General features: G+C 72.4%; 41 protein-coding genes, 1 tRNA gene and 21 pseudogenes (2 of these 63 only partly in view). 25 read left to right on the forward strand and 38 right to left on the reverse strand.

Going from position 1 to position 57,510, the window contains the following annotated elements:
- A pseudogene (locus DEJ15_RS15445) lies at positions 1–631 on the forward strand (vWA domain-containing protein) (it extends 1,416 nt beyond the left edge of the window).
- Positions 632–701: 70 nt separating this feature from the next.
- Here DEJ15_RS15445 and DEJ15_RS15450 read toward each other — a convergent pair.
- The 3 genes and pseudogenes from DEJ15_RS15450 to DEJ15_RS15470 form a co-directional block, all read right to left on the reverse strand.
- A complete protein-coding gene (locus tag DEJ15_RS15450) occupies positions 702–1,475 on the reverse strand; it encodes an SCO1664 family protein (protein WP_502866175.1) in 774 nt (257 codons plus the stop codon).
- Between the two features lie 53 nt (positions 1,476–1,528).
- Positions 1,529–2,055, reverse strand: a pseudogene (locus DEJ15_RS19750) (DUF3090 domain-containing protein).
- Entirely contained in the window at positions 1,950–2,810 is an 861-nt protein-coding gene (locus tag DEJ15_RS15470; protein ID WP_502866121.1) for an MSMEG_4193 family putative phosphomutase, read from the reverse strand. Before DEJ15_RS15470 ends, DEJ15_RS19750 begins: the two are co-directional and overlap by 106 nt.
- Before the next feature lie 82 nt (positions 2,811–2,892).
- On the opposite strand from DEJ15_RS15470, the gene DEJ15_RS15475 reads away from it, so the two are divergent.
- The 3 genes and pseudogenes from DEJ15_RS15475 to DEJ15_RS18970 all read left to right on the forward strand — a co-directional run bounded on the left by DEJ15_RS15475 (position 2,893) and on the right by DEJ15_RS18970 (position 4,673).
- Positions 2,893–3,321 (forward strand): BLUF domain-containing protein, encoded by a 429-nt coding sequence (locus DEJ15_RS15475; RefSeq protein WP_146243648.1) that lies wholly within the window; start codon positions 2,893–2,895, stop codon positions 3,319–3,321.
- Between the two features lie 250 nt (positions 3,322–3,571).
- Positions 3,572–4,105, forward strand: a pseudogene (locus DEJ15_RS18965) (AI-2E family transporter); the annotation flags it as partial.
- A 55-nt stretch (positions 4,106–4,160) separates the two neighbouring features.
- A complete protein-coding gene (locus DEJ15_RS18970; RefSeq protein WP_349814739.1) occupies positions 4,161–4,673 on the forward strand; it encodes an AI-2E family transporter in 513 nt (170 codons plus the stop codon).
- 151 nt (positions 4,674–4,824) lie between these two features.
- On the opposite strand, the gene DEJ15_RS15485 is transcribed toward DEJ15_RS18970, so the two are convergent.
- From DEJ15_RS15485 to serS, 8 genes and pseudogenes are all read right to left on the reverse strand, one after another.
- Complete coding sequence (locus DEJ15_RS15485) at positions 4,825–5,472, reverse strand: ScbR family autoregulator-binding transcription factor (RefSeq protein WP_110825994.1); 648 nt, start codon at positions 5,470–5,472, stop codon at positions 4,825–4,827.
- Between the two features lie 92 nt (positions 5,473–5,564).
- Positions 5,565–6,416 (reverse strand): helix-turn-helix transcriptional regulator, encoded by an 852-nt coding sequence (locus DEJ15_RS15490; RefSeq protein ID WP_110825993.1) that lies wholly within the window; start codon positions 6,414–6,416, stop codon positions 5,565–5,567.
- The gene (locus DEJ15_RS15495; RefSeq protein ID WP_284176236.1) at positions 6,413–6,856 is read right to left on the reverse strand and encodes an SDR family NAD(P)-dependent oxidoreductase; all 444 of its coding nucleotides are present in this window, start codon (positions 6,854–6,856) and stop codon (positions 6,413–6,415) included. The genes DEJ15_RS15490 and DEJ15_RS15495 overlap by 4 nt, the downstream gene beginning before the upstream one ends.
- 121 nt (positions 6,857–6,977) lie before the next feature.
- Positions 6,978–7,181, reverse strand: a pseudogene (locus tag DEJ15_RS15500) (SDR family NAD(P)-dependent oxidoreductase); the annotation flags it as partial.
- A gap of 80 nt (positions 7,182–7,261) precedes the next feature.
- A tRNA-Ser gene (locus tag DEJ15_RS15505) sits at positions 7,262–7,346 on the reverse strand.
- Between the two features lie 85 nt (positions 7,347–7,431).
- Positions 7,432–8,034 (reverse strand): HAD family hydrolase, encoded by a 603-nt coding sequence (locus DEJ15_RS15510; RefSeq protein ID WP_349814740.1) that lies wholly within the window; start codon positions 8,032–8,034, stop codon positions 7,432–7,434.
- A 40-nt stretch (positions 8,035–8,074) separates the two neighbouring features.
- Positions 8,075–8,302 (reverse strand): annotated as a pseudogene (locus tag DEJ15_RS18975) (HAD hydrolase family protein); the annotation flags it as partial.
- Positions 8,299–9,555: a serine--tRNA ligase gene (gene serS, locus DEJ15_RS15515; protein ID WP_284176237.1), complete on the reverse strand. Its 1,257-nt coding sequence runs from the start codon at positions 9,553–9,555 to the stop codon at positions 8,299–8,301. The pseudogene DEJ15_RS18975 and the gene serS, both read right to left, overlap by 4 nt.
- Positions 9,556–9,710: 155 nt before the next feature.
- On the opposite strand from serS, the gene DEJ15_RS15520 reads away from it, so the two are divergent.
- Positions 9,711–10,778, forward strand: a complete 1,068-nt coding sequence (locus DEJ15_RS15520; RefSeq protein ID WP_110826056.1) for a diacylglycerol/lipid kinase family protein — start codon at positions 9,711–9,713, stop codon at positions 10,776–10,778.
- A 29-nt stretch (positions 10,779–10,807) separates the two neighbouring features.
- Here the strand turns inward: DEJ15_RS15520 and pheA are convergent.
- From pheA to DEJ15_RS15540, 3 genes and pseudogenes are all read right to left on the reverse strand, one after another.
- Positions 10,808–11,769, reverse strand: a pseudogene (pheA, locus tag DEJ15_RS15525) (prephenate dehydratase).
- Between the two features lie 10 nt (positions 11,770–11,779).
- Complete coding sequence (locus DEJ15_RS19755) at positions 11,780–12,904, reverse strand: MarR family winged helix-turn-helix transcriptional regulator (RefSeq protein ID WP_502866122.1); 1,125 nt, start codon at positions 12,902–12,904, stop codon at positions 11,780–11,782.
- A gap of 5 nt (positions 12,905–12,909) precedes the next feature.
- Complete coding sequence (locus DEJ15_RS15540) at positions 12,910–14,889, reverse strand: molybdopterin-dependent oxidoreductase (protein WP_284175235.1); 1,980 nt, start codon at positions 14,887–14,889, stop codon at positions 12,910–12,912.
- A 268-nt stretch (positions 14,890–15,157) separates the two neighbouring features.
- On the opposite strand from DEJ15_RS15540, the gene DEJ15_RS15545 reads away from it, so the two are divergent.
- From DEJ15_RS15545 to DEJ15_RS15555, 3 genes are all read left to right on the forward strand, one after another.
- On the forward strand, positions 15,158–16,243 hold the full coding sequence (locus DEJ15_RS15545; protein WP_284175236.1) for a glycosyltransferase 87 family protein: 1,086 nt from the start codon (positions 15,158–15,160) through the stop codon (positions 16,241–16,243).
- A gap of 83 nt (positions 16,244–16,326) precedes the next feature.
- Complete coding sequence (gene moaA, locus DEJ15_RS15550) at positions 16,327–17,373, forward strand: GTP 3',8-cyclase MoaA (RefSeq protein WP_284176239.1); 1,047 nt, start codon at positions 16,327–16,329, stop codon at positions 17,371–17,373.
- A gap of 4 nt (positions 17,374–17,377) precedes the next feature.
- Complete coding sequence (locus DEJ15_RS15555; protein WP_110825985.1) at positions 17,378–17,617, forward strand: MoaD/ThiS family protein; 240 nt, start codon at positions 17,378–17,380, stop codon at positions 17,615–17,617.
- A 55-nt stretch (positions 17,618–17,672) separates the two neighbouring features.
- On the opposite strand, the gene DEJ15_RS15560 is transcribed toward DEJ15_RS15555, so the two are convergent.
- From DEJ15_RS15560 to DEJ15_RS15580, 6 genes and pseudogenes are all read right to left on the reverse strand, one after another.
- A complete protein-coding gene (locus DEJ15_RS15560; protein WP_181419620.1) occupies positions 17,673–18,740 on the reverse strand; it encodes an ABC transporter ATP-binding protein in 1,068 nt (355 codons plus the stop codon).
- Positions 18,737–19,525: pseudogene (locus DEJ15_RS15565) on the reverse strand (ABC transporter permease). The gene DEJ15_RS15560 and the pseudogene DEJ15_RS15565 overlap by 4 nt, the downstream one beginning before the upstream one ends.
- 98 nt (positions 19,526–19,623) lie before the next feature.
- Complete coding sequence (locus DEJ15_RS19760; protein WP_502866176.1) at positions 19,624–20,151, reverse strand: extracellular solute-binding protein; 528 nt, start codon at positions 20,149–20,151, stop codon at positions 19,624–19,626.
- 52 nt (positions 20,152–20,203) lie between these two features.
- Positions 20,204–20,437, reverse strand: a pseudogene (locus DEJ15_RS19765) (hypothetical protein); the annotation flags it as partial.
- 36 nt (positions 20,438–20,473) lie between these two features.
- The gene (locus tag DEJ15_RS15575; RefSeq protein WP_110825982.1) at positions 20,474–21,562 is read right to left on the reverse strand and encodes a ThiF family adenylyltransferase; all 1,089 of its coding nucleotides are present in this window, start codon (positions 21,560–21,562) and stop codon (positions 20,474–20,476) included.
- The gene (locus DEJ15_RS15580) at positions 21,559–21,969 is read right to left on the reverse strand and encodes a TOBE domain-containing protein (RefSeq protein ID WP_110825981.1); all 411 of its coding nucleotides are present in this window, start codon (positions 21,967–21,969) and stop codon (positions 21,559–21,561) included. Before DEJ15_RS15580 ends, DEJ15_RS15575 begins: the two co-directional genes overlap by 4 nt.
- A gap of 166 nt (positions 21,970–22,135) precedes the next feature.
- Here DEJ15_RS15580 and DEJ15_RS15585 point away from each other — a divergent pair, with 166 nt between their 5' ends.
- Positions 22,136–23,737, forward strand: coding sequence for a glycosyltransferase family protein (locus tag DEJ15_RS15585; RefSeq protein WP_284175237.1), 1,602 nt, complete (start codon positions 22,136–22,138; stop codon positions 23,735–23,737).
- 30 nt (positions 23,738–23,767) lie between these two features.
- Here DEJ15_RS15585 and DEJ15_RS15590 read toward each other — a convergent pair whose 3' ends face one another.
- From DEJ15_RS15590 to DEJ15_RS15605, 4 genes are all read right to left on the reverse strand, one after another.
- Positions 23,768–24,700: a 4-(cytidine 5'-diphospho)-2-C-methyl-D-erythritol kinase gene (locus DEJ15_RS15590; protein ID WP_110825979.1), complete on the reverse strand. Its 933-nt coding sequence runs from the start codon at positions 24,698–24,700 to the stop codon at positions 23,768–23,770.
- 94 nt (positions 24,701–24,794) lie between these two features.
- The gene (locus tag DEJ15_RS15595; RefSeq protein WP_110825978.1) at positions 24,795–26,093 is read right to left on the reverse strand and encodes an O-acetylhomoserine aminocarboxypropyltransferase/cysteine synthase family protein; all 1,299 of its coding nucleotides are present in this window, start codon (positions 26,091–26,093) and stop codon (positions 24,795–24,797) included.
- On the reverse strand, positions 26,093–27,139 hold the full coding sequence (locus DEJ15_RS15600; protein ID WP_110825977.1) for an LLM class flavin-dependent oxidoreductase: 1,047 nt from the start codon (positions 27,137–27,139) through the stop codon (positions 26,093–26,095). Before DEJ15_RS15600 ends, DEJ15_RS15595 begins: the two co-directional genes overlap by 1 nt.
- A gap of 120 nt (positions 27,140–27,259) precedes the next feature.
- Entirely contained in the window at positions 27,260–28,270 is a 1,011-nt protein-coding gene (locus DEJ15_RS15605) for an ATP-grasp domain-containing protein (protein WP_110825976.1), read from the reverse strand.
- A 100-nt stretch (positions 28,271–28,370) separates the two neighbouring features.
- Here DEJ15_RS15605 and DEJ15_RS15610 point away from each other — a divergent pair, with 100 nt between their 5' ends.
- Entirely contained in the window at positions 28,371–29,141 is a 771-nt protein-coding gene (locus DEJ15_RS15610) for a DUF3800 domain-containing protein (protein WP_110825975.1), read from the forward strand.
- A gap of 73 nt (positions 29,142–29,214) precedes the next feature.
- Here DEJ15_RS15610 and DEJ15_RS18985 read toward each other — a convergent pair whose 3' ends face one another.
- The gene (locus DEJ15_RS18985; protein ID WP_349814741.1) at positions 29,215–29,655 is read right to left on the reverse strand and encodes an MmyB family transcriptional regulator; all 441 of its coding nucleotides are present in this window, start codon (positions 29,653–29,655) and stop codon (positions 29,215–29,217) included.
- A gap of 211 nt (positions 29,656–29,866) precedes the next feature.
- A pseudogene (locus DEJ15_RS18990) lies at positions 29,867–30,058 on the reverse strand (helix-turn-helix domain-containing protein); the annotation flags it as partial.
- 102 nt (positions 30,059–30,160) lie between these two features.
- On the opposite strand from DEJ15_RS18990, the gene DEJ15_RS15620 reads away from it, so the two are divergent.
- The gene (locus DEJ15_RS15620) at positions 30,161–30,901 is read left to right on the forward strand and encodes an SDR family oxidoreductase (protein ID WP_110826052.1); all 741 of its coding nucleotides are present in this window, start codon (positions 30,161–30,163) and stop codon (positions 30,899–30,901) included.
- A 14-nt stretch (positions 30,902–30,915) separates the two neighbouring features.
- On the opposite strand, the gene DEJ15_RS15625 is transcribed toward DEJ15_RS15620, so the two are convergent.
- The 5 genes and pseudogenes from DEJ15_RS15625 to rsmI form a co-directional block, all read right to left on the reverse strand.
- Entirely contained in the window at positions 30,916–31,404 is a 489-nt protein-coding gene (locus DEJ15_RS15625; protein ID WP_284175238.1) for a hypothetical protein, read from the reverse strand.
- A gap of 114 nt (positions 31,405–31,518) precedes the next feature.
- Positions 31,519–32,384, reverse strand: a pseudogene (gene rsmA / locus DEJ15_RS15630) (16S rRNA (adenine(1518)-N(6)/adenine(1519)-N(6))-dimethyltransferase RsmA).
- Between the two features lie 15 nt (positions 32,385–32,399).
- A pseudogene (locus tag DEJ15_RS15635) lies at positions 32,400–33,311 on the reverse strand (TatD family hydrolase); the annotation flags it as partial.
- A complete protein-coding gene (metG, locus tag DEJ15_RS15640) occupies positions 33,308–34,885 on the reverse strand; it encodes a methionine--tRNA ligase (RefSeq protein ID WP_110825970.1) in 1,578 nt (525 codons plus the stop codon). The pseudogene DEJ15_RS15635 and the gene metG, both read right to left, overlap by 4 nt.
- A gap of 123 nt (positions 34,886–35,008) precedes the next feature.
- A pseudogene (gene rsmI, locus DEJ15_RS15645) lies at positions 35,009–35,832 on the reverse strand (16S rRNA (cytidine(1402)-2'-O)-methyltransferase).
- A gap of 78 nt (positions 35,833–35,910) precedes the next feature.
- Between rsmI and DEJ15_RS15650 the strand changes: the two are divergent.
- Positions 35,911–37,542: a dolichyl-phosphate-mannose--protein mannosyltransferase gene (locus DEJ15_RS15650; RefSeq protein WP_181419619.1), complete on the forward strand. Its 1,632-nt coding sequence runs from the start codon at positions 35,911–35,913 to the stop codon at positions 37,540–37,542.
- A 91-nt stretch (positions 37,543–37,633) separates the two neighbouring features.
- On the opposite strand, the gene DEJ15_RS15655 is transcribed toward DEJ15_RS15650, so the two are convergent.
- Entirely contained in the window at positions 37,634–37,996 is a 363-nt protein-coding gene (locus DEJ15_RS15655) for an SbtR family transcriptional regulator (protein WP_284175239.1), read from the reverse strand.
- Between the two features lie 19 nt (positions 37,997–38,015).
- A complete protein-coding gene (locus DEJ15_RS15660; protein WP_284175241.1) occupies positions 38,016–38,399 on the reverse strand; it encodes a TetR/AcrR family transcriptional regulator in 384 nt (127 codons plus the stop codon).
- A gap of 280 nt (positions 38,400–38,679) precedes the next feature.
- Here DEJ15_RS15660 and DEJ15_RS18995 point away from each other — a divergent pair.
- From DEJ15_RS18995 to DEJ15_RS15700, 10 genes and pseudogenes are all read left to right on the forward strand, one after another.
- Positions 38,680–39,444 (forward strand): annotated as a pseudogene (locus tag DEJ15_RS18995) (MFS transporter); the annotation flags it as partial.
- A 79-nt stretch (positions 39,445–39,523) separates the two neighbouring features.
- Complete coding sequence (locus DEJ15_RS19000; protein ID WP_349814742.1) at positions 39,524–40,015, forward strand: MFS transporter; 492 nt, start codon at positions 39,524–39,526, stop codon at positions 40,013–40,015.
- A 255-nt stretch (positions 40,016–40,270) separates the two neighbouring features.
- Positions 40,271–41,065, forward strand: coding sequence for a sulfurtransferase (locus DEJ15_RS15670; protein ID WP_284175242.1), 795 nt, complete (start codon positions 40,271–40,273; stop codon positions 41,063–41,065).
- Positions 41,066–41,119: 54 nt separating this feature from the next.
- A complete protein-coding gene (locus DEJ15_RS15675) occupies positions 41,120–42,187 on the forward strand; it encodes an NAD-dependent epimerase/dehydratase family protein (RefSeq protein WP_110825964.1) in 1,068 nt (355 codons plus the stop codon).
- Positions 42,188–42,274: 87 nt separating this feature from the next.
- The gene (locus tag DEJ15_RS15680) at positions 42,275–42,523 is read left to right on the forward strand and encodes a DUF255 domain-containing protein (protein ID WP_284175243.1); all 249 of its coding nucleotides are present in this window, start codon (positions 42,275–42,277) and stop codon (positions 42,521–42,523) included.
- Positions 42,405–42,707 (forward strand): annotated as a pseudogene (locus DEJ15_RS15685) (DUF255 domain-containing protein); the annotation flags it as partial. The gene DEJ15_RS15680 and the pseudogene DEJ15_RS15685, both read left to right, overlap by 119 nt.
- A gap of 235 nt (positions 42,708–42,942) precedes the next feature.
- Positions 42,943–44,121: a YyaL domain-containing protein gene (locus tag DEJ15_RS15690; protein WP_284175244.1), complete on the forward strand. Its 1,179-nt coding sequence runs from the start codon at positions 42,943–42,945 to the stop codon at positions 44,119–44,121.
- Positions 44,122–44,156: 35 nt separating this feature from the next.
- Positions 44,157–48,061, forward strand: a pseudogene (gene hrpA, locus DEJ15_RS15695) (ATP-dependent RNA helicase HrpA).
- Positions 48,062–48,102: 41 nt separating this feature from the next.
- Positions 48,103–48,177, forward strand: a pseudogene (locus tag DEJ15_RS19005) (VOC family protein); the annotation flags it as partial.
- A gap of 131 nt (positions 48,178–48,308) precedes the next feature.
- Positions 48,309–48,488, forward strand: a pseudogene (locus DEJ15_RS15700) (VOC family protein); the annotation flags it as partial.
- 10 nt (positions 48,489–48,498) lie between these two features.
- On the opposite strand, the gene DEJ15_RS15705 reads toward DEJ15_RS15700, so the two are convergent.
- Complete coding sequence (locus tag DEJ15_RS15705) at positions 48,499–49,113, reverse strand: YbaK/EbsC family protein (protein ID WP_110825962.1); 615 nt, start codon at positions 49,111–49,113, stop codon at positions 48,499–48,501.
- Between the two features lie 162 nt (positions 49,114–49,275).
- Between DEJ15_RS15705 and DEJ15_RS15710 the strand changes: the two genes are divergently transcribed.
- A complete protein-coding gene (locus DEJ15_RS15710; RefSeq protein ID WP_110825961.1) occupies positions 49,276–49,572 on the forward strand; it encodes a hypothetical protein in 297 nt (98 codons plus the stop codon).
- A gap of 322 nt (positions 49,573–49,894) precedes the next feature.
- Here the strand turns inward: DEJ15_RS15710 and DEJ15_RS15715 are convergent.
- From DEJ15_RS15715 to DEJ15_RS15730, 4 genes and pseudogenes are all read right to left on the reverse strand, one after another.
- A pseudogene (locus DEJ15_RS15715) lies at positions 49,895–52,232 on the reverse strand (beta-xylosidase/alpha-l-arabinosidase).
- A 134-nt stretch (positions 52,233–52,366) separates the two neighbouring features.
- On the reverse strand, positions 52,367–53,248 hold the full coding sequence (locus DEJ15_RS15720) for a carbohydrate ABC transporter permease (RefSeq protein ID WP_110825959.1): 882 nt from the start codon (positions 53,246–53,248) through the stop codon (positions 52,367–52,369).
- Positions 53,248–54,280 (reverse strand): annotated as a pseudogene (locus DEJ15_RS15725) (carbohydrate ABC transporter permease). Before DEJ15_RS15725 ends, DEJ15_RS15720 begins: the two are co-directional and overlap by 1 nt.
- A gap of 2 nt (positions 54,281–54,282) precedes the next feature.
- Positions 54,283–55,579, reverse strand: a pseudogene (locus tag DEJ15_RS15730) (ABC transporter substrate-binding protein).
- A 245-nt stretch (positions 55,580–55,824) separates the two neighbouring features.
- On the opposite strand from DEJ15_RS15730, the pseudogene DEJ15_RS19770 reads away from it, so the two are divergent.
- A pseudogene (locus DEJ15_RS19770) lies at positions 55,825–56,814 on the forward strand (LacI family DNA-binding transcriptional regulator).
- 644 nt (positions 56,815–57,458) lie between these two features.
- Positions 57,459–57,510 carry the 5' portion of an endo-1,4-beta-xylanase gene (locus DEJ15_RS15740; protein WP_110825955.1) on the forward strand. Its footprint extends 1,181 nt past the window's final position, so only the first 52 of its 1,233 coding nucleotides appear in the window; its start codon is at positions 57,459–57,461; its stop codon lies beyond the right edge, outside the window.

The following is a 57,510-nucleotide window of genomic DNA, read 5'->3' on the forward strand; positions in this document are numbered from 1 at the left end:
CCGCACGCAGGCCGCCGTCGCGCTGCTCGTCGACACCTCGTTCTCGATGGCGATGGAGGACCGGTGGGTCCCGATGAAGCGGACCGCACTGGCCCTGCACACGCTCATCTCCACCAGGTTCCGCGGGGACGACCTGCAGCTCATCGCCTTCGGCCGCGAAGCCGAGGTGATGGACGTCGAACAGCTCGTCGGCCTCGACGCGATGTGGGACAAGGGGACGAACCTGCACCACGCCCTGCTGCTCGCGAACCGCCACTTCCGGAAGCACCCGAACGCGCAGCCGGTCCTGCTCATCGTCACCGACGGCGAGCCGACGTCGCACCTCGAGCCGAACGGGCAGGTGTACTTCAGCTACCCGCCGGACCCGGTGACCATCGCCCTGAGCGTCCGTGAGTTGGAGAACGCCCACCGTCTCGGCGCGAAGACGACGTTCTTCCGCCTCGGTGACGACCCCGGTCTGGCGCGCTTCGTCGAGGGCATGGCCCGCCGGGTCGACGGCACGGTGACCGCGCCGGAGAACGAGAACCTCGGCGTCGCGGTGGTCGGCTCCTACCTGGGCGCCAGACGCGGGTCCGGCTCGGCCTCCGGCGACGACGGGCTGTGGGGCAGCGCCTTCGGGCGCTTCGCCTGAGCGGCGACGGGACCGACAGGTGCCGGCTGCCGGCCGGGAGGCGCGCCTCCCGGCCGGCGACCGGCCCGCGTCAGAAGACCGGCCAGGGCACGGCCGGACCGTACCCGTCCGGCGGCGGGAACGCCCGCACCGCGGCGAGCGCGGCGCACCGCCCGCGGAGGGCGGAGAGCTCGTCGTCCGTCAGGTGCTCCCGGAGGGTCTCGCCGAGCTCGCCGCGCAGCGCCTCGGACAGCCGCTGGAGCCCGGCGACCTCGTCGTCGGTGAGCGGCTCGCCGATCCATCCCCAGAGCACGGTCCGGAGCTTGTGCTCGGCGTGGAAGGTCAGACCGTGGTCGACGCCGAAGCGGTGACCGTCGGGCATCGCGAGGACGTGACCGCCCTTGCGGTCCGCGTTGTTCGTGACCACGTCGAAGACCGCCATCCGCCGGAGCACGGCCGTGTCCTCGTGCACCAGGGTGACCGCCTGGTCGTTCTCGTCGACGGCGTCGAGCACCTCGCGCACGGTCCCCTCGGCGAGCGCGGCCGCGGCCTCCTCGCTCGGGAGCAGGTCGACGGCGTCCTGCGCCGGGTCGATGTCCTGCCACCGCTGGACCATGCCGGGACCGAAGGGGCCGTCCCCGAGCCAGGTCGGCGGGACGACGTTCCACCCGAGGGCCTCGGAGACCAGGTAGGCGGACACCTCGCGGCCGGCGAGCGTGCCGTCCGGGAAGTCCCACAGCGGCTTCTCGCCCTCGATCGGCTTGTACACGACGTTCTCGCCGTCGAGCCGGGCGATGAAGGTGGCGTTCGACGCTTCGCGGATGCGTCCGGTGATCCGGAGCTCTCCCGGTGCGCTCGGCACCACGGCGCTGGCGGCGTCGAGGCCGGTGGAGCCGTCACCGCTGCCGCGCTGGACCGTCATCCGAGTTCGGGCGGGTTCGGCCGACCGGCTGCGACGACCTCCCGGGTCCGCTCGACGAACGCACGAGCGGTCCCGACCGGGATCTTGACCTGCAGGAGTTCGGTCGGCTCGGGGGAGTTCGACGACCGCTTCGGCCTCGTCGCCGTCGCCGGTGGTCTCGGTAAAGACCTCGAGGTCCTCCTCGATCGGGTAGGCCTCGATGACCACCTGCGCGGTCGCGGGGTCGAACCCGAGGCTCAGGGCACCGGCGCGGAACTCGGGCTCGACCGGTTGGTCGAGGGGGGTCGCCGTCACGGAGTTCGGCGGGTGCGGCGTCGGGGACGCTGAAGCGGTTGTCCTCCACCGTCGCGACCTCGTCGAGGAGTTCGTCGATCTTGTCGGCGAGGACGGCCGACTGTTCCTTCTCGATGGCGACGCTCACGACGCGGCGGCCGTCTCGGGCCTGGATGTAGAACGACCGCTCGCCCGGGAGCCCGATCGTTCCGACGACGAGTCTGTCCGGCCAGTCGAAGCCGTGGACGATGGGGGGGCATACCCGCATTGTAGGAGCGACCGCCTCCGTCCGTTCAGGGAGTCGGTCGCTCGGTGTCCTCGTGCCCCGCGCCGCCACCGACCGGTGCGTCCCCCCGTCGGCGCCGCTGCCCGTGCCAACCACGAGAGGTCACCCGACTCGGTGTTCGTCGCGACGACCTCGGGCCGCTGCTCGCCGTACCGGACGATCGACACCGAGGCCGGCCCGACGGCGATGCGCTGGAAGAGGTCGAGGTGCATGCCGAGCGCGTCGGCGAGGACGGACTTGATGATGTCGCCGTGGCTCACCGCGACCCAGACCGCGTGCGCGCCGTGCTCGGCCTCGATCTGCGCGTCGAGGCGCCGGACGGCCGCGACCGCTCGGGACTGCATGGTCTGCATCGACTCCCCGCCCGGGAAGACCACGGCACTCGGGTTCGCCTGCACCACCCGCCAGAGCGGCTCCTTCGCGAGGTCGCTGATCGCCCGGTTCTGCCAGTCGCCGTAGTCCGCCTCGATGATGCCCCGCTCGACGAGCTGCTGCGGCTCGCCCGGCTGGAACGCCGTGATCGCGCGGGCCGTCTGTCGGCAGCGCTCCAGCGGACTGGACACGACCGCGGCGAGGGGCACCGCGGCGATCCGCTCGGCGGTCGCAGCTGCCTGGCGCTTGCCGACGGAGTCGAGGGCGACGCCGGCGGTCCGGCCCGCGAGGAGTCCGGTCGCGTTCGCGGTGGTGCGCCCGTGCCGGACGAGGAGGACGGTCGCCATGGGGACGATCCTAGGCGCGCCCGACGGTGCGACCAGCGGACAGGCACGTGCGCGCGATCCGCGGACCCGCGAGAATCGAGGTGTGTTGGTCTCCATCGTCTACATGAGCGTCGCGACGCACGAGTTCCGGGAGGACGAGCTCGCCGAGATGCTCGCCGGTGCACGCCTGCGCAACGAGGCGCTCGGCGTCTCCGGGCTGCTCGTCGTCAAGGGCGGCCGGTTCATGCAGCTCCTGGAGGGCCCGGCGTGGAGCGTGGACGACCGGTTCGCCGCGATCGAGCGGGACCCGCGCCACCACACGATCCGGTCGTTGATCCGTGAGGACATCGAGCACCGCCGGTTCGACGGCTGGTCGATGGCGTACCGCGGCCTCGACGACGCCGACATCGCGGCCGAGGAGGGCTTCAGCCCCTTCCTGTCCGGCACGCTCGAGTTCGCGCCGTCCTTCGACCGCACCAGCGCCGCCTGGCTCCTGAAGTGGTTCCGCGACCGGGACCTGGTCGAGGACTGACACCTCCCGTCCACAGGTCTGCACTGTCCACCGCGACGCGCTCCACCGCGGCGCGCTCACCGTTCTGTCTGTACGGTCGGCGACATGCCGTTCTTCCGTTCCACCCCAGCCCCGCCCGCGACTCCCCCCGACGGAGCCGTTGACCGGCGCGCGGGCCGCGTGGTCCGATTCGTTCGGCAAGCTCGCGACCCGGTGCCTCCAGGTCATCATCATCCTGGTCATCGTCGCGGGCATCGTGTACGCGAGCCAGGTGCTCAGCGTCGTCACGATCCCGGTGCTCCTCGCGCTCATCATCGCCTCGGCCATGCACCCGGTCGTGTCCTGGCTCCGTCGGCACGGCTTCCCGTCCGTCTTCGCGACGCTGACGGTGCTCCTCGGTGTCCTCGTCGTGCTCGGACTGCTCGGCTACCTGATCGTCGTCGCCGTCGAGAACCAGTGGTTGAGCCTGCAGAAGTCCGCCGTGCAGGGGTTCCAGCAGCTGCAGGACTTCAGCACGACGTTGCCGTTCGCCATCTCGGATTCGCAGGTCGACGACGCGGTCAACACGGCCACCGACTTCGTCACGAGCGCGCAGTTCGGCTCGGGCGCACTCGCCGGTGCCTCCGCCACCGCGAACTTCCTCACCGGCCTCGTGCTGATGATCGTCGTGTTGTTCTTCTTCCTCAAGGACGGGCCCCGCATCTGGGAGTTCCTGCTCCGTCCCTTCACCGGCGCCTCGTACACCCGCGCCCGCCGCGTCGGTGACCGCGTCGTCTCCACCCTGGGCGGCTACGTCCGTGGCACCGCCACCGTCGCGGCAGTCGACGCGATCGGTATCGGCGTCGGCATCGCCATCGTCGGTGTCCCCCCTCGCGCTGCCCCTGGCCGTCATCGTGTTCATCACGGCGTTCATCCCGATCGTCGGCGCCACCGCGGCGGGCATCCTGGCCGCGCTGGTCGCCCTCGTCGCGCTCGGTCCGGTCCAGGCGCTGTTCGTCATCGGCATCGTCGTGGTCGTCAACCAGCTCGAGGGCAACTTCCTCCAGCCGGTGCTCATGGGCAAGACGCTCCGCCTGCACGGTCTGGTCATCCTGATCGGCCTGACCGCCGGCACCGTCCTGGCCGGCATCACCGGCGCGATCATCTCGGTGCCGCTCCTCGCCGCCGCATGGGGTGCGGTGAAGGTCTGGGACGGCCCGGACCTGGCCGCCGAGCCGTGGCGCCAGAAGCGTTCCGAGGACGTCGAGGACCACGAGCGCGCGAACAAGCGCGCGAAGCGTCGCGAGAAGGCACAGAAGGCCCGCACGGAACGCCGCGAGAAGGCGGAGAAGGCCCGCGCGAAGCAGGCCGCGAAGGCCGCCAAGGCGGGCTGACGCCGCCACCGGCTCCGGACAGGAGGCCCGGACCAGCCCGCCGGGGCCGGTCCGGGCCTCCTGTGCTTCCGCGCTCTCGCCCGTCGTGCTCACTCTCGCGGCTGCACGATGCGTGCCGTCGGTCGCGATGGTCGCGCCCGAGGCGTCGGTGTCAGACCGGCGGGCAGGCGAACGAGCGGTCGACGACCGCCAGCAGGCGGGCGCGGTGGGCCGGGGCCACGCAGGCGTGGGCGAGCACGCGCCACATCGTCCCGACGGCCGGGAGCAGGTCCGTCCGGGCAGCACGGACGTCCGAGACGAGCTGCACGCCGGTGAACCACGGCACGACGGTGGCGCCGAGCGCATCGGCGCTGACGGTCGAGTCGACCTCGCCCGCGGCGACGGCGAGCCGGAAGACGTCGACGACGCTCGCGATCCACTGGTCGTAGAAGGCGGAGGTGGCGCCGGAGAAGACGCGGTTCTCGAGCGAGAGCCGGATGCCGGCACGCACCACGGGGTCCTCGAGCAGGAGCCCGGCGATCGTCCGCGACGCCACGACGAGTCCGCCGAGCGGTGAGGGGTCGGCGAACGTGACGGCGGCGAAGGTCCGGGCGTTCTGCTCGTCGATCACGCCGAGCGCGATCGCCTGCTTCGTCCGGAAGTGGAAGTGGATCGCGCCCTGGCTGACCCCGGCTGCCTTGGCGATCCCGGCGATGCTCGCGGCGCCGAATCCCTCCCGGTCGAACTCGACGGCCGCCGCGTCGAGGATCGCGGTCCGGCGGTCGGTCCCGCGTCCGGGCACGGAGGTCGGCATCGTCATGGTCTTCGTTCCCCCCGTGGTCCCTGGTGCTGGGCGTGGACAGAACGACCGGTGCACGCCTGTGACAACGTTACCGCGGAAGCGAAGACTCCTCACACCACTGACTGCGGCGGTGCCTCCTGCGTCAGCGCCGCGAGCAGCCCGAGCCGCTCGGCGCTCTCGCTCCCCGGGTCCGCGTAGTAGAGCACGAGGACGAGGCCCTCGACCGGCAGCTTGTCCCGGTGCAGGTGCAGCTCGCCGACGACCGGGTGCTCGACCGTGACCGACCCGCCCTCGAGCGCCCGGACGTCCTGACGCGCCCAGAGCTGCCGGAAGCGTCCGCTCGCGAGCGACAGCTCGCCCACGAGTTCGACGACCCGCTGGTCCTGCACGTCGTCCGCGACCGACCGCCGGAACGCCCCGACGAACTGCGCGACCGCACGGTCCCAGTCGCGGTGGAACGCCCGCTCCTCGGGGTCGAGCAGCAGCGACCGCAGTCGGTTCGCACCGACCCGGAGTCGGGGCGAGAACGCGGTCGCGAGGTCGTTCGCCGCCAGGACGTCGAACGCGCGCCCCTCGATGAACGCGGGGACGTCGACCGCGGCGAGGAGTGCGTGCAGCCGTGCGGGGACCCGCTCGGCGCTCCGGCGGGGTCGACTCCGGCGGACGGGCTCGGCGAGGTGCCGGAGGTGCGCCTGTTCGACGTCGTCGAGCCGGAGCACGCGGGCGAGTGCGTCGAGGACCTGCGGCGACGGGTGGGTGTCCCGACCCCGCTCGAGTCGCAGGTAGTAGTCGGTGCTGACACCCGCGAGCATGGCGACCTCCTCGCGGCGGAGGCCCGGCACGCGGCGGAGCCCGCCGCCCGGGATGCCGGCCTGCTCGGGTGTCACGAGCCCACGTCGTGCCTGCAGGTACGCGCCGAGCAGGTTCGTCGGGGCGTCGTCCGGGCCTCCGCCTGCGGTCATGCGGCCGTCCCGGTCCGGCCGGGCAGCGTCGCGAGCGCGCGCGACCGCTGCGCGACGAGGTCGTCGTAGGTGCCGTCGCGTTCCGCCCACCGGTGCATGAGGACACCCTGCACCAGGACCTCGTGCGGCGTCGGGTCCTGTGCCAGGAGCGTCATCACCTCGGCGCCGAACGCCCCGAGGTCGAGCGCGTTCGGGTTGCTGGTCCCCATGCTCGTGGCGACCGCCGGCGGCACGAGCTCGGCGACGTCGACACCCGTCCCGGCGAGCTGTGCACGGAGTGCCTCGCTGTAGGCGTGGACGGCCGCCTTCGAGGCACCGTACGAGGCCATGAGCGGGAAGGGCAGGAAGCCGATGCCCGAGCTCACGGTGACGATCGTGCCGCTCCCCTGCGCGAGCAGGTGCGGGGTGAAGGCGTCCACGACCCGGATGGTGCCGAGCACGTTGACGTCGATCGTCCGCTCGGCGTCGGCGAAGTGCGCCGGGTCGCGGAGGTCCTCGGGGGAGCCCGATGCCGGACATCGTGACGACGGTGTCCAGATCGGGCAGGAGGTCGAGCACGGAGTCGCGTGCGGCTGCGACCGACGCCGTGTCGGTGACGTCGACCGCCACGGTACCGAAGCCCTCGGCACGGAGCTGGTCGAGCAGGTCGGTCCGGCGGCCGCCGATGACGACCGAGCTGCCGGCGTCCCGGAAGCGCCGGGCGAGTTCGAGGCCGATGCCGGAGGTGGCACCGACGATGACGACTGAGCGAGTGGTGATGTCCATGCCTCGACGCTAGGTCGACGCTGCGGACGGTCCCGGGGCCCCCCGGAGGACCTGTCAGGGCTGACGGACGGGGAACGGTGCGGAGGGTGTGGGATTCGAACCCACGAGACATCTCTGCCCACCTGTTTTCAAGACAGGCTCCATCGGCCACTCGGACAACCCTCCGTGACGCGACCACGTGGCGAGACGTGACCGCGTCCCGAGCAGTCTACCGGGCCTCCCGTCCGGCGGCGGAGCGCCCGCGCGCGCCTCAGCGGGGCAGGGTGTCGAGCGCCGCCGCGAGCCCGTCGTCCGTGACGCCACCGGTGATCTCGCTGCCGGCGTCGACGACGTCGTCCGGCGCCTGCCCCATCACGACACCACGGCCGGAGGTCGAGGCCCACCGCAGCATGTCGATGTCGTTGCGTCCATCACCGGCCGCGAAGACACGGGAGCGCGGGATGTCGAGCCACTCGCGGACCCGCTCCATGGCGGTCGCCTTCGTGACACCCTCCGGCGCGATGTCGAGCCAGGCCGTCCAGCCGACGGTGTACGAGACCTTGTGCAGGCCCATCCGGTCGACGATCTGCAGGAACTCCTCGAGCCCGTGCTCCGGGGAGATGACGACGACGCGGGTGGCGCGGACCCCGAGCAGCTGCTCGAAGTCGACGTGGTCGCCGGACCCGGTCATGGTGTCGTCGGGGAAGTCGCCGGACAGCAGGTAGTGGCCGGTCTCGTCCTCGACGCCGTACGCACCGTTCTGCAGGGCCCCGCGGATGGTCTGCAGGACCTCGGTCGGGTCGAAGGTCTCGACGTGGACGCGCTCGTACGCGCCGTCGGGGGGTGCGCTCGAGCGTGAGCGCGCCGTTCGCACAGACGAGGTACCGCGGCTCGATGCCGAGCTGCTCGAGCAGCGGGACGGTCATGCCCTCGCTGCGGCCGGTGGAGAGCATGACCTCGTGCCCGGCGGCCTCGGCGTCGCGGACGGCCCGGATGACGGTGTCGGTGATGACCCCGTCCTCGCGCATGGTCGTGCCGTCGATGTCGAGCGCGACGAGCCAGCGCTTCACCCGCGCGGGCGCAGCGGCGTCCCGGCCCGATGCCGCGTCGGACCCGTCCACGAAGCCGCGTGAGGAGCTCATCGGGGCTCGATCACCTCGACGCCGCCCAGGTAGGGCCGGAGGACCTCGGGGATGACGACCGAGCCGTCCTCCTGCTGGTGCGTCTCGAGGATCGCGACGAGCCAGCGGGTGGTGGCCAGCGTGCCGTTGAGGGTCGCGACCGGCGCGGTCTTGCCGCTCTCGGTGCGGTACCGGATGTCGAGGCGGCGGGCCTGGAACGTCGTGCAGTTCGACGTCGAGGTCAGCTCGCGGAAAGTGCCCTGCGTCGGCACCCATGCCTCGAGGTCGTACTTCCGCGCAGCACTCGTGCCGAGGTCACCCGCGGCGGTCTCGATCACGCGGTAGTGCAGCCCGAGGTCCTGCAGCATCGACTCCTGGTACGACATGAGCCGCTGGTGCTCGGCGTCGGCCTGGTCCGGGTGGACGTAGGCGAACATCTCGAGCTTGTTGAACTGGTGCACCCGGAGGATGCCGCGGTTGTCCTTGCCCGCCGACCCGGCTTCGCGCCGGTAGCAGGTCGACCAACCGGCGTAGCGGAGGGCCGGGTCGTCCTCGGACGGGAACTGCAGGATCTCGTCCGCGTGGTACCCGGCGAGGGCGACCTCGCTCGTGCCGGTCAGGTACAGGTCGTCGGCCTCGAGTCGGTAGACCTCGGCCGCGTGCTCGCCGAGGAAGCCGGTGCCGGCCATCGTCTCGGGGCGCACGAGGGTGGGCGTGATCAGGGGCTCGAACCCGTGTTGCACGGCGCGGTCGAGGCCGAGCGACATGAGCGCGATCTCGAGGCGGGCGCCCATCCCCTTGAGGAAGTAGAACCGCGAGCCGGAGACCTTGACGCCGCGGGCGATGTCGATGATGCCGAGGGACTCACCGAGGTCGGCGTGGTCCTTCGGCTCGAAGGCGAACGACGGCTTCGTGCCGACGGTGCGCAGGGTGACGAAGTCGTCCTCGCCACCGGCGGGCACGTCCGGCAGCACCACGTTGGGGATGGCGCGGACGACCGAGTTGAAGGTGTCCTCGGCGGCGGTGACGGTGGCCTGCGCCTCCTTCACCTTCGCGGCGAGCGCCTGCGCCTGCTGCACGAGCGCGGCCTTCTCGTCCTTCGGGGCCTTCGCGACGGTCTTGCCGAACGCGTTCTGTTCGGCGCGGAGCGCCTCGAACGCGGTGATGGCGCTGCGTCGCGCTGCGTCCGCGGCGACGGCCTGGTCGACGACGTCGACGGAGGCGCCGCGCGCCGCCTGCGAGGCCTTGATGAGGTCCGGTTCGTCGCGCAACAGCTGGGGGGTCGATCACCGCCCCAGCTTACCGGGGAGCCGGTGGCAGATCGGTGGACGCACCGGACGGGAGGCCCGGCACCGGATCGACCCGCGCTCCCGTCCCGGACGTGGTCACGTTCCGGACCGCGCAGCCGGTGCCCGGTAGCGTTGACCGCATGTCGACGCCCTCGGAAGCCACCGCCGTGCCGGAGGACGCCCCTGCCACGGACCAGCGCACCGCCGCAGTCATCTACAACCCCGTCAAGGTCCACCTGCCGACCCTGAAGCGCACCGTGAACCGGTACCAGCGCGAGGCCGGCTGGTCGGAGACCAAGTGGTACGCCACGAGCGAGGAGGACCCGGGCGGCGGCATGGCCCGCCAGGCACTCGAGGCCGGTGCGGACGTCATCGCCGCTGCCGGTGGTGACGGGACGGTCCGCGCCGTCGCCGAGGTCGTGCACGGGTCCGACGCGGCGCTCGCCCTGCTGCCGAGCGGCACGGGCAACCTGCTCGCCCGCAACATCCCCGCGCCGATCGACGACCTCGGTGCCAGCGCGCACACGATCTTCCACGGCGAGGACCGCGAGATCGACATGGGCACGGTGCACGTCGAGCGCCCCGACGGCTCGCGTGAGCAGTTCGGCTTCCTCGTGATGGCCGGCCTCGGGCTCGACGCACGGATGCTCGTGAACACGAACGACGACCTGAAGAAGAAGGTCGGCTGGCTCGCGTACGTCGACTCGCTCGTCCGGTCGCTGCGGGACTCCGACGCCATCGAGTTCCGTTACCGCCTGGACGGCCAGAGCACCCGGTCGGTCCGCGCCCACTCGCTCATCGTCGGCAACTGCGGCATGCTGCAGGCCGGCGCGACCCTGCTGCCGGACGCCGAGATCGACGACGGCTACTTCGACGTCGTCGTGATGCGTCCGCACGGGTTCTTCGGCTGGGTCCGGATCGGGGCCCGCGTGTTCTGGGAGAACGCGATCCTCCGCCGCTTCCGTCGCTCCGCGCTCGGCAAGACCGAGATCGGCAAGACCATCGTCACGAAGACCCGCGACGAGCGTCCGCTGCGCTACCTGCGCGGCGAGGAGTTCACCGCGCGGCTCGAGCGTGCCGAGGAGTTCGAGATCGACGGCGACCCGGTGGGCGAGGTCCGCGCCTTCCGGGCGAAGATCGACGCGGGCGGTCTGACGGTCCGCGTGGCCGGACCCGAGGACCAGACGCGGGCGACCCGCCGCCGCTGACCGCGCGCGGGGGGTGTCGGACGGGAGGCTCAGCCCGCGTCCGGCTCCCCGCTCACGATCGCGCGCAGCCAGTCGCGCGCCTCGACGAAGGCCTGGTTGGAGTAGCGGGGGTGAGACCTCGGACCGGAGGCCGTCCGCACGCGGGTACGAGCCGAGGAAGGTCACGCGCGGGCTGAACCGGCGGAGACCGAGCAGGGCGTCCGCGACGCGTTCGTCGTGGACGTGGCCGTCCAGGTCGATGACGAACCGGTAGCGGCCGAGCTCGTCGCCGATCGGACGCGAGGACAGCAACCCCATGTTGATGCCCCGGGTGGCGAACTGCTCGAGCATGTCGACGAGGGCACCGGGGTGGTCCGCGGGCAGTTCGACGATGACGCTCGTCTTGTCGGACCCGGTCCGCGGCGGGATCGCCAGGGTCTTCGAGACGAGCACGAACCGCGTGACGGCGCTCGCGTTGTCGCCGATCGAGTCGGCGAGCACGGCGAGGTCGTAGTGGTCCGTGATGCCGGGCGGGGCGACGGCGGCGTCCGCGGTCGGGTGGTCGTCGAGGAGCACGGCCGCCGCGGCGACGTTCGAGGACGCCGGGATGTGCCCGTGGCCCGGCAGGTTCGCCTCGAGCCAGTGGTGCGTCTGGGCGTAGGCGACCGGGTGGGCGTTCACGGTGCGGACGTCCGACAGGGACGTGCCGGGGCGGGCGACGAGCACGAAGTCGACCGGGACGAGGTACTCCCCCCACGATCCGCACGCCGGGGATCCGGGCGAGGGCGTCCTGCGTGGCGCTCACGCCGCCGTCGACGCTGTTCTCGATCGCGATCACGGCCCCGACCGAGCGGCCGGTCATGACGTCGTCGAGCGCCTCGCCGACGTTGTTGACGCTCCGCCAGGGCTTCCCGGCGGCGGCCTCGACGAGCTTGAGTGCCGCCTCGGTGAAGGTCCCCGCCGGTCCGAGGTAGCTGTAGGTCTCGGACGGGGAGTCGGCGGCCTGGCTCATACCGGCGAGCCTATCGGCGTGCGGTGCCCCGTCCGCCGCTCAGAGGACGAGCTGCATGGTGTCCGAGTCGCCGTTCCGTCCGACGGTCCGGAACCCCGCTCGTTCGTAGAGGATGCGCGCACCGGTGTTGCCGTCCTCGACGCTCAGGCTCATCCCGGGCCACCCGGCGTCCCGGGCTGCGGCGACGAGCCGGGTGAGCAGCGCCGAGCCGATCCCGCGGCCGCGCGCCCGGGCGTCGAGGGCGAGGGTGAGCTCGGGGACGTCCTCGGCGACGAACCCGTACCCGGGGTCCTCGGCGGGCAGGTGCACCGCCCACGCGACGCCGACCGGCCCGTCGTCGTCGGTCGCGACGACCCCGAGGTCGGCGGCGCCGGGCCGCTCGGGGTCGAACGCGGCGGAGTAGTGGGCGAACTCGGGCCGGTCGAGGTCGGCGTCGGCGAACCGCTCCCCCCGACCAGTTCATCGCGTCGAGGGTCGCCCGGCGGAGCAGGGGCACGTCGTCGGCGGTGGCCGCGCGGTACCCGATGCCGTCGACGGTGCTCGGCAGGGAGTCGTCGGCGGTGCCGGTCATCCGCGCCTCGCACATCTCGGTGGCGGCGACCACCTCGTCGCAGGACGCGCCCTCCGCACCGGCTCCGTCCCCACCGGGCATGTCGCTGACCGCGGCGAACCGGCCCTCGGGGTCGACCCGGGCGAGGAGCACGCGGGAGATCGTGTCGAGCTCGGCGACCTGCTCGTCGGTGAGCGCGTCGATCACCAGACGACGGGCGGTGCGGACGTGGTCCGGCGCGGCGGCGACGATGTGGTCGAAGCCGGCGTCGGTGAGCCGGACGTCGGTGGCGCGGCGGTCCTCGGAGGACGGGCACCGGGCGACGAGCCCACGCTTCTCGAGGCGCGACACGACGTGCGACAGGCGCGGGAGGGACGCGTTCGTGGCCGACGCGAGGACCGACATCCGCAGGGTGCGGGAGTCCCGCTCGGACAGCATCGCGATGACCATGTAGTCGAAGAGCGTCAGGTCGGCGTCGCGCTGGAGCTGCTGGTCGAGCGCTGCGGGCAGGAGTTCCATGACGGCGACGAACCCCATCCAGGCACGCAGCTGCTCACGGGAGAGCCAGGGCGTGTCGTCGGTCATGCCGCTCATCCTACGGAGAGGTTGTCGCTGCAACCACAGCATCGTCCGGACGACGCCGAGCGGTGACCACGCCGACCACGAGCACGACCACGACGACGGCGGCGAGCACCCCCCTCGACGACGAGCAGCCGCGCGGTGTAGTCGAACGGCAGGACCGTGGGGTTCTTTGTGCCCTGCGACTTCGCGACGATCTCGGACACGGCGACGAGCGCGAGCACGCTGCCGAGGACGACCGCGGCCTGCACGACCACGAGCACCCACGTGCGGAGCGTGCGCCCTGCCCGACGGAGCCCCGCGCCGACGGCGAGCACGAACGGCGACAGCACGGCGTCGTGGAGCACGACCGCGGCGAGCAGCCACACGAGCAGGCCGCCGATCCGGTCCGTCCGGACCGAGGTCAGCAGGACCCACGCCCCGAAGGCGATGACGAGCACGCCGACGACCACGAGGACGGTCCGCGCCACCCGGATCCGCCGGTCGGGACGCTCGGCGGTGGGGACCGCGCTCATGCGATGACCTCGATCCGTTCGATCCACTTCGTCTGCAGGACGCCGGGTCGTCCGGGGGGCGATGATCCGCGCCGGGAACCCGTGCTCCAGGTCGAGCGTCGCACCGTTGAGCTCGAGGGCCACCAGGGTGGTCGGGTCGGCGGTGTACTCCGGCCCCATCTCCATCACCCGGTATCCGCCGTGCTGCTCCAGACTCGTCACCCGCACGCGTACGTCCGGGTCGGACTGCACCGCCACGAGCAGGTCGCGCATCCGGACGCCCTTCCAACTCGCCATCTGGCTCCAGCCCTCGACGCACGAGATCGGGAGCCGCGCCTCGGCCTGACCCAGGGCGACGAGTTCGGCGCGTGAGAACGTGCGGCTGACCGCCGGGCCGGCGACGGTGAGGGCCCAGTCGGCGGCGGTCGCCGTGGCGAGGACCCCGGCGGCGCGAGCCGTCCGGTTCACCGGCAGCCCGTTCTGCCCGATGTGCCGCTGACGGGGAGCGAAGACGTTGAACGGCTCGGCGAGCACCGACGACTGGCCGGCCGTGAGGACGACGACGCCGGCCGTGGCCGCCGTGACACCCGCGATGAACCCGCGGCGGGCGAGACGCTGGCGCCCGCCTTCGGCGTCGGCGTCGGCGTCGGCGGCCGGGTCCGGTGCCGCACGGTCCGCGACCGGCGGAGCGCCGTCGATCCAGCGGTGGAGGCGACCGACGAACCCGCGGGACGTCGCGGCGGCGGGAGGGCGGGCCTCCAGGCCGGGACGGGCCTGCAGGGTCGGGTCGGGCAGGTCGCTGCCCACCGTCTCGTCCACGACGAACCGACCGTGCTCGTCGAACGCGTCCCGTGAGCGCCAGTACCGCGTGATGATGCGCAGCTTCGTGCCGATGTGCAGCACGAGCGAGCCGATGAGGACGTACGCGAGGGCGTTGTGGACCTGCCGGAACGGGAACGGCCACGGGTACCACTGGAAGGTGTTGAGCAGTCCGGTCACGACCTGGATGAGCGCGGCCGCCACGAACACCGCGATCGACAGCCGCTCGAGCCCGTGCAGGACACCACGCACGGGCGGTGTCTGGAGCAGCGCCGGCATGACGACGTTGAGCTTGGCGAGCAGCAGCGGGATCGCGGCGATGCCGGCGGTGACGTGCAGGCCCTGCGTGACCTGGTAGAGCTGCACCGGCCGGGTCGGGAAGCGCATCCACCCGGGCGGTTCCTGCAGCAGGTGGCTGTAGACCCCGGTGGCGAAGCAGACGAGGAACGCGATCCCGAGCAGCCGACCGGTGACGACCGCCGAGCGCGCGGTGCGGTTCGGCGACGCCATCACGCTCCGTGCGTCCAGGAGGAGGCGCTGGACGCCCGCTAGCCTCGACGGACCATGAGCGAACGACTGCGCCCCGGCCGCCGACCCTCGACCGGGCTCGTCGCCACGCTGCTCGCCGTCGTGGGCGTGCTCGCGCTCGGCACCGTGATCGCCGTGGGTGTCACGCATCTGGGGTTCCTCCGGGAGGGTCATCGCTCTCCATTCGTCACCTGGACGCTCATCGCTTGGACGGTCTTCGCGGCTTCCGTGCTGGCGCTCAGGTTCGTGCCGCCGCACCTCGTGACGCGGATCGTGCTCGGTGGGGCGGTCGTGGTCGGCATCGCGGCCCTCGTCGGCCCGCCGAACACGAGCACCGACTCCGCACGCTACGCCTGGGACGGCATCGTGCAGCACGCGGGCGTGTCCCCCCTACGCGCACACGCCGCAGTCCGAGGCCTTGGCAGGTCTCCGCCCGGAGTGGTTGTTCCCGGACAAGGTCGACGGCACGTGCAAGCCGCTCGAGCCGCGGTACCGCGGACTCGGGGACGGCGCGCTCGGGCACTGCACGGCGATCAACCGTCCGGACGTCCCGACGATCTACCCGCCGATGGCCGAGCTCTGGTTCGCCCTGGTCCGGGTCTTCGTGCCGGCCACGGCGCAGTACATGCCGTTCCAGGTCGCCGGACTGCTCGTCTCGCTCGGCGTCACGGTCGGCCTGCTCGTCGTCCTCCGCCGGACCGGCCGACCGACGTGGTGGGCCGCGCTGTGGGCCTGGTCACCGCTCGTCGCCGCCGAGGCCGTGACGAACTCGCACGTCGACGTCGTCGGGGCCGCGCTGGCCACCGCGGGTGCCGTGCTCGTGGCCTTCGGTCGGCCGATCTGGGGCGGCATCGCGCTCGGTGCCGCGACGGCGACGAAGCTCATCCCGGCGATCGTCTACCCCGCACTGCTCGGCCGGTGGCGGAGCTGGTGGGCGATCCCGGTCGGCATCGCCGTGTTCGGGCTGCTCTACGTGCCGTACGTGCTCTCGACCGGGCCGAAGGTGCTCGGGTACCTGCCGGGCTACCTGTCGGAGGAGGGCTACGAGGACGGCTCGCGCTTCGCCCTGGTGGCGGAGGTCCTGCCCGGCGACGCGGCGACGATCGCCGTGGGCCTGATCGTCCTCGTCGCGGCGGTCATCGCCTGGCGGCTGTCGGACCCCGCGAACCCGTGGTCCGGGCAAGTGTTCATGATCGGCGTGACCTTCCTCGCGGTGACCCCGCGCTACCCCTGGTACGCGCTGCTGCTCATCCCGTTCGTGGTGCTCTCCGGCCGGTGGGAGTGGCTGTCCCTGACGCTCGCCATCGCGCTGCGCGGGGTGTGGCCGTCGGTCGTCGCCTACCGGTGGTGGCTGCTCGCCGCGATCGCCGTCGTGCTCGTCGTCACCCTCGTCCGCACGCGCCGCGAGGACTGGCTCCGGTGGCGGGACCGCCTGCTCGGCCGGAGCCCGGGAGCCCCGCTGCCCGCCGGAGACGCGAGCCGCGGTCCCCGCGACGTATCCTGACGACATGCCGGCCCAGATGCTCCCCTCGACGGGTCTGCTGAGCCGTGTGCGTCCGGGAGCGACGGACACCGCGGTGCACCCCCCTGGTCGCACAGCATCCGGGTCTCCCGCCCCGGCCCGACGGCGACCCGGGCCTGGTGGACCGGTTCGGCCGGTACGCCGTCGACCTGCGGGTGTCCCTGACGGAGCGCTGCAACCTCCGCTGCACCTACTGCATGCCGGCCGAGGGTCTGCCCTTCGCGCCCGACGCAGCGCTCATGTCCGTGGACGAGATCGCCCGGCTCGTCGGCCTCGGGGCGCGGGAGCTCGGCATCCGCAAGGTCCGCTTCACGGGCGGTGAACCGCTCCTCCGCAAGGACCTCGTCGACGTCATCGCCCGGTGCGCGGCGGCCCACCCCGACCTCGAGCTGTCCCTCACCACGAACGCGATCGGACTCGCGGGTCGCGCGGCAGCGCTGCGAGCGGCCGGACTGCACCGGCTGAACGTCTCGCTCGACACCGTGGACCCGGACGTCTTCGCCGAGGTCACCCGGCGCCCGTTCCTCGACCGCGTCCTCGAGGGGATCGCCGCCGCGGCCGACGCCGGCCTCGGGGTGAAGATCAACGCGGTCCTGCTGCGCGGGGTGAACGACCACCTGGCGTCCGAGCTGCTCGCGTGGTGCCTGGAGCGCGGCCACGAGCTGCGGTTCATCGAGCAGATGCCGCTCGACCCCGGGCACGCCTGGGACGCCACGACGATGATCACGGCCGCGCAGATCCGCGACCTGCTCAGCGCCGACCACGTCCTGACCCCCGACGACGCCCCGCGGAACGGCGCTCCGGCCGAGCGGTACCGGGTGCGGTCCCGGGCGACCGGCGCCGACCTCGGGACGGTCGGGGTCATCGCGAGCATCACCGAGTCGTTCTGCGGCGACTGCACGCGCACCCGGCTCACCGCCGACGGTCACGTCCGCAGCTGCCTGTTCTCCGACGACGAGACCGACCTGCTCGGTCCCCTGCGCGCGGGCGCCGACGACGCCGACGTCCTGGACCGCTGGCGGCGGGCGATGTGGGCGAAGCCCCGCGACCACGGCGACGACACCGACGGCCTCGTGCACCCGACCCGGGGCATGAGCGCGATCGGAGGATGAGGAAATGACCACCCTGCGCTTCTTCGCCGCCGCCCGTGCCGCGGTCGGCATCGACGACACGACCGTCACGGCGGACTCGCTCGACGCCGCCCTCCGTCAGGTCGAGGCTGCCGACCCCGAGCGCTGGGCCGCGCTGCAGGAGCGGTGCTCGTACCTGGTCGACGGGGTCACCACCCGCGACCGGTCGACGTCGCTCGACGGGGTGGCACTCGTGGACGTGATGCCGCCGTTCGCCGGCGGCTGACCAGCGCCCTGAGCTCAGCACACGGAGCTCAGCGCACGGGCGCCGGACTCCGCGCTCAGGACTCCCACACGGTGAGCTCGGTGGGCGGGACGTGCACCCGCACCGTCGATCCGACCGTCGCCCCGAGCGCCGCGACCGCGGCCAGGGTCAGGTCGGCGGACAGGTCGTCGGTGCGGAACCGCACCAGGCCGTTCCGCGGTTCGAGGGCACGGACGACCCGCGGCAGACCGGGGCCGACGCCGGTGTCCCGTGTCACGACCGCCGCCGTCGGGTGGTAGGCCGCCGACACGGGTCGACCGGCAGGCACGTGGTGCGCGGCCGACGCCAGCGGGCGCCCGTCACCGGAGCCACCGGAGCCACCGTCGAGCACGAGCCCGTCCGCCGTCGCGGTCCCGTGCACCACCACCAGACCCGAGAACGCCGCCGCGAACCCGCTCCGCGGACGCGCGAGCACCTCGGCCGGGGTGCCGGACTCGACGACCCGACCGTCCTGCAGGACGACGACCCGGTCCGCGAGGGCCATCACCTCGACCGGGTCGTGCGTCACGAGGACGCTCGGCCGACCGGACACGGCCGTGCGGAGGGCGGCGCGGACGTCCTCGCGCGCGCCGACGTCGAGTGCCGAGGTCGGTTCGTCGAGCAGCACGACGGCGGGGTCGGCGGCCAGGGCCCTGGCGATCGCGACGCGCTGCGCCTGCCCGCCGGACAGCGTCCCGGGCGCCCGGTTCGCCAGGTCGGCCACCCCGACGGCGGCCAGGGCGTGCCGGGCGGCCGCGCGGGCCTCCCGGCCGGACCGGCCCGCGGCCCGCGGACCGAAGGCGACGTTCGCGAGGACGGAGAGGTGCGGGAACAGGTCGGGCCGCTGGGCGACGAGTCCGATGCGGCGACGGTGTGCCGGGAGGCCCCGCCCGGCACCGGCGAGGACCCGGTCGTCGGAGCGGACCGCACCGCCGTCGAGCGGCAGGAGGCCGGCGACCGCGTCGAGGACCGTCGACTTGCCGGAACCGTTCGCACCGACGAGGGCCACGCACTCGGCCGGTCCGACGGAGAGGGCGACGTCGACGTCCCGGTCGTGGCTAACCACGTGCGCGACGAGGCCGGTCCGGGCTGCGGCGGCGGTCACGGCGTCACCGCGCGGGTCCGGACGGATGCCAGGCCGATGACGAGCACCGCGACGACCACGAGCACGAGGGCGAGGGCGACCGCGGCGTCCGGGTCGACCTCGCGCTGCAGGTACACCTCGAGCGGGAGGGTCCGGGTCACCCCCCTGCAGGCTGCCCGCGAAGGTCAGCGTCGCACCGAACTCACCGAGCGCCCGGGCGGCGCAGAGCACCAGGCCGGACAGGATCCCCGGCAGCACCCGCGGCGTCGTGACGGTGAGGAACGTCCGGGTCGGGCCGGCGCCGAGCGTGGCCGCGACGCGCTCGTAGCGGTCCCCCCCTCGACGCGCAGGGCACCCTCGATCGCGGACGCCAGGAACGGCATGGCGACGAACGTCTGCGCCATGACGACCGCCACCGTGGTGAACGCGATCCGCAGTCCGTGCTCGTCGAGGAACGCGCCGACCACGCCCATCCGCCCGAACGCGGCCAGGAGCGCGAGCCCACCGACGACCGGCGGCAGCACGAGGGGCAGCAGCACGACCGCCCGCGCCACGCCGATCCACCGCGACCGGGACCGGGCGAAGAGCACCGCGAGCGGGTAGCCGAGCACGAACGAGACCCCGGTCGCCGCAGCCGCGGTCCCGAGGCTCAGGACCAGGGCCGTCCGGGACGCGGGTGACGTGACGAGCGCCACGAAGGAGCCCCACTCGACGCGGCCGACCATCGCGAGCACCGGCACGACGACGAACAGGCCGCCGAGCACGGCCGGCACCGGCAGCCACCACGGGACCGGTGCACGGCGGATGCTGCCGGAGCGGCCAGCGGCGCCGTGGCCGGCGGCACCGTGGTCGGCGGTGGTGCGGGCGGCGGCGGCACGGGTGGCGGTGGCACGGCGCACGACGGTCAGGGCTCCCCGAACCCGGCGGCGGCGAGCACCCGCTGGCCGGCGGGCGACAGCACGTACGCCGTGAACGCCCGAGCGGTCGTCGGGTCTGCCGCGTCCCGGAGCACGCTGATCGGGTAGGTGTTCACGACGTCCGCAGCAGCGGCGAACGGGACGCCCGCCACGTCCCCGCCCGCGCCCTGGACGTCGGTGCGGTAGACGATGCCCGCGTCCGCCTGACCGGACGTGACCTTGCCGAGGACGTCGGTGACGGACTGCTCCTCGCTGACCGGGTGCAGCTCGACCCCGCTCGCACGCTCGACGGCCGCGGTCGCAGCACCGCACGGCACTGGCGCGGCGCACGTGACGAGCTGCACGTCCGACGCCGTCAGGTCCGCGAGTTCGGACACGTGCAGCGGGTTGCCCGGCGCCACGGCGATCTCGAGCGTGTTCGTCGCGAAGGCGCGCGGCGGACCGTCCAGCAGGTCGGCCCCGAGCGCCTCGGTGCTCGCCTGGTCGGCGGAGGCGAGGACGTCGGCGGGGGGCACCGTTGCGGATCTGCGAGACGAGATCGCTCGAGCCGGCGAACGAGAACGTCACCGTCGCGCCGGGGTGCGCGCGCTCGAACCCGCGCCCCAGGGTCGTGAAGGTCCGTTGCAGCGATGCCGCGGCGAACACCGTGACCGTCCTCGAGGGAGTCCGTTCCACGCCGCCGCCCGCGCGGTCGGCGGTGGGACCGCTCGCGCACCCGGCGGTCGTCAGCGCCAGCACGAGGACGGCTGCGAGTGCGGTCGCGCGTCGCATCGGCCCTCCACACTGCCGCAGGTGCGGCATCCACGGCTGATCCTATCCGCACCAGCGGTCGACGCCTCAGGCCGGTGCGAGCGGGAGCCCTTCCCGACGCCATGCGTCGACGCCACCGTCGAGGACGGTCACGGGCCTCCCGGCGGTTCGTGCCCACGCATCCGCGCGGGGCCCACGGGCGCAGGTCACGACGACCTCCGTGTCGGACGGGACAGCGTCCGGGTGCACGGACCCGGCGATGACGCCCGTCGCCCACTCGGCCGGTGTGCGCACGTCGACGACCGTCACCCGGTCGGCGGGGTCGGCGAGACGGGCGGCGAGCGCGGACGGGGCGATCCGCGCGGGCCGGGTCACGCCGTCCGCGTCCGCCGTCCCGGCCGGGAGGCCCGTGGGCCGTCGCGACGCCGGCCCACGTCGGACGGGACTCTCGGTCCACCGCCACCGCCGGGCGTCGACGGTGAGGAGCCGCCCGAGCAGGGGCTCGCCGAGACCCGCGACGAGGGCCGTCACCTGCGCGGCCATCACCGACCCGACCGCGCCGCAGAGTGACGGGAGGACCCCGTCGACCGCGCATGACCCCTCGTCCGGCAGGACCTCGGGGTGCAGGTCGTGGAAGTCGACACCGTCCGGACCGGCGTCCCGGAACACCGAGACCTGACCGTCCCAGGACAGCACCGTGCCCCAGACGAACGGGATCCCGAGCGGCGCGCAGGCGTCGGACACCGCACGGGTGACGTCGACGGCGTCCGCGGCGTCCACCACGACGTCGTGCCCGGCGACGTGCTCGGGCCGGAACCGTCCCACGACCGCGACGACCTCGAGCTCGGGGTCCACCGCGCGCGCCCGGGCGGCCGCGACCTCGGCCTTGGCGGAACCGACGTCATCGCCGGTGAACAGGGTCTGCCGGGACAGGTTCGACCCGTCCACGACGTCGTCGTCCACGATCGTCAGGCGACCGAGCCCGCTGCCGGCCAGGAGGGCGATCACCGGGGCACCGAGGCCGCCGGCACCGACGACGAGCACCCGGGCTCGACCGAGACGTTCCAGGACGTCCGGCCCCGCACCGGTGAGCGCCGCCGTGCGTGACCCGAGGCGTCGACGCGCGGTGCTGACGGGCGTGCTCGTGCTCGTGCTCGCGTCCGGTGTCGTGCTCACGCGTCCGTCTCCGGGCTCGCAGCCTCGACCGTCACCATCGTGGCCTTGACCGAGGCGACCGCGACGGACCCGACCTCGAGCCCGAGCTCCCGGACCGCCTCGGCACTCATCAGCGACACCACCCGGTGCGGCCCGCACTGCAGCTCGACCTGGGCCATCACCGTGTCGACGACCAGGCCCGTCACGATGCCGACGAACCGGTTGCGTGCGGAGCTCCGGACGCCCGACGGGTCGGCGAGCTGGTCGCCGCGCGACGAGGCGTACTCGGCGAGTTCCCGTCCGTCGACCACGGCCCTGCCCGCGGGGTCGGTCGCCCTCGTGAACGTGCCGCCCTCGACGAGCCGCCGCACGGTGTCGTCGCTGATGCCCAGGTAGGTCGCGGCGTCACGGATGCGGAGCTGCGTCATGACGACGACCCTAGACCGGGGACGACCCGGTACGACTTGTGGACACTCACCGTCTCGCAGGGCCCGACACCGGGTTCCCGTCCAGCGGCGCTCGGTACCGTGCTGGGCGTGAGTTCCCCCCCGTACCGGCAGCATCGGCGTCCCGCACGCGGTCCGCCGGGTACCGGTGCGTGCCGGCGTCCGCGGGGCCGTCTCCGCCGCCGCGACGGCAGCGGTCCGGGTGCCGGAACTCACGATCGGCGCGGTGGGCGTCGTCGTCGCCGCGGCAGCCTCGTGGGTCCCGTCCGTCTGGTACGACGAGGCGGCGACCGTCACGAGTGCCCAGCGGTCCTGGGCGCAGCTCTTCGCGGAGCTCCACACCGTCGACGCCGTGCACGGTCTGTACTACGCCCTGATGCACGTCTGGTTCTGGCTCGTCGGGTACACCCCGTTCACGTTGCGCCTGCCGAGTGCGCTCGCGATCGGGGTCGCCGCGGGACTCGTCGTCGCCCTCGGCCGACGCCTCGGCGGACGACGGCTCGGCATCACGGCGGGCATCGTCTTCCTGCTCCTCCCCCGCGTGCAGTGGGCGGGGACCGAGGGGCGTCCCTACGCCACCATCACGACGCTGTCGGTCTGCCTGACGCTCGTGGGCGTCACGGCCCTGCGCCGCACCCGGTCACGCGCACCCCGGTCCACCGGGTGGTGGGTCGCCTACGGGGTGCTCGCCGTCGTCGCGGTGCTCTGCAACGTCTACCTGGCGCTCGCGGTCCTCGCCCACGCCGCCGCGCTCGCCTGGACCCTCGTGGCCGAACGGCACGCGCTGCGGACGGCCGTGGTCACCCGGGACGGCCGCACGCCCGGGCCGCCGCTCGTCACCGGTCGGGTGCTCGTCCGCTGGGCCGCCGCCGCCGGCATCGCGGCCGCCGTGGTCGCGCCGTTCGTGGTCGTCGTGTCCTCGCAGGCGAAGCAGGTCGGCTGGATCAAGGACATCAGCCGCGACACCCTCGGGCAGGTGTGGTCGACCGCCTGGTTCGGCGCGTCCGACCCGTACGCGGCCGTCATCTGGTCCCTCATGGTCGTCGGCGTCGGGCTCGCCCTCGTGCAGGTGCACCGCCGGGTGCCGTCCGCACGCGCCCTGTTCCGGGCGCAGACCGTGCGGGTGGCGCTGCCGCTCGTCGTCGTCCCCACCTCCGTGCTCCTCGTCGCGACGGCACTCGGTGAGCGCCTGTACTCGCCGAAGTACGCGACCCTCAGCCTGCCGTTCGTCGCGCTCCTCGTCGCCGTCGCGCTCACCGCGGTCCGGCCGAAGGCGCTGCTCGCCGCCGCCGTCGCGGTGCTCGTGGTCCTGTCGGTCCCCACGGCCGTGTCCGTCAAGGGCCCCGAGGCGAAGCAGGCGTCCACCTGGGCGCATGCCGCCGCGATCATCAGCGCCGAGCGCGCCGCCCGCCCGAGCGCCAACGAGGGCGTCGTGTTCGGCAGCGTCTACCGCCACCCGACGACGACCGCCGAGGTCATCCGAGTGTCCTACCCGGACGCGTTCTCCGGGCTGACCGACCTGGCCGTCGCGACCGACGGGGCCGACGAGGGCGTCCTCTGGAACACGAACGGCGACCTCGCGACGACCGTCCCGTCCCGTCTCGGCGACATCGACACCGTCTGGTACGTCGGCGGCACCTCCCGCACCATCCGGCCCGAGCTCAAGGCGGTGCTCGAGGAGCAGGGCTTCCACGTCGCGCACAACTGGCAGACCGGCAAGGTCATCATGTCGGAGTTCGTCCGCTCCTGACCCCGCGTCGCTGCCCGTGCGGGCAGCGGGTCAGTGCAGGACGCGGGCGCCGTGCACGGGACCGGTCGCGCGGAGTGCCACGCGCCCCGAGGCGCTCAGTGCGACCTGGACCTCGAGCGCGGCGTCACGGTCGGGCACCAGGAAGGCCACGGTGGGACCACTGCCGGACACGAGACCGGCCAGGGCGCCGGAGCGCTCCCCGAGCTCGAGCGTGTCGGCCAGGCCCGGCTGCAGGCGCATGGCCGGGGCCTGCAGGTCGTTGTGCAGGTTCTCGGCGAGGAGTTCGGCGTCGCCCGCCCGGAGCGCTTGGAGCACGTGCGCCTCGACGACGGGCGTCCGCGGGGCCGGGGAGATGTCGGCCCGGTAGCGCTCCCGGTGCTCGTCGAGCGCGCGGTACACCGACGGCGTGGAGAGCCCGGTGTCGCTCAGTGCGAGCACCCAGTGGAACTCGCCCTTCGCCAGCGCCGGGCTGAGCTCGTCGCCACGACCCGTCCCGACGGCGGTCCCGCCGGCGAAGGCGAAGGGGACGTCGGCCCCGAGTTCGGCGGCGAGCCGCAGCAGTTCGTCGCGTCCGAGTCCGGTGCCCCAGAGCGTGTCGACCGCCAACAGGGTCGCGGCGGCGTCAGCCGAGCCGCCGCCCATCCCACCGGCGACGGGCACCTGCTTGTCGATCGTCAGACGCACGCCGCCGCGGTGTCCGGCGGTCCGGGCGACGAGCCGTGCGGCCCGGAGCGCCAGGTTGGTGTCGTCCGTCGGCACCGAGGACGAGTCGATCGGCCCGGTGAAGCGGACGGAGAAGTCGTCGGCACGCTCGGCGGTGACGTCCTCGTACAGGGACACCGCCTGGTACGCGGTGGCGACGTCGTGGTACCCGTCGTCCTGCAGGGCGCCGACCGACAGGTGGACGTTGATCTTGCCCGGCGCGCGCGTCCGCACCCGACCGGGAGCAGGCATCGACGTCATGCGACCAACCTATCCCCGTCCCGCCGGTCCACCCGCCGTCCATACCGGACGGGAGGCCCGTGGCGGCGCCGCCACGGGCCTCCCGTCCGACGGCTCACGCCGCAGCGGCAAAGCCGCGCTCCAGGTCCGCGATGACGTCGTCGACGTGTTCGAGGCCGATGGACAGCCGGATGAGCCCCTCGCCGACGCCCGCCGCGGCCCGCTCGGACGGGGTCATCTGCACGTGGGTCGTCGACGCCGGGTGCACGACGAGGGAACGGACGTCACCGATGTTCGACACGTGGTCGAAGAGCTCGAGCGCGGACACGAAGCGCCGCCCGGCCTCGACCCCGCCGGCCAGGTCGAACGCGAGGACGCTCGACGGCCCCTTCGGCACGTACCGCTGCTGCAGGTGGTGCCACGGGGAGCTCGGCAGGCCGGCGTAGTGCACGTGCTCGACCTGGTCGTGTGCATCGAGCCAGGACGCGACCGTCGCGGCGTTCGACACGTGCCGGTCCATGCGGAGCGACAGCGTCTGGATGCCCTGCAGCACCAGGAAGGCGTTGAACGGGGCGATCGCCGGGCCGAGGTCGGCGGAGAGCTTCGAGCGGGTGCGCTGGATGAACGCACGGCGACCGAACTTCTCCGCGAAGTTCGTACCCGAGAAGCCCGAGTGCTCGGTCGTGGTCAGCTGCGGGTACTCGTCCGGGTGTGCCGCCCAGTCGAAGTTGCCGCTGTCGACGATGAGTCCGGCGATGGCGCTGCCGTGCCCGGCGAGGTACTTCGTCGCGGAGTGCACGACGATGTCCGCGCCGTGCTCGATCGGCCGGACCAGGTACGGCGTCGCGATGGTGTTGTCGACGATGAGCGGGACGCCGGCCTCGTGCGCGACACCCGCCACCCCGGCGAAGTCGAGGACGTCCCCGCGCGGGTTCGGGATGGACTCGCCGAAGAACGCGCGCGTCTCGGGTCGGACGGCCGCGGCCCACTCGTCCAGGTCCGTCGGGTCCTGCACGAACGTGAACGCGATGCCGAGGTCACGGAGCGTCGACGCGAAGAGCGTGTACGTCGCGCCGTAGAGCGACGCGCTCGACACGATGTGGTCCCCGGCACGGGCGAGCCCGAGCACGGCGAGCGACGTGGCCGCCTGCCCAGACGCGAGCGCGAGCGCGGCGACCCCGCCCTCCAGGTCGGCGATCCGACGCTCCAGCGCCGCAGCCGACGGGTTGTTCACCCGGGAGTACGTGTGCCCGGGTGCGTTGAGCAGGAACCGGTCGGCCGCGTCCTCGCCGGACGGGTACACGAAGGCCGCGGTCTGCGCGATCGGCGGCACGTTCCCGCCGAAGCCCGGATCGGCCTTGAACCCGGCGCGGATCTGCCGGGTCTCGAACGCCCAGTCGTCCTCGGCGGCCATCAGGACACCGTCTCCACGGGGACGGACGCACGCACGAGCGGGATGACCTGCTCGCCGAAGCGCTCCATCTCCTCGAGCTGCGGCGAGAACTGCAGGAGCAGGGTGTCCACACCCACCTCCTCGTACTCGCGGATCCGTGCGGCGACCTGCTCCGGCGTCCCGACGAACTGCGGGCGCAGGCCCCGGTTCGACACCGAGTAGTCCTCGAGCGACGGCACGTGCTCGAGCTGCGACTTCGAGATGAAGTCCTGGTAGGACTCGTACGCCTTGCCGTGCTGCACGTCGGTGATGCGTGCGAGCTCGGCCTGCGCTTCCTCCTCGGTGTCGCGCACGATCGCGTACGCGGCCATGCCGAACGCCTCGAACGGCGGGAGCCCGGCGTCCTCGCGGCGCCGGCGCATCTCGGCGATCTTCGTCCGGAGTTCCTCGACGGTGCCGCCGTGGGTGACGTAGGCGTCGGCGTAGTGGGTGATGCTCGCCTTGCCGGCCTCGCTCTCACCGCCGGCGTAGATGCGCGGGGTGACGCGGGGCTTCGGCTCGAGGTGGGCGTTCTCGATCTCGTAGTACTCGCCGGAGAAGCTGTACGGCGTCTCGCGCCACAACCCCTTCATGATCTCGACGAACTCCGCCGTGCGCTTGTAGCGGTCGTCGTGCTCGGAGAAGATGCCGCCGTACTGACGGGCCTCTTCCGCCCACCAGGCGCTCACGACGTTGAAGGTGAACCGGCCGCCGGAGATGTCGTCGATCGTCGCCGCCTGCTTCGCCGTCACCGCGGGCAGGTGGTATCCGGGCCGCATCGCCGCCATGATCTCGAGGCGCTCGGTCGTCGCCGCGATCGCCGCCGCGAGCGCCCACGCCTCCAGGCTCGGCGCTGCGACGCCCTTGATGTCGTTGAGGTTGAGCTCCGGCACGAGCGTCAGGTCGAACCCGATCCGCTCGGCGCGCTGCGCCAGGAGCTTCACGTAGTCGAACGTGACCGGCATCTGCTCGTCGTCGACGTTGCGCAGCCAGCCGCCGAAGAGCGGGGTCCAGTATCCGAATCGCACGGGGGGTTCCTTGCTGGTGGAGATGACGGTCCGGAGGCTCGGTGCCGGTGGCGAGCCGGGCCTCCAGACCGGTGGGTGGGTCAGGCGGTGCCGTGTGGTGCGGCGGTGTCGTGTCGCCGGTCAGGCGTGCGCCGCCGGTGCGGCGGCCGTGGCGTACTCCGCGTCGAGCAGCCCGCCGAGGTAGCGGGCGATCGACCGCGGGCCCGAGGCCGGTGCGGCCTCCTCGACGGCGGGGTTGTAGTTCGTGTTCGTGTTGATGTCGTAGACGACTGTCCGACCGTCGGTCGTCTCCATGAACTCGACGCCGGCGATCGTGATCCGCTGGTCGGCGAGGAACGTGCGGAGCTGCTGCACGAGCGGGTGCTCCGCGGTCACCTCGGTCCGGACGCTGAACGCCGGGGGCGCTCCTGCGGTCTCCGTGCCGGGGACCTCGCACACCGCGCCGGCGATGACCTGCGGGACCTCGCATGCGTCGGCGGGGCAGAGCTCGAAGCTGCCCGCACTCGTGTCGACGCGGACGGCGTAGACGAACTCGCCGCCCACGAACTCGACGCGGGTGATGAACGGCTCACGAGCGGTCAGGTACTCCTGCAGCAGCGTGATGCCGTCCACCGGCTCCTCGAACTCCGGGCTGTCGACGTAGGCGTCGAACTCGGCGAGCGAGTCGAAGCGCCGGACGCCGAGGCCCTTGCCGCCCTGGTTGTGCTTCGTGATGAAGGGGACGTCCTGGCCGCCCGTGAAGTCCGCGGCCGCCTGCGTGAGCGTCGCCGTGCCGAACACCGCGGTGGTGCGGGGCACGTCGAACCCGGCCTGCTGCAGGAGCCCGTGCTGAGCGACCTTCGAGACCTCGAGCTCGAGCACGTGGCTGCCGCCGACGACCTGGCGGCCCGCTCGTTCGAGCCAGCCGAGCACCGCGCGGGTGTACTCCTTGCTGTGCTCGTGCCCGCGTGTGTGCGAGCTGGCCGACATGCGGCTCCAGTACACACCGGGCTCCGGTTCGGCGCCGAGGTCGATCTGCCCCTCGGTCAGCAGGAGCTCCCGCACCGGGACGCCCTCGGCCTCGAAGGCAGCGGCGAGCGGCGGGAACCACTCGGGGTTCTCGTGGATGACGGTCACGCGCGGAGTGCTCACCGCCCCACCCTAGGCACGCACGTGTGGAGGCTGCCAGGTGTGTGACGTGGTGTTGCGGCTGCGGCGCATCGACAGACTGGTACATCAGTATCCTGGCTTGATGCGTCTCATCTTCATCGACGAATCCGCTCGTGATGACCGCTACTACTTCTTCGGCGCGCTCATCGTCGACGCGGCAGCGCTCCGGACGATCGAGGACGGGTTGGACGCGGCGGCGACGGACGTCGCGCGGTCAGTGCCGGGGTTCGACCCGGAGACCGAGTTCCACGCCGTCGAGATGTTCCACGGCAAGAGCGGTTGGGGGTGCGTCCCGCCGCAAGTGCGAGTGCGGGCCTGCATGTCGACGGCGACTGTGCTCGCCCGGTCGACGGCCAGTTTCGTGTTCCGGGGCATCGACCTCCGTGCACACCGCGCTCATCCCGTCGCGGACGCCCGTCCGGTACACCTCCTGACGCTCGCACACGTGCTCGAAGCGGTCGATGAGCACCTGGAAGGAGCTGACCCGAGTGAGCAACTCGGACTCGTGCTCGCCGACGACCACCACGCCGCCGCCGACGGAGCGCGGCGCAGCCTGCGGGACGTCAGGACGGGCGTGTCCTCCGGATGGACAGCGGGTCCGCTCACCAGGATCGCTGACACGCTCTACTTCGGCCCGTCGCGCGAGAGCCGGCTGCTCCAGGCAGCCGACTTCGCGACGTACTTCCTGAACCGGGACAGGACCGTGCCGGAACGTGACCACCGCGCAGCGCGGGCCACGGCCCGGATCGTGCGGGCAGTGCGGTCGATCACAGTCGAGGAGGCCGTCTGGTGCCCCCCGGACGCACGACGCCCCGCTCGAGGGCGGGGCGTCGGCTGGGTGCGGGAGGTCTGACGACGTCCTGCCATGTCACAATATCATCCGGCATAGGCCCTGTCGAGATCGACGGAACAGGTCGATCCGGCCGTCAACCGGCGAAGGTCTGCTGGCCGAGGACGCCGAGCAGTTCGAGCTTCTGGGCGTCCTCGCTCCCCGGCGGTGCAGTGAAGAGCAGGAGCGCCTGTGCCTGGTCGTCCGTGTGCAGCACCTGGCAGTCGACGGTGATGCGACCGAGCTCGGCCTGCATGATCGTCTTGTTGTCCGACCAGCGGAGGGCGACCTCGTGCAGCGCCCACAGCCGGGCGAACTCGGGACTGCGCCGCTCGAGTTCGGCGACGAGTTCGGTCGCCCGACGATCGCCGGGTCCGGCGAGACCGACCGCCGCCCGCAGTGACGCCACCACGACCCGCCCCAGTCGTTCGTGCTGCTCCGGTGCGTACCGGTCGAGCTCGGTGCCGGTGACGAACCACCGCCATGCCTGGTACCGATCGTTGCCCGACAGGCCGACCGACGTGCCGAGGAGCGCCACGGCGAGCCGGTTCTCGACGAGGGTCTCCCCCCAGGTGGCTGACGACGATCGCCGGCGTGTCCGTCAGCCGGTCGAGCACCCGGAGGATCGCCGGGTCCACGTGGTCGGCGCGGTGCATGCGCACCGGCGCGTTCTGCCCCGCGAGGTGGAACAGGTGGTCGCGCTCGTCGAGGGAGCAGCGGAGGGCACGGGCGATCGCGGCCACCATCTGCTCGGACGGCTGCGGTCCGCGCTGCTGCTCCAGGCGCGTGTAGTAGTCGACCGACATGCCGACCAGCGCGGCGACCTCCTCACGACGGAGGCCCGGGGTGCGTCGACGAGCGCCGGCACCGAGCCCGACGTCCTCCGGGCGCAGGAGCTCGCGTCGGCGGCGCAGGAAGTCGGCGAGGGCGGCACGGTCCATGCGTCCAGTCTGCTGCTCGGCGCGGCCGGGAACCAGGGACCGGCGGTCCCCCCGATGTGCGGGCTCTGGATGCGTCGACACGGCGCGGGCATCGTGGTCGTCATGGACACCACCAACAGCACCGTCTTCATCCCCGGCGCGACCTCGGGCATCGGCCTGACGCTCGCGCTCCGCCTGCAGGCCGCGGGCAGCACCGTCGTCATCGGCGGGCGCCGACAGGCCCTGCTCGACTCCCTCGCCGAGGAGCACGGCCTCGGCACGGTCCAGATCGACGTCGCCGATGCCGACTCGATCCGGGCGGCCGCCGACCAGGTCCTCGCCGCACACCCCGGACTCGACACCCTCGTGACGATGTCGGGCATCATGCGGAACGAGGACCTCCGCGACCCCGGCCACATCGAGGACGCCCTCGAGACGATCCAGACGAACCTGGTCGGGACGATCCGCCTGATCGACGCGTTCCTGCCGCACCTGCTCACCCGCCCGGCCGCCACCGTCATGACGGTGTCGTCGGGGCTCGCGTTCGTGCCGCTCACCGCGACCCCGACCTACAGCGCCACCAAGGCCGGCGTGCACTCGTACACGCAGGCACTCCGACAGCAGCTCGTCGGCACCGCGGTCGAGGTGCTCGAACTCGCTCCGCCGGCCGTGCAGACCGACCTGATGGGCGGAGCGGACTTCGGCGGCATGCCCCTCGACGCCTTCGTCGACGAGGTGATGACGATCATCGAGACCGGCGGGACGTCGGAGGTCCTCGTGCAGAACGTCCAGCCGCTCCGGTGGGCCGAACGCGACGGCACCCACCAGCAGATCCTCGAGATGATGGCGGGCCGCGAGCACTGAGCCCGCCCTGCGGCTCAGACCGCGGCGAGCAGGTCCCGCAGTCCGGCCTTCGCCTCGGGCATCCGCTCCGGCCCGGTGAGACGTTCACGCGTCGCCGACAGCCGGACGGTGCCCGGGCGGGGGCCGTCCTCCGTCGTGAGCAGCACCGACTCCCGGTCGGCGGACGTCCACCGGGCCGAGGGACGCTTCCCACCCCGGCGCTCCGAGGTCGGGCCGTGCCCGAACGCGGCGGACGCGACGACGACCGCGCGGTCGAGCACCGCCTCCCGGTCGCCGTCGACCTGCCGTGAGGCCGAGACGGCGAACGTGCCGTCGGAGCGCTGCCCGGGGACACGGAGGCCGCGGGACTGCTCGTAGCCGACGGCGACGCTCTGCGCCCACCAGGGGTCGACGCCCTGACCGACGAGCCAGGCGGCGATGGCCGTGTGGCCGATGGTGCGCCCGTCGGCTCGGTCGAGGCGGTCGTACCAGTCGTCCGGCGCGGCACCGGTGGCCGCGGCCACGCGGTCGGCGGGGATCCCCCCGTGCGTGCGAGCGGACGACGTCGTCGGTCATGGAGCGAGCGTACCCAGCGCGGACCGGATCCTCCGCCGGACGGCTGCCCATGTGTGGCGGGGTCAGGACGCGGCGCCGCCGGCGGCCGCGAGGACGGTCCGGCCGAGCCGCACGAAGTCGTCGACCCCGAGCTCCTCGCCGCGGGCGGTCGGTGCGATGCCCGCCGCCTCGAGGACCTCCGACGCACGGGCGCTGCCACCGAGGACGCCGGACAGTGCCTGCCGCAGCATCTTCCGCCGCTGCTGGAACGCCGCGTCGACGAGGGTGAAGACCCGCGACCGCAGCTGCTCGTCCCCCCGGCGGTTCGTGCCGGTCGAAACCGACGAGCACGCTGTCCACGTTCGGCACGGGCCAGAACACCTGGCGGCTGACCTGCCCCGCGATGCGCCACGAGCCGTACCAGGCGGCCTTGACGCTCGGGGACCCGTAGACCTTGCTGCCCGGGTCCGCCGCGAGCCGGTAGCCGACCTCGGCCTGCACCATGACGAGCGACCGGACGAGGGACGGGAAGGTGGCGAGGAGGTGCAGGAGCACCGGCACGGAGACGTTGTACGGCAGGTTCGCGACGAGGTGCGTCGGCGCCACGGGCAGGTCCTCGGCGGCCACCTGGAGTGCGTCCTGGTGGACGACCGTGAGGCGGGCGTCGGGCTGCATCGCGGCGACGGTGGTCGGCAGGTGCGCGGCGAGCCGGGCGTCGATCTCGACGGCGGTCACGGGAGCGCCGGTCTCGGTCAGCCCGAGCGTCAGGGAACCGAGCCCGGGACCGACCTCGAGCACGCGGGAGTCCGGCGTCACCCCCCGCAACCGAGACGATGCGTCGCACGGTGTTGGCGTCGTGCACGAAGTTCTGGCCGAGCTTCTTGGTGGGGGTGACGTCGAGCGTCGCCGCGAGGTCGCGGATCTCCGCCGGACCGAGGAGGGCACCCATGACTACTCCCCCCACCGTGGTCGGCTCGTCGTCCCACGAGCCGTACACGAGCTCGGTGTTGGACGAGATCTGCTCGGCCAGCGTCGACGGGTCGGTGCCGAGGGTCTCCGCCATCGACCGCACGGTGAGCGGGATGAGGTACGGCGCGTTCGGCCGGCCGCGGAACGGCGTCGGTGTGAGGAACGGGGCGTCGGTCTCGACCATGATGAGGTGCCGCGGCGCCACGTGCAGGGCGTCCCGCAGGTTCTGCGCGTTCTTGAACGTGACCGTCCCGGCGAAGGACATGTACCAGCCGCGTTCGGCGCAGAGCCGCGCGAGTTCGGTGCCGCCGGAGAAGCAGTGGAAGACCGTCCGCTCCGGAGCGCCGACGCGCTCGAGGACCTCGACCACGGCGTCGTGGGCGTCCCGGTCGTGGATCGTCAGCGCGAGGTCGTACTCCTTCGCGATCCGGATGTGCTCCTCGAACGAGCGGACCTGGGCGGCTCGGCCGTCGTCCCCGGTCCGGAAGAAGTCGAGTCCGGTCTCGCCGATCGCCCGGACGCGCGGCAGCCCCGCGAGCGCTTCGATGCCGGCCAGGTGCTCGTCCAACAGCCCCTGCTCGTCGAGCACCGGCGCTTCGTTCGGGTGCAGGGCCACCGCCGCGAGGACGCGCGGCTCACGGGCTGCGATCGACGCGGACCACTGCGAGGTGGCCAGGTCGGTCCCGACCTGCACCACGCCGCGGACACCGACGTTCGCGGCGCGGTCGAGGTGCTCGCCGTACTCGAGCGGACCGTCCCCACCGTCACCGACGCCGTCGGCGATCTCCATGTGGGTGTGGTTGTCGTACACGGGGACCGCCAAGGCCTGCGGCAACGGCGGGTACGTCAGGTCCCGCTTCTGCCGGCCACCGTCGCCACCGCGTGCGCGGACGTGCGCGTCCGTCACGCGGCGCCCTGCTCCGGCTGCTCGATGCGCGGGAACAGCCCGGCGGCGAGGGGCGTCACCGTCTCGGAGCCCTGCCACTCCCAGGCACGGTCGACGCGCTGCTCGGCGATCGACCCGCCGGCACCGATCGACGCCCAGAGCTTCTCGGTGGCCTTCGGCATGACCGGCGACACCAGGACCGCGACGGTCCCGAGTCCGCGGAGCGCCGTGACGAGCACGGTCGCGAGCCGCGCACGCTGCGCCTCGTCCTTGGCGAGGGCCCACGGCTCCTGCTCGGTGATGTAGCCGTTGAGGGCGTCCACGAGCTCCCAGACGGTGCTGATCGCGTCGTGCGGCGCGAAGGCCTCGATCGCGGCGTCGGCACGCTCGGTGACGGCCTGCGCGAGGGCGTCGATCGCAGCGTCGGACTCGGTCAGCTCCCCGCGCTCGGGGACGGCACCGTCGAAGTAGCGGTTCAGCATCGCGACGATGCGGGACGCCAGGTTGCCGAACCCGTTCGCGAGCTCCGCCTGGTACCGCGCCGAGATGTCCTCCCAGCTGAAGTTGCCGTCCTGCCCGAAGGTGATGGCACGCAGGAAGTAGTAGCGGAACGCGTCGGACCCGAACGTGTCGGTGATCTCGCTCGGGGCGATGCCGGTCAGCTTCGACTTCGACATCTTCTCGCCGCCGACGAGCAGCCACCCGTGGCCGAACACGCGCTCCGGCACCGGCAGTCCGGCCGCCATGAGCATCGCGGGCCAGATGACAGCGTGGAACCGTGCGATGTCCTTGCCCACGATGTGCACGCTCGGCCAGAGACGCTGGAAGGCCTCGTCGTCCTCCGTGCCGTAGCCGAGTGCGGTGACGTAGTTGAGGAGCGCGTCGAACCAGACGTAGAGGACGTGGTCCGAGTCCCACGGGATCTGGATGCCCCAGTCGAAGCTCGACCGCGAGATGGACAGGTCGCGCAGGCCCTGCTTGACGAACGACACGATCTCGTTGCGGACGCTCTCCGGCTGGATGAACTGCGGGTTCGACTCGTAGAGGTCGAGCAGGCGCTGCTCGAAGTCGGACATGCGGAAGAAGTAGTTCCGCTCGGCCAGGACCTCCACCGGGATTGAGTGGATCGCGCAGACCTGCTGGCCCTCGTACGGACCGGTCCCGGGCACGAGGTCGCTCGGCTGCTTGTACTCCTCACACCCCACGCAGTAGAAGCCCTCGAACTCGCCCGCGTAGATGTAGCCGTCGTCGTACAGCTTCTGCAGGAACGCCGTCACGCCCCGCTCGTGCCGCTCGTCCGTCGTCCGGATGAAGTCGTCGTTGGCGACGTCCACCGTGTCGAGCAGCGGCTTCCACGCGTCGGTGACGAGGCGGTCGGCCCACTCCTTCGGTGTGACGTCGTTCGCCGAGGCGGTCCGCAGGATCTTCTGCCCGTGCTCGTCGGTGCCGGTCAGCAGCCAGGTGTCGTCGCCGCGCTGCCGGTGCCAGCGCGCGAGGACGTCCGCGGCGACCTCCGTGTACGCGTGCCCGATGTGGGGCACGTCGTTGACGTAGAAGATCGGCGTGGTGATCGAGAACGAGCTGCCGTCGGCCATGCGGACCATCCTAGAGGCGACTCGAAACCGCGTGACGCGCCTCCCGGCCGCCTGTGGATGACCGGACGGGAGGCTCGTCGCGACGTCGCCACGGGCCTCCCGTCCGACTCCCCCCCGGTCGGTTCAGCGCGCGGCGAGCGCGCCTTCGTAGAGGTCCCGCTTCGACAGCCCGGTCGCGTCGGCCACCGCGGCGGCGGCTTCCTTCATCCGCGCTCCCGCGGCCACGCGCTCGAGCACGAGGCGGACACCGTCCTCGATCGTGGCGTCCTCCCCCCGACCCGGTGGCCCCGGCGACGACGACGCAGATCTCGCCGCGGACCCCGTCGGCCGCCCACTCGGTCAGCTCGGCGAGGGTGCCGCGACGGACCTCCTCGTGCAGCTTCGTGAGTTCACGACAGACCGCCGCGCGCCGGTCGGCACCGAAGCCGGCGGCCATGTCCCCGAGCGTGTCGGCGATCCGGTGCGGGGACTCGAAGAAGACCATCGTCCGCTGCTCCCCGGCGAGCGCCGCGAAGACACGACGCCGCTCCCCGCCCTTCCGGGTCGGGAACCCCCTCGAACGTGAAGCGGTCGGTCGGCAGCCCGGAGAGGGCGAGGGCGGTGAGCACGGCGCTCGGGCCGGGGACGGCCGTGACGGTGACGCCTGCGGCCGCGGCGGCCTCGACCAGCGGGAACCCGGGGTCGCTGATCGCCGGCATGCCCGCGTCGGTGAGCACCACGACGTCGTCCTCGCGTGCGAGCTCGACGACCTCGGCCGCGCGCTCCCGTTCGTTGTGCTCGTGCAGCGCGATGAGGCGCGGTCGGTTCTCGATGCCCAGGGCACGCATGAGGTGGATCGCGGTCCGGGTGTCCTCGGCGGCGACCACGGAGGCGTTCGACAGCGTCTCCACGAGTCGACGGGAGGCGTCACCGAGGTTGCCGATGGGGGTTGCTGCGAGGACGATCACGTCCCCATTGTCGTCGTCACGCCTGCGACCTGTGGACAGCGCAGCCGACGCGTGCGCGGCCTCCGTAGGATGCTGCGCGTGACCACGGACCTGGCCGACCCGCTGCAGACCGTGCCGGACGTCCCCCGTGGCTCGCGGCTCGACGACTGGTGGGCGCGCACGCTGTCCGTCGGCTGGCGGGTCGCCGCCTGGCGCTGGGGCGGCCCGATCGCGGTGACGGTGCTGGCCGCGGTGCTCCGCCTGGTCGACCTCGGGCGACCGCACTCCCTGGTGTTCGACGAGACGTACTACGTCAAGGACAGCTGGTCGCTCGTGCACCTCGGGTACGAGGGCACCTGGCCGGCGAACCCGAGCGACGAGGGCGCGCCGACCACCGACGACCGGTTCGCGAGCGGGCAGACCGACATCTACTCCCGCGCCGCCGAGTTCATCGCGCACCCGCCGCTCGGCAAGTACCTCATCGGCCTCGGCATGCTGGTGTTCGGGCCGGACAACGCGTTCGGGTGGCGGTTCACGGTCGCCGTGCTCGGCATCGCGACCGTGTTCCTCATCGCCGTCATCGCGCGGTCCTTGTTCCGCTCGACGCTCGTCGGGACGCTCGCCGGCGGTCTCCTCGCCGTGGACGGGCAGGCGATCGTGATGTCCCGGGTCTCGCTGCTCGACGGCATCGTCACCTTCTTCGTCGTCCTCGCCTTCGGCGCCCTGCTGCTCGACCGCCGCTGGTCCGCCCGCCAACTCGACCGGTGGACCGACCGGCGGGCAGCGGCCGGACGGGCCACGCTCTGGGGCCCGGTGCTGTGGTGGCGACCGTGGCTGCTCGCGATGGGCGTCGCGCTCGGGCTGGCGTCGTCGACGAAGTGGACCGGGATGTACTTCCTGGCGTTCTTCGCGGTGTACTCGGTCCTCAGCGACATGATGCTGCGACGCCGGGCGGGCGTGGTGTTCTGGTCGTCCAGTGCGGCGCTGCAGCAGGCACCGGTCACGTTCCTGCTCACCGTGCCGGTCGCCGCAGTGACCTACCTGGCCTCGTGGTCCGGGTGGTTCCTGACGAAGGGCGGCTGGGACCGCGACTGGATCGGCGGCGGCGGACAGCGCTGGACGGGCGTGCTCGCGTGCGTGCCCGACAGTCTGCAGAACTGGTGGCACTACCAGTCGGAGATCTACGCCTTCAACATCGGCCTGCACACGCCGCACTCGTACCAGGCGAACCCGCTGCTCTGGCTCGTCATGCAACGCCCCACGTCGATGTACTACCAGGGCACGAACGCCGGCCAGGACGGCTGCGGGTTCGACCGGTGCGGCGCTGCCGTGACCGGGATCGCGAACCCGTTCATCTGGTACGCCTCGGTGATCGCCGCCGTGGTGCTGCTCGTGCTCTTCGTCACGCGTCGGCGCTGGGAGTACGGGCTCGTCCTGATCGGCATCGGCGCCGGGTACCTGCCCTGGCTCATGTACCTGGACCGGACGGTGTTCCAGTTCTACACGATCGCCTTCGAGCCGTTCCTCGTGACGGCGCTGGCCGCGGCGATCGCGCACCTGATCGGGTCACGGGACGATCCGCGGCGACGGCGGACGCGGGCGCTGCTCGGGCTCGGCGTGTACCTGCTGGTCGTGGTCCTCGCATCGGTGTACTGGTACCCGATGTGGACGGCGATGCAGGTCCCCTGGGACTTCATCCGCTCGCACTACTGGCTGCCGAGCTGGTTGTAGCGCTCGGGCGATCGCGCCGTCGCAGGCACGCGCCGTCGCGGGCCCGCGCGGTCGCATCCGCGTGCCCTCGGGGCCACCTGGGACGCCGCCGTCAGGACTGCGGCTGCATCGACCGCTCGAGGGCGTCGCGGTCGAGCGGCACGCCGACCATCGGGTCCTGCCGGGCCTGCGGCAGCACGCCGTCGACGAGGACCTGGGCGTAGCGCTTCCAGGCGTCCGGGTCGTGGTTCCGCGTCGCGTCGGCCACGGCACCGACCATCGTCGTGAGGATGGGCAGGTCACGGGCGTCGAAGCCCGGCCGGACGACCCCGGCCTCGCGGGCACGACGGATGATCTCGGCGACCTGCCGCTCGAGACGGTCCCGCTCCTGCATGACCGACGGTCGGGCCTTGCCCGCGCGGACGATCGCGTCGGCGAGCGCTCGGTCGCGGGCGCGGAAGGCGAACACGCCCATCAGGTACAGGCGGAGCGACTCACGGGGGGTCGGTCTCCTCGGCAGCGGCCGCGGCCGCGGCGTTCAGCGCCTCGAACTTGGCGCTGAGCAGGGCCGCGATCAGGGAGTCCTTGTCGGCGAAACGTCGGTAGACGGTGCCGACCCCGACCCCGGCCTCGTGGGCGATGTCGTTCAGGGTCACCGAAAGGCCGCGCTCCGCGAAGCACTTCCGTGCCGTCTGCAGGATCAGTTCGCGGTTCCGCGCCGCGTCGGCACGGAGGGGCCGGTCGAGGTCGAGAGGCCGATCGAGATCGGCTGCGGGTCCGGTGGTGCTCACACACCGAATGTAATCGACCTCTCTGGGAACAAGCGGATGCGGTTGCTCCGTTTCGATGTACAGTGACCACAAGCGGATGCCGCGCATCCACTTCACCCTCCTCCGGGACGCCCGACGGCGCGCGCCCCTCCCCTTCCATCCTTCGAGAAGGAGGCTGTCATGACGGCAGAACAGACCGCGCCCGCTCCCACAGGAGCGACGCCGACGACCGCGGGCACCACCCCGGCCCGCACCGACCACCGCTGGATCGCCCTGGCGGTCATCGCGCTCGCCCAGCTCATGGTCGTCCTCGACGCCACCATCGTGAACATCGCCCTGCCCTCCGCGCAGGGGGGACCTCGGGTTCGCCACCGACCAGCGCCAGTGGATCGTCACGGCGTACTCGCTCGCGTTCGGCTCGCTGCTCCTGCTCGGTGGTCGTCTCGGCGACCTGTTCGGCCGGAAGAACACGTTCATCATCGGCCTGGTCGGGTTCGCCGTCGCCTCCGTGCTCGGCGGGCTCGCGGACTCGTTCGGGCTGCTCGTCGCCGCTCGCGCGCTGCAGGGCGTCTTCGGTGCGCTGCTCGCCCCGTCCGCCCTCGGCATGCTGACCACCACCTTCCGCGACCCGAAGGAGCGCGGGCGCGCGTTCGGCATCTTCGGGTCGATCGCCGGGTCCGGCGCCGCCATCGGCCTGCTGCTCGGTGGCGTCCTGACCGAGTACGCGTCGTGGCGCTGGTGCCTCTACGTCAACGTGGTCTTCGCGGTCCTCGGCGTGATCGGCGCACTCGTCTTCATGGCGAAGCCGCCGAAGGTCGAGCGTCCGCGCATCGACGTCGCCGGCGTCATCACCATCACCGCCGGTCTCGTCGGGGTCGTCTACGGCTTCTCGAACGCCGAGACGAACGGCTGGGACGCCCCGCTCACGATCGGCATGCTGGTCGGCGGCGTGCTGCTCATCGCCGCGTTCGTCGTCATCGAGACCCGGGTCGCGCACCCGCTGCTGCCGCTCCGTGTCGTGCTCGACCGCGACCGCGGTGGTTCGTTCGTCGCGATCGGCCTCGTCGCGATCGGCATGTTCGGCATCTTCCTGTTCCTGACCTACTACCTCGAGCAGACCCTCGGGTTCTCGGCACTGCAGACCGGCCTGGCGTTCCTGCCGATGCCGCTGTCGATCATGATCTCCGCCACGCAGATCGGCGGTCGCCTGCTCCCCCCGCGTCGGCCCGAAGGTGCTCATCTTCGCCGGGGCACTCGTCGCCGCGACGGGGCTCCTGCTGCTCCTCCGCACCGACCTCGACAGCTCCTACGCGGGCACCGTCCTGCCAGCTCTCGTCGTCATCGGCCTCGGGATGGGGACGATCTTCTCGTCGGCCATGAACACCGCCACGACCGGGGTCGCCCGGTCGGACGCCGGCGTCGCGTCGGCCACGGTGAACACCATGCAGCAGATCGGTGGCTCGATCGGCACCGCGCTGCTGTCGACGATCTTCGCGAACGTGGTGGAGAACAGCCTGTCCGGGCTGACCGCGGCTCCGACGGCGCTCCAGCAGGCGCAGGCCACGCTCGACGGCTACCACGCCGCCTTCGCGATCTCGGCCGGGGTGCTCGTGGTCGTGGCGATCGCCAGCGGACTGCTCATCAACCGCCAGTCCGTCCGTGTCGCCCGTCTCGAGCGGGCCGGGGCCGGTACGACCGGCAGCATCCCGACGGCTGCGCACTGAGCGACCGAGCGACTGCGTGGCTGAGCAACTGAGCGGCTGCGTCGCACGACACCACGGGACGGACACGGCACCGCGCGACCGCACGGTGCCGTGTCCGTCCCGTGCTGCGTCGTCCCGTCCGTGCCGGATCGCGCGGCACAAGTCGCCCCGTTGCTCACACCCTGTCGCGGGTCAGGGGTCTGGTTTACCGTGTGGGCATGGCCCCCGTCCTGACCTCGCCGCTCGTCTCGACGCAGTGGCTCGCCGACCACCTCGGTGCGGACGACCTGCTCGTGCTCGACGCGTCGGTGCACACGGACGGCCGCGGCCTCGACATGTCGTGGCACTCGGCGCGCGACGCCCACGAGCGCCGCGGCCACGTACCGGGCGCCGTCTACGCCGACCTCGTCGACGAGTTCTCCTCGCCCGAGACGGGACTCCCCCTTCACTCGTCCCGGAGCCGAGCAGTTCGAGGCGGCAGCCCGCGCGCTCGGCGTGAGCCGCGCCTCCACGGTCGTGGTCTACGACGACGGCATCGGCGAGTGGTCCGCACGGCTCTGGTGGATCTTCCGCTCCTTCGGCTTCCGGACGGTCGCCGTGCTCGACGGCGGGTTCGCGAAGTGGCGCGACGAGGGCCGGCCGGTCCGCGTCGGCGCACTCTCGCGGACTCCTCGGCGTGCCGCGGACGACGACGCCTTCGTCGCGGGCGAGGAACTCCCGCTGTGGGCCGACCGGTCGCGCGTGCTCCGCGCCGTGGACGGGTCGGAGCCGGCAGCACTCGTCCTCGCCGCAGACCCCGAGGACCTCGGTGACGACCACCCGCCCCTCGTCCCGGGCACCACGACCATCCGGGTGCGGGACCTCCTCGGCGAGTCGAACGCGTTCCTCCGTCGGTCGGAACTCGAACAGGCGCTCGCACCGGTCCTGACGGCGGACGAGGTCGTGACGTACTGCGGGGTCGGGAGCGCGTCGTGCGTGGACGCCCTGGCCCTGACGATGCTCGGGCACGAGAAGGTCCGCGTGTACGACGGGTCGCTGGCCGAGTGGTGGCGGGAGCCGATCGCCTCCTGACCGGGGCGGTCGACACCGCCGAGCCGACGTGGGCCGGGGGCTAGCGTTGGCGCCATGAGCAGCAGACGCGCGGTGGTCCTCGGCGGGACCGGTGGCATCGGGTCCCAGGTCGCCCGCGAACTCCTCGACCTCTCGGGTCGGGGTGGGGACGACTGGTCCGTCGAGATCGTCTCGCGGCACGGCGGTCCCGTCGCCGACGACCTCGTCGCCGCCGGTGCGCTGGCCCGACCCGGCGACCGACGGGACACCGCGCTGCTGCGGGACCTGCTGCGGCCGGGGGCGGATCTGCTCGTCGACACCGTCGGCGTGACCCGGGACGACGCCCTACAGCTCGCGCCGTTCCTGGACGACGTGGGCTCGACCGTGTTCGTGTCGTCGAAGGCCGTCTACGTCGACGAACAGGGGCGGCACGCCAACTCGGTCGACAAGCCGGTGTTCGGCGGCGCGGTCACGGAACTCCAGCCGACGATCGCGCCGAGTGACGGCGACCCGACCTCCCGCGACGGGTACGCCGCGGCGAAGGTCGCGGCCGAACAGGTGCTGCTCGACCACGGCGCACCGGTCACCGTCCTCCGCCCGTCCAGGGTGTACGGCATCGGGATCGGACGACCCCGCGAGTGGTTCGTGGTGCGGCGGGTCCTCGACGGACGGGAGCGGATCCTGCTCGCCGACCAGGGGCGCAGCGTCGACCACACGACGGCCGCGTCCGGCATCGGCTCGCTCGTCCGGCTGGTCGCGGAGGCCCCGGACCGCCGGATCCTCAACGTCGCGGACGAGACCGCCCCGACCGCGCTCGAGATCGTCCGCACGGTCGCCGGACACCTCGGGCACACGTTCGACGAGGTCCTGCTCGGCGAGGACGCACCGGCGTTCGTCGGACTCACGCCGTGGTCCACCCCGTCCCCGTCCGTGCTCGACACGACCGCGGCCCGGGCGCTCGGATGGGTCCCGCCGCGGTTCGCGGAGGCGGTCCGGTCGGAGGTCGACTGGCTCGTCGAGACCGCTCACCGGACCCCCGCGGACGGCGACGTCCCGTGGGCCGACGACCCGTTCTGGGACCGGATGTTCGACTACGGGCCGGAGGACGCGGCGCTCGCGCTGCTGTCGTTGGGGCTCGGCTGACGTGTGTGCAGCTGTGGACGTTGGCTCGCTCTCCACAGGACGGCCTGGAGGCCCGCCCACACAGGCCGGGCGGGGCACGCTGGGTGCATGAACGACAACCGGCTCGGATCCGCGGTCAGCCCGTACCTCCGCCAGCACGCCACCAACCCGGTGGACTGGCGGGAGTGGGGGAGCCGAGGCGTTCGCCGAGGCGCGCGAGCGGGGCGTCCCCGTCCTGGTGTCGATCGGGTACGCCACCTGCCACTGGTGCCACGTCATGGCCCGGGAGAGCTTCTCCGACCCCGAGGTCGGCGAGCTGCTGCGGCGGGACTTCGTCGCGGTCAAGGTCGACCGTGAGGAACGCCCGGACGTCGACGCGAGCGCGATGGCCGCCGCGAGCGCCTTCACCGAGCAGCTGGGCTGGCCGCTGACGGTCTTCATGACACCGGATGCGCAGGTTTTCTACGCCGGCACCTACTACCCGCCGCAGCCGGTCGGGCAGCACCCGTCGTTCCGCCGGGTCACGGCCGCGGTGCTCGACGCATGGCGGGACCGTCGGCAGGAGGTGGACGCGAACGCGTCGGCCATCGCGCGCGCGATCCGGCAGGGTGCGGAAGCGGACGCGGCGTCCGCGCAGGCGGGGCACACCGACGGAGCCAGCTCGGGCCTCCCGTCCGTCGACGCGATCCGCGGGGTCGTGACCGACCTCGAGCGAGCGGAGGACGCCGAGTACGGCGGCTTCGGGGGGCGCACCGAAGTTCCCGAACGCGCCGCTGTTGGAGTTCCTCGGCGATGCCGCCGCCGACGGGGTCGAGCCGGCCGGCGGTCTCCTCCGCCGCGCGCTGGGCGCCATCGCCGGGTCGGAGCTGACCGACGCGGACGGCGGTGTCTTCCGGTACGCCACGCGCCGCGACTGGTCCGTCCCGCACTACGAGCGGATGCTCTACGACAACGGCGGGCTGCTCGCCGTCGCCGACCCCGCTCGTGCCCGCGGCATCGCCGACTTCCTGCGCGACACGCTCCGGCGGCCGGACGGCGCGTTCGTCGCCGCCCAGGACAGCGAGTCGACGATCGACGGTCGACGGGTGGAGGGCGAGTGGTACCGCCTGCCCCTCGACGAACGCACCCGGCTCGACCCACCACCGCTCGACGACCAGGTCCTGACCGGGTGGAACGGCCTGGCGGTCCGAGGATTGGTGTCAGCCGGAGCACGAAGCGGGGACGACGAGATGATCGACCTCGCTCGTGCCGCGGCGGACGCGGTCATCGCCGCACACCTCCGGGACGGGCACGTCACCGTCCGCTCGAGCTCGGGTGCCGGTACGTCGGCGGCGGCGCCGACCCTGGAGGACCTCGGGCTGTTCGCCGAGGGGCTCCTCGAACTCGCGCTCGCGACGGGCGAGCTGCGCTACGCGACGATCGCCAGGACGCTCGTCGACGACGGCCTGTCCGGTGCACTCGAGGTCGACCCGGTCCTCGCCGCGGCCGGGACGGCGACCGGCGAGCAGCCGCAGACCGCGCTCCGGTCGGGGACCGTCGCGCTCGCGAGCGCGGCTGCGGTCCTCGCCGCACTGACCGGGGACGACGATCGGCGGACCGCTGCGGCACGGCTCATCGCCGACCGCGCGCGGACCGGAGTGGATCGCCCGCTCGGGCACGCCGACGCCCTCGGACTCGCGCTCGCCCTGCAGCGTCCCTCGCGCGAGGTCGTCCTCGTCGCTGACGACCGGTCAGTGCCCGAGGTGACAGCGATGCTGCGCGCCCTCCGGTCCACACGTCGGCCCGGGACGATCACCGCGGTGCTGACGCGAGCGCAGGCGGCCGAGTGGGCGGAAGCCGGGTTCACGCTCATGGAGGGACGGGACACCGCGGACGGCGTGACCTACGTCTGCCACGACCGCGTCTGCGCCCTGCCGGCACGCACCGCCGACGAGCTCGCGGCGCAACTCGTCTGATGGTGGACCCGCCCGGGCGGTATCCTGGAATGCTCATGTCGAATCCCCCCGTCATCACGTACCCGCCGGAACTGCCCGTCTCCCAGCGGCGCGACGACATCGCCGCTGCGATCCGCGACAACCAGGTCGTCATCGTGGCCGGGGCGACGGGTTCGGGCAAGACGACGCAGCTGCCGAAGATCTGCCTGGAACTCGGACGCGAGAACATCGGCCACACGCAGCCCCGCCGCATCGCCGCGCGGACGATCGCCGAGCGAGTGGCCGACGAGCTCGGCGGTGAGCTGGGCGACCTGGTCGGGTACCAGGTCCGCTTCACCGACAAGGTGAGCGCGAACACCCGTATCAAGCTGATGACCGACGGCATCCTGCTGAACGAGATCCACTTCGACCGGGACCTCGAGCGGTACGACACGATCATCATCGACGAGGCGCACGAGCGGTCCCTCACCATCGACTTCCTGCTCGGGTACCTCAAGCGACTCCTCCCCCCGCCGGCCCGACCTCAAGCTCATCATCACGAGTGCCACGATCGACCCGGAGTCGTTCTCACAGCACTTCGGCGGCGCCCCGATCGTCGAGGTGTCCGGGCGCACCTACCCGGTGGAGATCCGCTACCGGCCGCTCGTCGCCGACGAGGACGCCGCTGGCGACGACGAGGACGAGGACGAGTTCGACGAGCGTCCTGCCGGCACCCGACCGGCGACGTCGAAGGGTGGCGCCGCGGGCCGCACCGGGAGCCCGACGGCCGGCGATGACCGGGACCCGCTGCAGGGCATCACGGACGCGCTGGACGAACTCGCCCGCGAGGACCCGGGCGACGTCCTCGTGTTCCTGTCCGGCGAGAACGAGATCCGCGACGCCCAGGACGCCATCGAGGGCAAGCACTACCCGGGAACCGAGGTCCTGCCGCTGTACGGGCGGTTGTCCGCGGCCGACCAGCACCGGGTGTTCCAGCGCTCGACGACGCCGGGCGTCCGCCGTCGGGTGGTGCTCGCGACGAACGTCGCCGAGACCTCCCTGACGGTTCCCGGCATCAAGTACGTCATCGACACCGGGACGGCCCGCATCTCGCGGTACTCCCCCCCGCGCCAAGGTGCAGCGACTGCCGATCGAGGCGATCTCGCAGGCGTCCGCGAACCAGCGCTCCGGTCGAGCCGGCCGCACGAGCGCGGGCATCGCGATCCGCCTGTACTCGGAGGACGACTTCGACCGTCGTCCCGAGTACACCGACCCGGAGATCCTCCGGACGAACCTGGCCGCCGTCATCCTGCAGATGATCTCCCTCGGCTTCGGTGACATCGAGTCGTTCCCGTTCCTGCAGCCGCCGGACTCGCGCGGCGTGAAGGACGGCCTCGACCTGCTGCGGGAACTCCGCGCCGTCGACACGGCCGGCGCCATCACGAAGACGGGCAAGCAGCTGACGCGGCTGCCGATCGACCCCCCGCCTGGGTCGGATGGTGCTCGAGGCGAGCCGGCAGGGCGTCGGCCGGGAGGTCATCGCCATCGTCTCGGCCCTGAGCATCCAGGACCCGCGTGAGCGTCCACTCGAGAAGCGCGCGCAGGCCGACCAGCTGCACGCGCGCTTCGCCGACCCCACCAGCGACTTCCTGACCCTGCTCGGCCTCTGGAACCACCTGGAGGAGAAGCAGGAGGAACTGTCCTCGAGCGCGTTCCGCCGGATGTGCAAGGCGGAGTTCCTCAACCACCTCCGCATCCGCGAGTGGCAGGACCTGTACCGCCAGCTCTCGCGGGCGGCGAAGCAGGTCGGGATCCACGTCGGCAAGGAGCGCAAGGACGACCCCGACTCGGTCCACCGCGCGTTGCTCGCCGGGCTCCTCAGCCAGATCGGCCTGCGCGACCGTGAGAAGCGCGACTACCTCGGTTCGCGGAACACCCGCTTCGTGGTGTTCCCGGGCAGCGTGCTCGCGAAGAAGCAGCCGGACGCGGTGATGGCCGCCGAACTCGTCGAGACCAGCCGTCTGTTCGCCCGGACCGTCGCACGCATCGACCCAGCGTGGGTGGAGCCCCTGGCGGGTGACCTGCTCAAGCGCACCTACGGCGAACCGCACTGGGAGAAGAAGCAGGGCGCGGTCGTCGCGTTCGAGCGCGTCACGCTGTTCGGTGTGCCGATCGTCCAGCGACGTCGGGTGCAGTACAACCGGATCGACCCGGTGCACTCGCGGGAGCTGTTCATCCGGCACGCCCTGGTCGAGGGTGAATGGGACTCGCAGCAGGCGTTCGACCGCGCGAACCGGAAGCTCCGGCGTGAACTCGAACAGCTCGAGGAGCGGACCCGACGGCGGGACATCCTGCTCGACGACGAGACGGTCGTCGAGTTCTACGACGCCCGCATCCCCGCCGAGGTCGCCACGACCCGCGACTTCGAAGGCTGGTGGCGCAGGACGCGCCGCGACCAGCCCGACCTCCTCACGATGCGCCGCGAGGACCTCCTCGACGAGTCCGCCGCATCCGCCGCTGAGGACGACGCCGAGTACCCGACCCAGTGGCGGAGCGGCGACCAGCGCCTCGCCGTCCGCTACCGCTTCGAGCCCGGCGCCGAGGACGACGGCGTCAGCGTTCAGGTGCCGCTCGCCGTCCTGCCGCGCATGCGGGAAGAGGGCTTCGACTGGCAGGTCCGCGGGCTCCGGAAGGAACTCGTCACCGCGCTCATCAAGGCGCTGCCGAAGCAGATCCGCAAGAACGTCGTCCCGGCCGCGGACTGGGCGGAGAAGATCGTCGCCGAGCTGCCGGACGACGCCCCGACGACGCCGACCGAGAGCTTCCGCGCGACCCTGGCGAAGACGATCCAGCGGCTCGTGCACGTGCCCGTCTCCGAGTCCGACTTCGACATGTCGCGGGTGCCCGCGCACCTGTTGCCGACGTACGCGGTCGTCGACGAACGCGGACGCCGGGTCGAGGCCGGCAAGGACCTCGCCGCCCTGCAGACCAAGCTCAAGGACCGCACGCAGCAGAGCGTCGCCGCCGCCACGCAGCGGCAGGGCCGGCCGGGAGGCTCGTCCCGGGTCGCGGACGCCGGCTCGGGCCGCCGCATCGAACGGTCCGGCCTGACCGCTTGGCCGGACGAGGACCTGCCCGAGGTGCTCGACACGAAGCAGGCCGGTGGGGTCATCCGCGCCTACCCGGCACTCGTCGAGGAGGGCAGCGGGCCGAAGGCGACCGTCGGCGTGCAGCTCCTCGCGACGCCGGGAGACCGCGCCGTCCAGATGCCCGCGGGGGGTGCGGCGACTCGTCATGCTCGCTGTGCCGTCCCCCGTCTCCTACATCCAGCAGCACCTCACCGCGCAGGAGAAGCTCGCCCTCGCCGCGAGTCCCTACCCGTCCACGTCGGCGCTGTTCGACGACGTCCTGGCCGCCGTGGTCGACGCCGGGATCCGCCGGACCCACCCGGACGGTCTCGTCTTCACCCGGGCAGCGTTCGAGCAGGTCCGGGATGCGGTCTCCGCGACGGTCGTCGACACGATGTTCACCGCCGTGTCCGAGGTCGCGGCCGTCCTCACGGCGCAGCGGAACGCCGAGCGGGCGCTGAAGCAGGCCACGAACATGGCGCTGCTGCCGGCCCTGTCGGACATGCGCCAGCAGATGGAACGCTTGGTGTCCGCCGGGTTCGTCTCGGTCGCCGGACTCGACCGGCTGCGACGCATCCGCGTGTACCTGCAGGGCATCGAGGCCCGGGTGACGAAGCTCCTGCAGAACCCCGGCCGGGACGCCGGCTGGATGCGCGAGGTCACCGGCGCGACCGATCGCTACGTCGAGGCCGGGGGGCGCGTTCCCGCCGGTCGTGGGGTCGCACCCGGAGCTCGTGCACGCCCGGTGGATGCTCGAGGAGTTCCGCCTCAGCCTGTTCGCGCAGGAGCTCGGCACCGCCGAGACCGTCTCCCTGCAGCGGATCACGAAGGCCCTCACCGCGGCCTCACGCTGACCGGAGGACGGCTCCTGCCCACGAGGACTACGGTGACCGCCATGATCGGCTCACTCGACGTCGTCGTCCTCGACTGCCCGGACCCCGCGGCCCTCGCCCGCTTCTACGCCGAGCTCCTCGGGGGGCGTCGTCGAGGAGGCCGAGACGCTCACCCCGGACGACGAGTGGGTGGAGGTCACCCTGCCGTTCGCCGGGCACCGCCCCCCTGCTCGCCTTCCAACGGGTCGACGACTACCGAGCGCCGGTGTGGCCCGGGCAGGACGTGCCGCAGCAGGCCCACCTCGACGTCAAGGTCGACGACCTCGACGCGGGCGAGCGAGCCGTGCTGGCGATCGGAGCGGCCGCGACCGGCGAGGGGACGGACACGTTCCGCGTCTACCTCGACCCGGCCGGGCACCCGTTCTGCCTGGTCCGACCGCAGGACTGACCGCGAGTCGTCAGCCGACCTGCTCGGAGCCCGTACCGGTGCCTGCGTCGGCATCGGCATCGACATCGGCCGCGTCGGCGTCGGCGGCGGGTTCGACCGCGAGCCCCTCGACGACCTCGACCCGGGGCAACGCGGCGAGCACCGCACCGGGCAGGAACAGCTTCGCCCCGCGCACGCCCGCACCGATGACGACCTCGGGCGCCTCGAGTACCCGTGCGTCGACGTACACGGACCAGTCGGCGGGCAGCCCGATCGGGGTGATCCCGCCGTACTCCATGCCGGTGCGCTCCACGGCGTCCTCCATCGGCGCGAAGCTGACCTTCCGGGCGCCGAGCAACCCCTTCACGGTGCGGTTCACGTCGAGCTTCGTGGAGGCGAGCACGACGCAGGCCGCGTACGTCACGGTGTCACCCCGCTTGCCCGCGACGACGATGCAGTTCGCGCCGCCCGCGACCGGGAAGCCGTACGCCTCGGAGAACGCCGCGGTGTCGGCGAGCTCGGGGTCGATCGGCGCGGCCTCGATGCGTTGCAGCACCTCGAACGGCAGGGCGACCAGGGCCTCCGCGACCGGGATGGCGATCGAGCCGGTGGCGAGCAGGACGGGCATGCGGTTCAGCGTGGGCATCCCCCCCCACCCTAGGGACGGGAACCACCGCGACTGGTCAGGAGTCGACCCGTCCGCAGCGGACAGCCCGTGCGGACGCCCGGGGACGCACGGGCACGGACGGCGGGTAGCCTCGCGACATGGGGGGAGGAACCACGAGTCCATCGGCCGGACCGGTGGCGTGTGCTGCGCGACGTCCTCATCGCGGTGCCGCCCGGCTTCGAGACCGTCGTCGTCATCGTCGGGCTCGTGGCGTCGATCGATGCGCCGTACGAGAGCGAACGAGCCTGGGCACCGTGGGCGTGGCCGGCGCGGGCGACGCTGTGCACCTTCCCGCTCGCCCTCGTCGCGGTGGCCGTCGCGGTCGGTCTCCGTCGGGTCCCCGGTCGGACCGCTGCGATCTGGCTCGCGGCCGCCTCCGCGGCGCTCGGGGTCCTCCCGTTCGTCGTCGCGGTCCAGATCGCCCTGCGCGCGGTCTGACGACCGGCGCCCGGTCCCCGCGCAGACCCCGCGACACCCCCCACGCCGACGCCCACAGCTGGACACCCAGCCCGAGGGCGATGGAGCCCGCCGTCATCCCGCCGGTCGCCATCGGCAGCGCTGCTTCCGCGCCACCCAGGGCGGGCGGCCGGCGGGCGCTCCGCGCCGAGCGACACCGTTCGCAGACCGTAGCCCGAGGGCCGTCGCCAGGCGCGGACCGTGCAGGGGACACGACGGACGGGAGGCCCGCGACCGACTGGTCACGGGCCTCCCGTCCGACGCACCGCGCTCCCCGCGGCGGGCGTCTCCGGCTGGTTCCCCGTCAGCCGACGACCTCCCAGGTGACCAGTCGCGCGTCGCGGGTCGTCACCTCGTGGACCGGCCCCTCGACCGCGAGACGCGCTCGCGGAGTCGCCGTGCCGGGCACCGTCCGCGCCGCGGTCGCTCGTTCGTTGACGATCGCGCCGCCGGTCGACGCATCGACGTCCGCGACGGAAGCAGAGGCCGCCGCGTGCGAGCCGACCCACACCTCCACGTCACCGGGCTCGACGATCCGGACCATGCGCCGGTCGCTGAACGCCAGACGCGTGGTGGGCACCGTGAACGCGAGCCGGACGGTCTCGCCCGCGTCGAGTTCGACGCGCGCGTAGCCGAGCAACTGCACGACCGGCCGTGTGACCGAGCCGTGCACATCACGCCCGAACAGCTGCACGACGTGCCCACCCGCGACCGAGCTGGTGTTCGTGACGGTGACGCTCGCGGTGAAGGTGCCCCCGGCCTGCACCGAGCCGTCGACGACCAGGTCCGAGTACGCGAAGGACGCGTAGGACAGGCCGAAGCCGAACGGCCGGACCGGCGTGGAGTCGGTCGCGGTGACGTCCGACGGACCACCGAGCACCGGGTGCAGGTACGAGTACGGCTGCGCCCCCCGCGGACCGGGGCAGCGAGACCGGCAGGCGACCGGAGGGGTTCACCCGCCCGGTGACGACGTCGGCGATCGCGAGTCCGCCGCCCTCGCCGGGGAAGAACGCCTGCAGCACCGCCGCCGGACGGGGCTGGTCCCCGTCGAGCGCCCAGCTGATCGCGTACGGGCGGCCGGTGAGGAGCACCAGGACGACCGGCGTGCCGGTGGCGACCACGGCCTCCACCAGGTCGCGCTGCACGCCGGGCAGGTCGAGCGACTCGGAGTCGTTGCCCTCGCCGACGGTGCCGCGCCCGAAGAGGCCGGCCTGGTCGCCGACGACGACGACCGCGAGGTCGGCGTCGGCAGCGGCGGAGACGGCAGCGGCGATGCCGGTCCGGTCCTCCCCCCTCGACCGTGCAGCCCTCGACGACACGGACCGATGCGCCGGCGAGCGCGTCGGTCAGTGCCTCGGCGACCGTCGGGATGGAGAACCCGAGCGGCAGCCCGGGGTGCGCGGCCAGGACGTGGTTCGCGAACGAGTAGCAGCCCTGCAGGGCCTCGGCCCGGTCGGCGTTCGGGCCGATGACCGCGACGGAGCGCGGTGTCCGCCGGACCGGGAGCACGCCGTCGTTGGCGAGCAGCACGACCGATTCCTCGGCGAGCCGTCGGGCGAGGGCCTGGTGCCGCGGCGAGTCGAGGTCGACCCCGGTGGGCGGCTCGTCCTCGTACGCGTCTGCGTCGAGCAGGCCGAGTGCCTCCTTCTGCGCGAGCGCACGGAGGACGGCACGGTCGACGAACGCCTCGTCGAACTGCCCGGACCGCACCCGGTCGACGAGCGGCCGCAGGTACGCGTCACCGGTGGGCAGCTCGACGTCGATGCCGGCATCGAGGGCGAGCGCTGCCGCTTCCCCACGGTCGGCGGCGACGGCGTGCATGACCTCGAGGAAGGCGACCGCGAAGTAGTCCGCGACGACGGTGCCGTCGAAGCCGAGCTGCTCACGGAGCACCCCGGTCAGGTACTCGGGGCTGGCCGCCATCGGGACACCGTCGGTCTCGGTGTACGAGTTCATGACCGAACGGGCGTTCCCGTCGAGCAGTGCCATCTCGAACGGCGGCAGGAACACGTCGCGGATCTCCCGCGGCCCGGCGGACACCGGTCCGTGGTTCCGTCCACCCCGCGATGACGAGTAGCCGAGGAAGTGCTTCAGCGTGGCGTGCACACCGGCGTCCTGCAGTCCGCGGACGTAGGCGGTGCCGACGGTCCCGACGAGGTACGGGTCCTCGGCGATGCACTCGTCCACCCGACCCCAGCGGGGGGTCCCGGATGACGTCGAGCACCGGGGCGAGGCCCTGGTGGATGCCGAGTTCGCGCATCGAGTCGCCGATGGCGCGGCCGACCTGCTCGACGAGCTCCGGGTCGAACGACGCACCCCACGCGAGCGGGGTCGGGAAGGTCGCGGCCTTCCACGCGGCGAGCCCGGTGAGGCACTCCTCGTGCACGAGCGCGGGGATGCCGAGGCGGGTCTCCCGCTTCAGGCGCCGCTGCTCCTGCCAGAGCCACGCGGCTCGCTCCTCGGCGTCGACCGGTCGGGTCCCGTAGACGCGGGTGTAGTGCCCGATGCCGTCGCGGGTGACCTCCGGCAGGGTCGCCTGGGCGTCCTGCGCGGCCGCCATCTCGCCCTGCATGGGGGGCGACGACGCCGTTCTGGTCGAGCCAGTAGCCGACGATCTGCGCCGCCTTCTCCTCGAGGGTCATCCGGGCGAGCAGGTCGCGGACGCGGTCGCTCACCTCGGGGACGGCCGGGAGGCCCGGGGTCGGGTCCGCCAGGTCGGTCCGGGCCGCGCCGACGGCGCGGTCCCCCGACGTGTGCCGGGGCTGGTTCGTGATCGTCATCCCTTGACCGCCCCGGTGAGCCCGCCGACGATCCGACGCTGGAAGATCGTGAAGAACACGAGAGCGGGGATCATCGACATGGACGTGAACGCGAGCACCTTGGCGGTGTCGACCGAGTACTGCGACGAGAACGCCTGCACACCGAGCGGCAGGGTGTAGCTGCCCTCGTTGTTGAGGATGAACAGCGGCAGGATGTAGCTGTTCCAGCTGGCGATGAACGCCAGGATGCCGACCGTCACGACACCGGGCAGGGACAGCGGCACGATCATCCGGAAGAAGAAGCCGAGGCGGCTGGCGCCGTCGATGGACGCGGCCTCCTCGAGCTCATCGGGGATGGCCCGGAGGAACGGCACCAGGATGATGACCGTCGTCGGCAGGGCGAAGGCGATCTGCGGCAGGATCACGCCGGCCAGGCTGTTCGTGAGACCGAGGTCCTTGATGAGCAGGTACAGCGGCGTGATCGCGACGGTGATCGGGAACATCAGGCCGGCGGCGAACAGCGCGTAGAGCGCGCCACGGCCGGCGAACCGGTAGCGGGCGAGCACGTAGCTCACCATCAGGCCGAGCACGACGACACCGGCGGTGGTGGCGACGGCGCTGATCGTCGAGTTGCCGAGCTCACGCCAGAAGATCGAGCTGCTCAGCACCGAGCCGTAGTTGCCGAGTTCGAACGGCGCCGGCAGACCCGCCGGGCTCGTGGTGATCTGCGAGTTCGTCCGGAACCCGCCCAGCACGATGTACAGCACCGGGGCGAGGTTGGCGGCGACGAACAGGATCGCCACGACGTAGGTGAGCGGGTTTGCGCGACCGATGGCCGCACTCGACCGGCGCTCCCGTGTCGCCCGTCGCCCGGGGGCGACGATGCTCGTGGTGGCCATCACTTCTTCCTCTCGGTGATCGCGCCCGCGGTGTCCCGGCGGAGCACGAAGTGCTGGTAGATCAGCGCGACGGCCAGGGAGATGACGAACATCACGACGGCGACCGCGCTGCCGAAGCCGAAGTTCCCGGAGTTGCGCCCGTTGCCGACCATGTACGTGGCCATCGTCGAGGTGCCGGCGGTCGAGGCGATGTACTGCCCCCCAGATGATGTAGACGAGGTCGAACAGCTGGAGCGAGCCGATGATGGACAGGAACGCCCAGATGCGGATCGTCGGGCCGAGCAGCGGCAGGGTGATGCGACGCTGGATCTGCCAGTAGCCGGCACCGTCGATAGCGGCCGCCTCGAACAGCTCCTCGGGGATGCTCTGCAGACCGGCGAGGAACAGGATCACCGCGAAGCCGATGTACTTCCACGAGATGATCACGAGCAGCGTCCAGATGGCGATGTCCGGGTTGGACAACCAGTCCGCCCGCAGGCCGCCGAGGCCGATCGTCTGCAGCATGTCGTTGACGGCGCCGTTGGACTGCAGGAGCAGGCTCCACCCGGTGCCGACGATGACCTCGGAGATGACGTACGGCACGAAGACGAGCACGCGGACGAGTCCGCGGCCGTGCATCTTCTGGTTGAGCAGCAGTGCGAGCACGATGGCGATCGGCCCCTGCAGCACCAGGGAGAGCACGACGATGAAGCCGTTGTGCATGAGGACCGAGTGGAAGGCCTGGTCCTGGAAGATGATGAGGTAGTTCTGCAACCCGACGAAGTCGGTGGGCGGGCCGTAGCCCTGCCACTTGAAGAACCCGTAGTACGCCGCCATGGCGACGGGCAGGATGACGAACGTCACGAAGACGATCACGGCGGGACCGGCGAGGACGGCGATCTCCGCGCGCTGCCGCCAGTCCGCGAGCCGCTTGGCGGGCCGACGCCCGGCGGGGCGCGGTGCGCTGGACGCACCGCTCCCCGCCGGCGTGGACCCCGCGGCGCCGTCCGACCCGGTGGCCGGGGTCGTGCCGAGCGAGGTGTTGAGGGTCATGGTCAGCCCTTGGCCGCAGCCTGGTTGGTGGTGGTGACGATGTCCTTCGCGGTCCCCTTGCCGGCGAGGACGTCCACGACGCTGGTGTTCAGCGCGTTGCCGACGTTCTGGCCGTACAGGGTGTCGAGGTACTGCGAGACGAACGGGGCTTCCTTGTAGGCGGCCAGGGCCGACTTCAGGTACGGCTCCGACACGACGGACTGTGCGTCCTGGTTGACGGGGATCGCCTGGAAGGCCTTGTAGTAGCCCTCCTGGTTGTCCTTCTGCACGATGAAGTTGAGGAAGTCGGTGCACGCCTTCTTCGGGGCCTGCGCCGTGCAGGAGTAGCCGTCGACGCCACCCATCATCGACTTCGGGTCACCCTTGCCACCCTCGACCGCGGGGAACGGGAACCAGCCGAGGTCGGGCAGCGGCTTGGCGTCCGGGGTGAGCGAGGAGATCACGCCCGGGTCCCACGCGCCCATGAGTTCCATGGCCGCCTTGTGGTTGGCGAGCAGACCCGCGGAGCTCCCCGCGCCCTGCTGAGCGGCGGTGGTCAGGAAGCCCTTGTTGAACGGCTTCGTGTCGTTGAAGTCCTCGAGCTGCTTGCCGGCTTCGGTCCAGCACTTGTCGTCGAACTTCAACGACTCGGCGGCACCGGTCAGGGTCTTCTCGCTGCAGGCGCGGAGGGCGAAGTTGTAGTACCAGTGCGCGGCCGGCCAGGCGTCCTTCGCACCGACGGCGACGGGGTCGACACCCGAGTCCTTGAGCTTGGCGATGTCCTCGTTGAGCTCGTCCATCGTGGTGGGGGGTGCCCTCGATGCCGGCCTTCTCGAAGAGGTCCTGGCTGTACCAGATGCCCTCGGGGAGCACGGCGACGGGCATCGCGTAGGTGCCGTCCTTCGCGTCGTAGCCCGAGAAGGTCCCGGCGCTGATCGACTTCTTCGCGTCGGCGCTGATCGAGTCCTTGATGTCGAGCAGCTGCCCGGCGTTGATCATCGCGTTGAGCTTGCCGCCACCGCGCTGCAGGAACACGTCGGGGCCGTCGCCGGAGTTGAGCGCGGTCTGGAGCTTGCCGTCCAGGTCCTCGTTCTGGATCGCCTGGATCTTGACCGTCACGTTCGGGTTCTTCGCCTCGAACGCCTTGACGGTGTCCTCCCAGTAGGCCTTGCCGGGGCCGGTGGTGGAGTTGTGCCAGAAGGTCATCGTGACCTTGCCGTCGCCGTCGTCGGCGGCTCCGCCGCTCGAGCAGCCCGTGGCGAGCAGTGCGGTGCCGGCTGCGATGGCGATGGCCGCCGCGAACCTGTTCTTCCTCGTCATTGTGGAGTCCCTCGGTAGTCGTCGTTGACATGCGACCGCGAGGCCGCAGGGAGAGCATGCACGGCCGCCGGAACGGCTGTCAATCGATTTCGATAACGATTTCTGTCCGGTGCGCGGTATGGACGGCCGATGTCGCGCTCCATGCCACGGACTCGGTCGTGGCGTGCCGGACGGAGCCCGTGGACGAGTACGGTGTCGACGTGGATGCCATCGCCCGTCCTGCTCCCCTCCCGGGGCGGACCACCATCAGCGATGTCGCGCGAGCCGCCGGCGTCTCGGTGCCGACCGTCTCGAAGGTCATCAACGGGCGCGACGGTGTCGCCGCCGCCACCTCGCAGCGGGTGCTCGCCGTGATCGAGTCACTCGGGTACGAGAGCTCCCTCGTCGCCCGGAGCCTCCGGCGCAGCCGCACCGACGTCATCGGCATCCTCGTCACGGAGTTCGAGCCGTTCTCCACCGAGCTCCTCAAGGGCATCTCGTCGGCCGCCGACGGCACCGGCTACGAACTGCTCGCCTACGCCGGACTCGTCAGCGGGGGAGGCCCGGCCCGGCTGGGAGCGCCGGTCGCTCTCCCGCCTCGCCGGCACCCTGATCGACGGCGCGATCGTCGTCACGCCGACCACGCTCATGGCGAGCACGCCGATCCCCGTCGTCTCGATCGACCCGCACACCGGACCCGAGGGCCACGCGGCCATCGACTCGGACAACATCGGCGGGGCCCGAGCGGCGACCGAGCACCTCATCGGCCTCGGACACCGCCGGATCGCACACATCCGGGGTCGCGCGGACCTGGCGTCGGCCGAACTCCGCGAGATCGGCTACCGGCAGTCGCTCGAGGCCGCGGGCATCCCGTTCGACCCGGACCTGGTGTGCGTCGGCGACTACCAGACCACGGTCAGCGCCGAGGTCGCCCGCGAGCTGCTCTCCCGGCACAACCGCCCCACGGCGGTGTTCGCCGCGAACGACAGCTCCGCGATCGGGGTGCTCCAGGTGGCGGGCGAACTCGGACTCCGGGTGCCGCAGGACCTCTCGGTGGTGGGCTTCGACGACGTGCCGCAGGCCGCGAACGCCGCTCCCCCCGCTGACGACCGTCGCCCAGCCGCTGCACGACCTCGGCGCCGAGGCCCTCCGGATGCTCCTCGAGCTCCTCGGCGGGCGGGACGTCCCCCGCGCACGTGCAGCTGCCGGCGTCGCTCGTGGTGCGTGCGAGCACCGCGCCACCGCCCGGCGCGTGAGACGGCACCCGGCGCGCGGGACGCCGCCGAGTGTGTGAGACCCCGGGCGCGGAAGACGCCCCGGGCACGGAGGACGCCGCCGTATCCCGCGGTGTCTCGCCTGGTCGGCGGCGTCGTCGGCAGACGGGGGGTGTCTCGCCCCCCGCCCCGCGCGCTGGACAGGAGGCCCGGTGCCCGACCGAGCCGCGCCTCCCGTCCCGGCATCCTCGGCGCGCGAGACACCGGCGTCTGCGCACGACGCCGCCCCGCCCGCGAGACGCCGCCACTTCCGGCGGCGTCTCGCCTGGCCAGGGGGGGTCTCGCGTCGGCAGCGGCGTCCGTCGGCAGACGGCGGCGTCCCGCCTCCGCCCGCGCGCAGGACGGGAGACTCGGTGCCCGACCGAGCCGCGCCTCCCGTCCGGTGTCCTGACGCGCGAGACGCCGGCGTCCGTGCACGACGCCGCCCCACCCGCGAGACGCCGCCACTTCCGGCGGTGTCCCGCCTGGCCAGCGGCGTCTCGCCTCGACAGCGGCGTCACACCTGGTGGGCGGCGCCGCCGGCAGACGGAGGCGTCCCGCGGACGGGCGACGACGTCGCACACACCCCTCGAGTCCGCGAGCCGGACCTGATACGTTGCCGCTCACAACAAATCGGGAGGCCGTCGATGGCGACGCACCAGGACACAGCACACCGGACCGGCGAGGCGGTCGTCACCG

The organism is Curtobacterium sp. MCJR17_043, from assembly GCF_003224315.2.
In the GTDB taxonomy this organism is placed as follows: Bacteria; Actinomycetota; Actinomycetes; order Actinomycetales; family Microbacteriaceae; genus Curtobacterium.

Bases quoted from the DNA above. Each gene is read 5' to 3' on its own strand.
- DEJ15_RS15485 (WP_110825994.1), bottom strand. From the start codon at position 5,472: ATGACGATGCCGACCTCCGTGCCCGGACGCGGGACCGACCGCCGGACC.
- DEJ15_RS15470 (WP_502866121.1), bottom strand. From the start codon at position 2,810: ATGGCGACCGTCCTCCTCGTCCGGCACGGGCGCACCACCGCGAACGCG.
- DEJ15_RS15555 (WP_110825985.1), top strand. From the start codon at position 17,378: ATGACCACCCTGCGCTTCTTCGCCGCCGCCCGTGCCGCGGTCGGCATC.
- DEJ15_RS15655 (WP_284175239.1), bottom strand. From the start codon at position 37,996: ATGGGCGTGTTCGCCTTCCGCGCCCGCGACCGAGCGCTCGCCGACGCG.
- DEJ15_RS15490 (WP_110825993.1), bottom strand. From the start codon at position 6,416: ATGACCGCAGGCGGAGGCCCGGACGACGCCCCGACGAACCTGCTCGGC.
- metG (WP_110825970.1), bottom strand. From the start codon at position 34,885: ATGGCCGACGGCAGCTCGTTCTCGATCACCACGCCGATCTTCTACGTC.
- DEJ15_RS15540 (WP_284175235.1), bottom strand. From the start codon at position 14,889: ATGCGTGACACCCACGGCGATCACGGTGCCGAGCGCGAGCACGCCCAC.
- DEJ15_RS15675 (WP_110825964.1), top strand. From the start codon at position 41,120: ATGAGCAGCAGACGCGCGGTGGTCCTCGGCGGGACCGGTGGCATCGGG.
- DEJ15_RS15590 (WP_110825979.1), bottom strand. From the start codon at position 24,700: ATGACGTCGATGCCTGCTCCCGGTCGGGTGCGGACGCGCGCGCCGGGC.
- DEJ15_RS15660 (WP_284175241.1), bottom strand. From the start codon at position 38,399: ATGCGCGGCATCCGCTTGTGGTCACTGTACATCGAAACGGAGCAACCG.
- DEJ15_RS15595 (WP_110825978.1), bottom strand. From the start codon at position 26,093: ATGGCCGCCGAGGACGACTGGGCGTTCGAGACCCGGCAGATCCGCGCC.
- DEJ15_RS15705 (WP_110825962.1), bottom strand. From the start codon at position 49,113: ATGCCCACGCTGAACCGCATGCCCGTCCTGCTCGCCACCGGCTCGATC.
- DEJ15_RS15720 (WP_110825959.1), bottom strand. From the start codon at position 53,248: ATGGCCACCACGAGCATCGTCGCCCCCGGGCGACGGGCGACACGGGAG.
- DEJ15_RS15520 (WP_110826056.1), top strand. From the start codon at position 9,711: ATGTCGACGCCCTCGGAAGCCACCGCCGTGCCGGAGGACGCCCCTGCC.
- DEJ15_RS15680 (WP_284175243.1), top strand. From the start codon at position 42,275: ATGAACGACAACCGGCTCGGATCCGCGGTCAGCCCGTACCTCCGCCAG.
- DEJ15_RS19755 (WP_502866122.1), bottom strand. From the start codon at position 12,904: ATGACCGACGACACGCCCTGGCTCTCCCGTGAGCAGCTGCGTGCCTGG.
- DEJ15_RS15610 (WP_110825975.1), top strand. From the start codon at position 28,371: ATGCGTCTCATCTTCATCGACGAATCCGCTCGTGATGACCGCTACTAC.
- DEJ15_RS15620 (WP_110826052.1), top strand. From the start codon at position 30,161: ATGGACACCACCAACAGCACCGTCTTCATCCCCGGCGCGACCTCGGGC.
- DEJ15_RS15580 (WP_110825981.1), bottom strand. From the start codon at position 21,969: ATGACGCAGCTCCGCATCCGTGACGCCGCGACCTACCTGGGCATCAGC.